This window comes from Litorimonas haliclonae, from assembly GCF_965138505.1.
In the GTDB taxonomy this organism is placed as follows: domain Bacteria; phylum Pseudomonadota; class Alphaproteobacteria; order Caulobacterales; family Maricaulaceae; genus Litorimonas; species Litorimonas haliclonae.
Window position 1 is genome coordinate 1 of the sequence record NZ_CBCSCO010000002.1, and the last position, 55,979, is coordinate 55,979.

General features: G+C 52.0%; 54 protein-coding genes (1 of these 54 running past the window's edge). 21 read left to right on the forward strand and 33 right to left on the reverse strand.

Annotated features, from left to right (window positions below):
* Positions 1-110: 110 nt before the first annotated feature.
* From acnA to mtaB, 5 genes are all read right to left on the reverse strand, one after another.
* Positions 111-2,801 (reverse strand): aconitate hydratase AcnA, encoded by a 2,691-nt coding sequence (gene acnA, locus ACNA05_RS04065; protein WP_415810120.1) that lies wholly within the window; start codon positions 2,799-2,801, stop codon positions 111-113.
* A 122-nt stretch (positions 2,802-2,923) separates the two neighbouring features.
* Entirely contained in the window at positions 2,924-3,184 is a 261-nt protein-coding gene (locus tag ACNA05_RS04070) for a hypothetical protein (protein ID WP_415810121.1), read from the reverse strand.
* A gap of 96 nt (positions 3,185-3,280) precedes the next feature.
* Positions 3,281-3,889, reverse strand: coding sequence for an inner membrane-spanning protein YciB (locus tag ACNA05_RS04075; protein ID WP_415810122.1), 609 nt, complete (start codon positions 3,887-3,889; stop codon positions 3,281-3,283).
* A gap of 109 nt (positions 3,890-3,998) precedes the next feature.
* Entirely contained in the window at positions 3,999-5,792 is a 1,794-nt protein-coding gene (gene ftsY, locus ACNA05_RS04080; protein WP_415810123.1) for a signal recognition particle-docking protein FtsY, read from the reverse strand.
* On the reverse strand, positions 5,792-7,090 hold the full coding sequence (gene mtaB, locus ACNA05_RS04085; RefSeq protein WP_415810124.1) for a tRNA (N(6)-L-threonylcarbamoyladenosine(37)-C(2))-methylthiotransferase MtaB: 1,299 nt from the start codon (positions 7,088-7,090) through the stop codon (positions 5,792-5,794). The genes ftsY and mtaB overlap by 1 nt, the downstream gene beginning before the upstream one ends.
* 66 nt (positions 7,091-7,156) lie before the next feature.
* Between mtaB and ACNA05_RS04090 the strand changes: the two genes are divergently transcribed.
* Positions 7,157-7,960, forward strand: coding sequence for a class I SAM-dependent methyltransferase (locus tag ACNA05_RS04090; RefSeq protein ID WP_415810125.1), 804 nt, complete (start codon positions 7,157-7,159; stop codon positions 7,958-7,960).
* Between the two features lie 7 nt (positions 7,961-7,967).
* Here ACNA05_RS04090 and ACNA05_RS04095 read toward each other — a convergent pair whose 3' ends face one another.
* The 4 genes from ACNA05_RS04095 to ACNA05_RS04110 all read right to left on the reverse strand — a co-directional run bounded on the left by ACNA05_RS04095 (position 7,968) and on the right by ACNA05_RS04110 (position 11,315).
* A complete protein-coding gene (locus ACNA05_RS04095; protein ID WP_415810126.1) occupies positions 7,968-8,468 on the reverse strand; it encodes an invasion associated locus B family protein in 501 nt (166 codons plus the stop codon).
* Between the two features lie 76 nt (positions 8,469-8,544).
* Positions 8,545-9,918, reverse strand: a complete 1,374-nt coding sequence (locus tag ACNA05_RS04100; protein WP_415810128.1) for an MFS transporter — start codon at positions 9,916-9,918, stop codon at positions 8,545-8,547.
* A complete protein-coding gene (locus ACNA05_RS04105) occupies positions 9,915-10,718 on the reverse strand; it encodes a lysophospholipid acyltransferase family protein (protein ID WP_415810129.1) in 804 nt (267 codons plus the stop codon). Before ACNA05_RS04105 ends, ACNA05_RS04100 begins: the two co-directional genes overlap by 4 nt.
* Before the next feature lie 3 nt (positions 10,719-10,721).
* Positions 10,722-11,315 carry a TetR/AcrR family transcriptional regulator gene (locus ACNA05_RS04110; RefSeq protein WP_415810130.1) on the reverse strand — a complete coding sequence of 198 codons (594 nt, stop codon included), beginning with the start codon at positions 11,313-11,315 and terminating at the stop codon, positions 10,722-10,724.
* A gap of 267 nt (positions 11,316-11,582) precedes the next feature.
* On the opposite strand from ACNA05_RS04110, the gene ACNA05_RS04115 reads away from it, so the two are divergent.
* Positions 11,583-12,368, forward strand: a complete 786-nt coding sequence (locus ACNA05_RS04115) for an SDR family NAD(P)-dependent oxidoreductase (RefSeq protein WP_415810131.1) — start codon at positions 11,583-11,585, stop codon at positions 12,366-12,368.
* Between the two features lie 78 nt (positions 12,369-12,446).
* On the forward strand, positions 12,447-13,490 hold the full coding sequence (locus ACNA05_RS04120) for a cupin-like domain-containing protein (protein ID WP_415810132.1): 1,044 nt from the start codon (positions 12,447-12,449) through the stop codon (positions 13,488-13,490).
* Positions 13,491-13,496: 6 nt separating this feature from the next.
* Here the strand turns inward: ACNA05_RS04120 and cobT are convergent, their stop codons facing one another.
* The 4 genes from cobT to ACNA05_RS04140 form a co-directional block, all read right to left on the reverse strand.
* Positions 13,497-15,299: a cobaltochelatase subunit CobT gene (gene cobT, locus ACNA05_RS04125; RefSeq protein ID WP_415810133.1), complete on the reverse strand. Its 1,803-nt coding sequence runs from the start codon at positions 15,297-15,299 to the stop codon at positions 13,497-13,499.
* A gap of 30 nt (positions 15,300-15,329) precedes the next feature.
* Entirely contained in the window at positions 15,330-15,620 is a 291-nt protein-coding gene (locus ACNA05_RS04130; RefSeq protein WP_415810134.1) for a hypothetical protein, read from the reverse strand.
* Between the two features lie 35 nt (positions 15,621-15,655).
* Positions 15,656-16,648, reverse strand: coding sequence for a cobaltochelatase subunit CobS (gene cobS / locus ACNA05_RS04135; RefSeq protein ID WP_415810135.1), 993 nt, complete (start codon positions 16,646-16,648; stop codon positions 15,656-15,658).
* 160 nt (positions 16,649-16,808) lie between these two features.
* Positions 16,809-17,426: a J domain-containing protein gene (locus ACNA05_RS04140; RefSeq protein WP_415810137.1), complete on the reverse strand. Its 618-nt coding sequence runs from the start codon at positions 17,424-17,426 to the stop codon at positions 16,809-16,811.
* 40 nt (positions 17,427-17,466) lie between these two features.
* Here ACNA05_RS04140 and ACNA05_RS04145 point away from each other — a divergent pair, with 40 nt between their 5' ends.
* Together ACNA05_RS04145 and ACNA05_RS04150 are read left to right on the forward strand one after the other, a co-directional pair.
* A complete protein-coding gene (locus ACNA05_RS04145) occupies positions 17,467-17,745 on the forward strand; it encodes a BolA family protein (RefSeq protein ID WP_415810138.1) in 279 nt (92 codons plus the stop codon).
* Positions 17,746-17,862: 117 nt separating this feature from the next.
* Positions 17,863-19,011, forward strand: coding sequence for a PQQ-dependent sugar dehydrogenase (locus tag ACNA05_RS04150; RefSeq protein WP_415810139.1), 1,149 nt, complete (start codon positions 17,863-17,865; stop codon positions 19,009-19,011).
* 48 nt (positions 19,012-19,059) lie between these two features.
* On the opposite strand, the gene ACNA05_RS04155 is transcribed toward ACNA05_RS04150, so the two are convergent.
* The 3 genes from ACNA05_RS04155 to ACNA05_RS04165 are packed head-to-tail and all read right to left on the reverse strand — an operon-like array spanning position 19,060 to position 22,110.
* On the reverse strand, positions 19,060-20,367 hold the full coding sequence (locus tag ACNA05_RS04155; protein ID WP_415810140.1) for an HlyC/CorC family transporter: 1,308 nt from the start codon (positions 20,365-20,367) through the stop codon (positions 19,060-19,062).
* On the reverse strand, positions 20,368-21,522 hold the full coding sequence (gene aroB / locus ACNA05_RS04160; RefSeq protein WP_415810141.1) for a 3-dehydroquinate synthase: 1,155 nt from the start codon (positions 21,520-21,522) through the stop codon (positions 20,368-20,370).
* 24 nt (positions 21,523-21,546) lie between these two features.
* Positions 21,547-22,110, reverse strand: a complete 564-nt coding sequence (locus ACNA05_RS04165; protein ID WP_415810142.1) for a shikimate kinase — start codon at positions 22,108-22,110, stop codon at positions 21,547-21,549.
* Positions 22,111-22,245: 135 nt separating this feature from the next.
* Between ACNA05_RS04165 and ACNA05_RS04170 the strand changes: the two genes are divergently transcribed.
* From ACNA05_RS04170 to ACNA05_RS04180, 3 genes are all read left to right on the forward strand, one after another.
* A complete protein-coding gene (locus ACNA05_RS04170) occupies positions 22,246-22,386 on the forward strand; it encodes a hypothetical protein (RefSeq protein WP_415810143.1) in 141 nt (46 codons plus the stop codon).
* Between the two features lie 22 nt (positions 22,387-22,408).
* Positions 22,409-23,989, forward strand: coding sequence for a hypothetical protein (locus tag ACNA05_RS04175; RefSeq protein WP_415810144.1), 1,581 nt, complete (start codon positions 22,409-22,411; stop codon positions 23,987-23,989).
* Between the two features lie 96 nt (positions 23,990-24,085).
* On the forward strand, positions 24,086-25,030 hold the full coding sequence (locus tag ACNA05_RS04180; protein ID WP_415810145.1) for an acetyl-CoA carboxylase carboxyltransferase subunit alpha: 945 nt from the start codon (positions 24,086-24,088) through the stop codon (positions 25,028-25,030).
* 67 nt (positions 25,031-25,097) lie between these two features.
* On the opposite strand, the gene ACNA05_RS04185 is transcribed toward ACNA05_RS04180, so the two are convergent.
* Positions 25,098-25,832: a TorF family putative porin gene (locus ACNA05_RS04185; RefSeq protein WP_415810146.1), complete on the reverse strand. Its 735-nt coding sequence runs from the start codon at positions 25,830-25,832 to the stop codon at positions 25,098-25,100.
* A 557-nt stretch (positions 25,833-26,389) separates the two neighbouring features.
* Here ACNA05_RS04185 and ACNA05_RS04190 point away from each other — a divergent pair.
* Together ACNA05_RS04190 and ACNA05_RS04195 are read left to right on the forward strand one after the other, a co-directional pair.
* Positions 26,390-26,803, forward strand: coding sequence for a BLUF domain-containing protein (locus tag ACNA05_RS04190; RefSeq protein WP_415810147.1), 414 nt, complete (start codon positions 26,390-26,392; stop codon positions 26,801-26,803).
* 304 nt (positions 26,804-27,107) lie between these two features.
* Complete coding sequence (locus tag ACNA05_RS04195; RefSeq protein ID WP_415810148.1) at positions 27,108-27,659, forward strand: EF-hand domain-containing protein; 552 nt, start codon at positions 27,108-27,110, stop codon at positions 27,657-27,659.
* Positions 27,660-27,781: 122 nt separating this feature from the next.
* Here ACNA05_RS04195 and secA read toward each other — a convergent pair whose 3' ends face one another.
* Entirely contained in the window at positions 27,782-30,592 is a 2,811-nt protein-coding gene (secA, locus tag ACNA05_RS04200) for a preprotein translocase subunit SecA (RefSeq protein ID WP_415810149.1), read from the reverse strand.
* 196 nt (positions 30,593-30,788) lie between these two features.
* Here secA and ACNA05_RS04205 point away from each other — a divergent pair, with 196 nt between their 5' ends.
* Genes ACNA05_RS04205 through mutT form a run of 3 tightly spaced genes read left to right on the forward strand, consistent with a single transcriptional unit; the run spans position 30,789 to position 33,406 of the window.
* Positions 30,789-31,724: a foldase protein PrsA gene (locus tag ACNA05_RS04205; protein WP_415810150.1), complete on the forward strand. Its 936-nt coding sequence runs from the start codon at positions 30,789-30,791 to the stop codon at positions 31,722-31,724.
* Complete coding sequence (gene argJ, locus ACNA05_RS04210) at positions 31,717-32,958, forward strand: bifunctional glutamate N-acetyltransferase/amino-acid acetyltransferase ArgJ (RefSeq protein WP_415810151.1); 1,242 nt, start codon at positions 31,717-31,719, stop codon at positions 32,956-32,958. The genes ACNA05_RS04205 and argJ overlap by 8 nt, the downstream gene beginning before the upstream one ends.
* A gap of 4 nt (positions 32,959-32,962) precedes the next feature.
* The gene (mutT, locus tag ACNA05_RS04215; protein WP_415810152.1) at positions 32,963-33,406 is read left to right on the forward strand and encodes an 8-oxo-dGTP diphosphatase MutT; all 444 of its coding nucleotides are present in this window, start codon (positions 32,963-32,965) and stop codon (positions 33,404-33,406) included.
* A gap of 47 nt (positions 33,407-33,453) precedes the next feature.
* Here the strand turns inward: mutT and ACNA05_RS04220 are convergent, their stop codons facing one another.
* Positions 33,454-34,293: an SAM-dependent methyltransferase gene (locus tag ACNA05_RS04220; protein ID WP_415810153.1), complete on the reverse strand. Its 840-nt coding sequence runs from the start codon at positions 34,291-34,293 to the stop codon at positions 33,454-33,456.
* 20 nt (positions 34,294-34,313) lie between these two features.
* On the opposite strand from ACNA05_RS04220, the gene ACNA05_RS04225 reads away from it, so the two are divergent.
* From ACNA05_RS04225 to ACNA05_RS04240, 4 genes are read left to right on the forward strand one after another with little or no spacing between them, the layout of a single operon-like run.
* The gene (locus tag ACNA05_RS04225; protein WP_415810154.1) at positions 34,314-35,099 is read left to right on the forward strand and encodes a ComF family protein; all 786 of its coding nucleotides are present in this window, start codon (positions 34,314-34,316) and stop codon (positions 35,097-35,099) included.
* Complete coding sequence (gene grxC / locus ACNA05_RS04230) at positions 35,086-35,343, forward strand: glutaredoxin 3 (protein ID WP_415810155.1); 258 nt, start codon at positions 35,086-35,088, stop codon at positions 35,341-35,343. The genes ACNA05_RS04225 and grxC overlap by 14 nt, the downstream gene beginning before the upstream one ends.
* A gap of 3 nt (positions 35,344-35,346) precedes the next feature.
* The gene (locus ACNA05_RS04235; protein ID WP_415810156.1) at positions 35,347-36,150 is read left to right on the forward strand and encodes a carbon-nitrogen hydrolase family protein; all 804 of its coding nucleotides are present in this window, start codon (positions 35,347-35,349) and stop codon (positions 36,148-36,150) included.
* Between the two features lie 54 nt (positions 36,151-36,204).
* Positions 36,205-36,669 carry a DUF1178 family protein gene (locus tag ACNA05_RS04240; RefSeq protein WP_415810157.1) on the forward strand — a complete coding sequence of 155 codons (465 nt, stop codon included), beginning with the start codon at positions 36,205-36,207 and terminating at the stop codon, positions 36,667-36,669.
* Here the strand turns inward: ACNA05_RS04240 and ACNA05_RS04245 are convergent.
* Both ACNA05_RS04245 and ubiG read right to left on the reverse strand, forming a co-directional pair.
* On the reverse strand, positions 36,666-37,388 hold the full coding sequence (locus tag ACNA05_RS04245; protein WP_415810158.1) for a ParB/RepB/Spo0J family partition protein: 723 nt from the start codon (positions 37,386-37,388) through the stop codon (positions 36,666-36,668). The genes ACNA05_RS04240 and ACNA05_RS04245 overlap by 4 nt on opposite strands.
* A 183-nt stretch (positions 37,389-37,571) precedes the next feature.
* Entirely contained in the window at positions 37,572-38,342 is a 771-nt protein-coding gene (ubiG, locus tag ACNA05_RS04250; protein ID WP_415810760.1) for a bifunctional 2-polyprenyl-6-hydroxyphenol methylase/3-demethylubiquinol 3-O-methyltransferase UbiG, read from the reverse strand.
* Between the two features lie 147 nt (positions 38,343-38,489).
* On the opposite strand from ubiG, the gene ACNA05_RS04255 reads away from it, so the two are divergent.
* Positions 38,490-39,941 carry a serine hydrolase domain-containing protein gene (locus ACNA05_RS04255; RefSeq protein WP_415810159.1) on the forward strand — a complete coding sequence of 484 codons (1,452 nt, stop codon included), beginning with the start codon at positions 38,490-38,492 and terminating at the stop codon, positions 39,939-39,941.
* Positions 39,942-39,967: 26 nt separating this feature from the next.
* Here the strand turns inward: ACNA05_RS04255 and ACNA05_RS04260 are convergent, their stop codons facing one another.
* Positions 39,968-40,564: a M50 family metallopeptidase gene (locus ACNA05_RS04260; RefSeq protein WP_415810761.1), complete on the reverse strand. Its 597-nt coding sequence runs from the start codon at positions 40,562-40,564 to the stop codon at positions 39,968-39,970.
* A gap of 275 nt (positions 40,565-40,839) precedes the next feature.
* Between ACNA05_RS04260 and ACNA05_RS04265 the strand changes: the two genes are divergently transcribed.
* Positions 40,840-42,126, forward strand: a complete 1,287-nt coding sequence (locus ACNA05_RS04265) for an aspartate kinase (RefSeq protein WP_415810160.1) — start codon at positions 40,840-40,842, stop codon at positions 42,124-42,126.
* On the opposite strand, the gene ACNA05_RS04270 is transcribed toward ACNA05_RS04265, so the two are convergent.
* Complete coding sequence (locus ACNA05_RS04270) at positions 42,123-42,608, reverse strand: RidA family protein (RefSeq protein ID WP_415810161.1); 486 nt, start codon at positions 42,606-42,608, stop codon at positions 42,123-42,125. The genes ACNA05_RS04265 and ACNA05_RS04270 overlap by 4 nt on opposite strands.
* 41 nt (positions 42,609-42,649) lie before the next feature.
* On the opposite strand from ACNA05_RS04270, the gene ACNA05_RS04275 reads away from it, so the two are divergent.
* Entirely contained in the window at positions 42,650-43,261 is a 612-nt protein-coding gene (locus ACNA05_RS04275; RefSeq protein ID WP_415810162.1) for a nitroreductase family protein, read from the forward strand.
* Between the two features lie 258 nt (positions 43,262-43,519).
* Positions 43,520-44,626: an MBL fold metallo-hydrolase gene (locus tag ACNA05_RS04280; protein WP_415810163.1), complete on the forward strand. Its 1,107-nt coding sequence runs from the start codon at positions 43,520-43,522 to the stop codon at positions 44,624-44,626.
* Between the two features lie 4 nt (positions 44,627-44,630).
* Here the strand turns inward: ACNA05_RS04280 and ACNA05_RS04285 are convergent, their stop codons facing one another.
* From ACNA05_RS04285 to ilvC, 10 genes are all read right to left on the reverse strand, one after another.
* Entirely contained in the window at positions 44,631-45,284 is a 654-nt protein-coding gene (locus tag ACNA05_RS04285; RefSeq protein ID WP_415810164.1) for a hypothetical protein, read from the reverse strand.
* An 85-nt stretch (positions 45,285-45,369) separates the two neighbouring features.
* Positions 45,370-46,896 (reverse strand): threonine ammonia-lyase, biosynthetic, encoded by a 1,527-nt coding sequence (gene ilvA / locus ACNA05_RS04290; RefSeq protein ID WP_415810165.1) that lies wholly within the window; start codon positions 46,894-46,896, stop codon positions 45,370-45,372.
* Positions 46,889-47,935 carry a 3-isopropylmalate dehydrogenase gene (gene leuB / locus ACNA05_RS04295; RefSeq protein ID WP_415810166.1) on the reverse strand — a complete coding sequence of 349 codons (1,047 nt, stop codon included), beginning with the start codon at positions 47,933-47,935 and terminating at the stop codon, positions 46,889-46,891. The genes ilvA and leuB overlap by 8 nt, the downstream gene beginning before the upstream one ends.
* Entirely contained in the window at positions 47,936-48,511 is a 576-nt protein-coding gene (leuD, locus tag ACNA05_RS04300) for a 3-isopropylmalate dehydratase small subunit (RefSeq protein WP_415810167.1), read from the reverse strand.
* Complete coding sequence (gene leuC, locus ACNA05_RS04305; protein WP_415810168.1) at positions 48,511-49,905, reverse strand: 3-isopropylmalate dehydratase large subunit; 1,395 nt, start codon at positions 49,903-49,905, stop codon at positions 48,511-48,513. The genes leuD and leuC overlap by 1 nt, the downstream gene beginning before the upstream one ends.
* Before the next feature lie 195 nt (positions 49,906-50,100).
* Positions 50,101-51,651, reverse strand: coding sequence for a 2-isopropylmalate synthase (locus ACNA05_RS04310; RefSeq protein ID WP_415810169.1), 1,551 nt, complete (start codon positions 51,649-51,651; stop codon positions 50,101-50,103).
* A 25-nt stretch (positions 51,652-51,676) separates the two neighbouring features.
* On the reverse strand, positions 51,677-51,982 hold the full coding sequence (locus ACNA05_RS04315; protein ID WP_415810170.1) for an ACT domain-containing protein: 306 nt from the start codon (positions 51,980-51,982) through the stop codon (positions 51,677-51,679).
* Positions 51,975-52,253 (reverse strand): hypothetical protein, encoded by a 279-nt coding sequence (locus ACNA05_RS04320; RefSeq protein ID WP_415810171.1) that lies wholly within the window; start codon positions 52,251-52,253, stop codon positions 51,975-51,977. The genes ACNA05_RS04315 and ACNA05_RS04320 overlap by 8 nt, the downstream gene beginning before the upstream one ends.
* 806 nt (positions 52,254-53,059) lie before the next feature.
* A complete protein-coding gene (ilvG, locus tag ACNA05_RS04325) occupies positions 53,060-54,802 on the reverse strand; it encodes an acetolactate synthase 2 catalytic subunit (protein WP_415810172.1) in 1,743 nt (580 codons plus the stop codon).
* 176 nt (positions 54,803-54,978) lie between these two features.
* Positions 54,979-55,979 carry the 3' portion of a ketol-acid reductoisomerase gene (ilvC, locus tag ACNA05_RS04330; RefSeq protein ID WP_415810763.1) on the reverse strand. Its footprint extends 19 nt past the window's final position, so 1,001 of the gene's 1,020 nt are visible here — the last part of the coding sequence; its start codon lies off the right edge, out of view; the stop codon is at positions 54,979-54,981.

Consider the following 55,979-nt stretch of genomic DNA (forward strand, 5'->3'; position numbering starts at 1 on the left):
AGGGGGCGGAGGCGGCGGAAGCTGGTAGGTTTTCTTTCGCCCAATCATCATAGCTCAATAAAAAACCCGCCTAAAAAAGCGGGTTTTTAAATTTATTGTTTCAGCGTGGCTTATTCAGCGGCGACTGCTTCCCGGGCAAGATTCCGAAGCACGTAATGAAGAATGCCGCCATTGCGGTAATATTCCATCTCGTTTTCGGTGTCGATGCGCACCTTGGCCGTGACAGATTTCTTTGATCCATCCGGGAATGTAATCATGACGTCAACTGTGCTTCGCGGTGTGATGTCTTTCAGGCCGGCAATGTCAACAGTCTCTTTCCCTGTCAGCCCGAGCTCTTCCCAGCCATCGCCGTCTTGGAATTCAAGAGGAAGCACGCCCATACCAATCAGGTTGGAGCGGTGAATACGTTCAAAGCTATCTGCGATAACGGCTTTTACGCCAAGAAGGATCGTGCCTTTGGCCGCCCAGTCGCGGGAGGACCCGTTTCCGTATAGACCGCCTGCAAAGACGACGAGGTCTTTACCGTCCGCTTTGTATTTTTCAGCCGCGTCAAAAATACTCATGACTTCATCTGTTGGGACATAAGTCGTGACGCCGCCAACCGTGCCGGGGGCCATCAGGTTTTTAATCCGAATATTGGCAAAGGTGCCGCGCATCATAACTTCATGGTTGCCGCGACGAGAGCCGAAGGAGTTGAATTCGGCCCGCTCGACATTGTGGTCTTTAAGATAACGACCTGCCGGGCCGTCGGCCTTAATGGAGCCAGCAGGGCTGATGTGGTCGGTTGTGATAGAGTCGCCGAGCAACGCCAGAATATTGGCGTTCTTGACGTCTTCGATCGGATCTGGCGTCGTCGTCATGCCCTCAAAATAAGGGGGGTTTCGAACGTAAGTTGAATCCGGCTGCCAATCATAGGTTTCGCCGCCTGTCACTTTGATTTTCTGCCACTGTTTGTCACCTTTATAGAGGTCGCCATAGCGGTCTGTGAACATTTTGCGGTTAATAATCTTGCGCACGACCTCAGCAATTTCTGCTGAATCCGGCCAGATGTCTTTCAGATAAACGTCATTGCCGTCTTTATCGACGCCCAGCGGATCTGCTTCGAAATCGTGATGCATTGATCCGGCCAGAGCGTAGGCGACGACCAAAGGCGGAGACGCCAGGAAGTTGGCTTTAATATCCGGGCCAATACGGCCTTCAAAGTTTCGGTTGCCTGAGAGAACGGAACAGGAAACGAGGTCGCCTTCAGCAATTGCTTCGGCCAATTCAGGTGCCAATGGACCAGAGTTACCGATACAGGTTGTGCAGCCATAGCCGACAACATCAAATCCAAGTTGGTTCAACTCTTTCTGAAGATTGGACTTTTCCAAATATTCGCCAACTACTTGCGATCCGGGTGCGAGGGAGGTTTTCACCCAAGGCTTAACGGTCAGGCCAAGTTTATTGGCTTTTTGAGCCACAAGACCCGCCGCCATCATAACAGACGGGTTGGAAGTGTTGGTGCAGGATGTAATAGCTGCGATAAAGACATCGCCGTGATCAACGGAGTAATCTTTGCCTTTGACCTCTACAGAAGAGTCGCCATCCGGTGTTTTTTCAAATTCATCCCGCAAGATTTTAGCAAATGTTTTATTTGCGCCTTTTAAATCAAAACGGTCTTGCGGACGCTTAGGTCCGGCAAGAGACGGCATAACAGTCGTCATGTCGAGTGATAATGTATCCGTATATTCCGGTGTGACTTCATCGCGCCACAGGCCTTGAGCCTTCGCATAGGCTTCCACAAGCTCGACACGAGATTCTTCACGGCCAGTTGCCTCAAGATATTTCAATGTGTCTGAATCGATGGGGAAGAATCCGCAAGTCGCGCCGTATTCCGGCGCCATATTGGCAATGGTCGCCTGATCTTCGAGTGACATGGAATCAAGCCCGTCACCGTAAAATTCGACGAATTTTCCGACAACGCCTTTTTCGCGGAGCATTTGCACAACGCGCAATACGAGGTCAGTCGCTGTAGTGCCTTCAACCAGTTTACCTTTCAGTTCGAAGCCAACCACTTCAGGGATGAGCATGGAAATAGGCTGACCAAGCATAGCGGCTTCGGCTTCGATACCGCCGACGCCCCAACCTAAAACGGAGAGGCCGTTGATCATGGTTGTGTGAGAGTCTGTCCCGACCAAAGTGTCAGGGAAGGCGTAAGTTTTGCCGCCCTCTGTTTTCGTCCAGACTGTCTGAGCCAAGTTCTCTAGGTTTACCTGGTGACAAATACCTGTTCCCGGAGGAACAACCGCGAAATTGTCAAAGGCTTCCTGACCCCATTTCAAGAAGTCATACCGCTCGCCGTTACGCTCATATTCACGTTTGACGTTTTTCTTGAATGCCTGCGGCGTGCCGTAATAATCCACCATCACCGAATGGTCGATGACAAGGTGAACAGGATTAAGCGGGTTAATCGCTTCGGCAGACCCGCCCAGATTGACCATTGCGTCGCGCATAGCCGCCAGATCGACCACAGCGGGAACGCCGGTGAAATCTTGCATCAGAACGCGCGCTGGACGATAGGCGATTTCATGAGTGGATGTTTTTGGGCCGAGCCAGTCTGCAATGGCCTGAATATCTTCTTTCTTAACAGTATTGCCATCTTCGTGGCGGAGTAGATTTTCCAAAAGGACTTTTAAGGAGCGAGGCAGTTTGGATATATTTTTTAATCCATTTTTCTCTGCTTCTTTTAGGTCGAAATAGGTATAGGTGCCGCCGCGTACTTCTAACGTACGTTCGCAATTAAAACTGTCCAGTGAGGCCATGGGAAATCCTTAGTCTTGAAATATCTTCGAATATACGCGGTCTTATAGCAGGATAAGGGCCGTATTCAATTGTAAAGCGCGGTCAAAGCAGGAGCGAATAGTCGTTAGACCCAATGTGAAGGTTAAAGGGACTGAGCCAAAAGCCGCCACGCATATTCACATAAGCGCCGCCCGGCCAAACGTTCCATCAAGTAGGTGTTCAACGCTTTTTGTTCGTCCGTAAATGGTTGGAAAGCGTTCACATTGTGCGCTGACCGTAAAATATAGAGGAAGGTTTGAGAGGGGGTTTGAGCTGCCTCCCATTCTGCACTGGAAGGGCTTCCCGATTCGATCGATTGAATGACAGCTTCCAGGCGGGACTGAACTTCGCTCCTGCGAATCAAATTGCTCTCTACCAATTGTCCCATGGGCAGCGCGGTATCACGGCCGCCTCATTTTACAATTGGCTGAAGAGGTTATGGTGAATCAAATCTTAAGCCTCAGGCCTGACTGTCTTCGTCGCCTGTCTTCATTCTCCCAAAACGTTGAATGAAGGGGATTTGAGTGAGAGTAAAGATTATGGTCAGAGGGAAGAAACCGAACACCTTAAAGCCCGCCCAGAAGTCTTCGGAAAAATTACGCCAAATAATTTCGTTGAGAACCGCCATTGCAAAAAAGAAGAGTCCCCAGCGGATAGCGAGTACATTCCACTTGTCGTCGGCAAGCTCGATCGCGCTCCCCATCAATAGTTTGACTACATTTTTCTTGAAGAAGACTCCTCCAATCACCGCGAGCCCGAAAAGTGTGTTTAAAATTGTCGGCTTCATGAAAAAGATAACTTTATTTCCAGTGAAAAAAGCAAGACCGGCAAACAATACAACAACTGCCGTCGTAAAAATCAACAGCCCGGAAACATGGCGGTGACGAACCCAGGAATATAGCAGCGCCAGAGTCGCGGTCACGCCCAAGACGCCCGCTGCATAGATCATAGCGTCGTCCGGACTTGTCCGCTTGAAATATTGAAAGGCCGCAAAAAAGATCAAAAGCGGACCAAAATCGAGCCAGAAACTTTGTTTCTTGGCGGGAGGCGGAAGGGTCGGATCAGTCATACATGGCTCATTTTTCTACGCTGAGGGGTGCAGGCCGTGTGCTTTAAAATGGGGTGAATGGCAAGCGCTTGGCAACGGGTCTAAAAAACTCACTCAAACATCTTACGTGCTATTCGCTCATCTCATCGGCCACGCCGGAAAGAGCCGCGGCAAAGACCGGAGCCGAGAAGTTTTCCAAATCCTCAATTCGCTCACCAATCCCAATACAATGAATTGGGAGTTTGTATTTATCCGATAATGCTACGAGCACCCCGCCCTTAGCTGTGCCGTCAAGCTTGGTCATGATAAGGCCGGAAACTTCGGCGGTTTTGGCAAAGGCTTCGGTTTGCATAAGGGCGTTTTGTCCGACCGTCGCGTCCAGCACCAAAATGGAATGATGCGGGGCCGTTTCGTCCTGTTTCTTTATGACGCGAAGGATCTTCGAGAGCTCATCCATCAGCTCTGTCCGGTTCTGCAATCGGCCTGCCGTATCGATCATCAGAATATCAAATTCTTCGCGTCGGGCGCGATCAATTGCATCATAAACCAAGCCAGCGGCGTCCGAACCAAGTTTGCCGGACATGACAGGCGCATTGGCTCTCTCGCCCCAAACAGAAAGCTGTTCAAAAGCGGCGGCGCGGAAAGTGTCTCCGGCTGCGATTAAAACTTTTTTGCCCTCATCCGTAAAACGTTTCGCAATTTTGCCTAAGGTCGTTGTCTTGCCCGATCCATTGACTCCTACAAAAAGCATGATTTGTGGTTTGATAGACCCAAGGACAATGGGTTTCTCAAGGGGCGTCAGGATTTCCGAAATAACATCTGCCAAAGCGATTTTTATTTCCAAATCTGTGATCTGTTTATCAAATTTACTTTCAGCTAAGCGCGAAGTCACCTTCATGGCGGCGCCTGTGCCGAGGTCGGACGCGATCAAAATGTCCTCTAGGTCTTCGAGGGCTTCGTCATCCAGTGTGCGTTTGTTAAAGCTCGCCGCCATACTGTCCGACATGCGGGAAGTGGATTTTCGCAGGCCTGCGGAAATACGGTCGAGGAAATTGGTGCGGACAGGAGTGGGTTCTACCTGCGGCGCCAGTTTCCCCTCGGCTTCCAGTTTGGCGCGCCGTTCAGCTTCGGCTTTGGCGAGAGCTTCGCGTTCATTCGCTTCGCGGGTTGCCCGCTCTTCAGCAATTCGCGCCCGCCGTTCGGCTTCCTGGGCTTCTTCGGCAAGCTGTTTAAGGCGTTCGGCCTCTGCCTCTTTCGCCTGTTTCTCAGCTAGTTTTTCAGCCTCTTCTTCAGCGGCTTTTCGCGCAGCTTCTTCCTGACGAGCGATTTCGGCTTTTTTCGCCGCCTCCGCTTCGGCGCGAGCTTTCGCCTCTGCCTCGGTTTTGGCTAGCAGCGCAGCCTTTTCCTCGGCGTCCTTGGCCGCTTTGAGCGCGGCGTCTTCTTCGGTTTTCCGTCTCGCCTCTGCCTTGGCTTGTTCTTCTGCTTCTTTGCGCTGTGCCTCCGCCCTTTCCGCCGCGAGGGCAGCTTGTTTTTCAGCGAGCGCTTTCGCCTCGGCTTCGGCTTTCTCTTTAGCGGCTTTTACCTTCGCCTCTCGCTCCGCTTTCAGCGTTTGCTCGCGAGCTCTTTCCTCTGCGAGTTGCTTGGCCCGCGCCAAATCTTTTGCGGCCTGAATTTCAGACTGGCGTTGGTCTTCTGCCTCTTGTCTCGCTTTTTCTTCGTCAGAGGTTTCGGTCTCGTCTTGACCGTCCATCGTTCGGGCAGATTTAAGCGCGGCCGCATTAATCGCTGCCATGCGAGCAGCCATTTGTTCATCAACCCGCTTTTGTTCTTCGGCTCGTTTCGCTGCTTCTTCGGCGCGCTTTTCATCCTTTGACTTAAACCCCAGCTTTGAGAGGAACCCTTTTTTCTTTTTCTCTTCAGCCATTAAATCAAAGTACCTATTAGATGGTCGGGGGTTGATCCCGTGATTTCAACTTTTGCCAAGCTACCGCTTTTCGGAGGGCTGTCCACCTTTACCAGAGAGAAATCAGGCAGCCTGCCAAGGCCAGTTTCCTCAAACAGTGCGGTATCTGTCGACCCAATTCGGGTTTTCAAATGATCTGCTTTAAGGCGCGCGCTTTCTTCCCGCAGGACCTTGGCGCGGGCTTTCACGGTATTGCCGTGAACCGGCGGTATTTTCGCTGCCGGCGTGCCTTCGCGGGCGGAATAAGGGAATACATGAAGCCAGGGAATCTCGACTTCTGAAATAATAGAGCGTGAGTTTTCGAACATGGCGTCATCTTCGGTCGGAAATCCCGCGATGATATCTGCTCCAAACGTCATGTCAGGGCGTGCCGCTTTCAGGCGCTGACAAAGCTCTATAACATCAGCGCGGCTGTGGCGGCGCTTCATCCGTTTCAATATCATGTCATCCCCGGCCTGTAGAGAGAGATGCAAATAGGGCGTCATCCGGATGTCGTTTACGAGCAGATCAAATAAAACCTCATCCACCTCTGCCGGATCAATAGAGGAGAGACGCAGACGTGGCAGGCCCGGCACAAGTTTTAGCACTCGCCTCACCAAATCCCCGAGTGGCGGTTTACCTGGGAGGTCTCCGCCCCAACTCGACAAATCGACCCCTGTCAGCACAACTTCGTTATAGCCTTGCGCCACGAGTGAGCGGACAGAATTGACAACTTCTCCGGCAGGGACGCTACGCGCATTGCCGCGGCCATAAGGGATGATGCAGAATGTGCAGCGATGATCGCATCCGTTTTGGACTTGTAGGAAAGCCCGGCTGCGGTTTTGTGATTTCTCTAAGGGTTGGTTTCCGCCGCCCATAAATTGCGGCGCGGTTTCGGCAACGCTCATAATGTCGTTGACGCGAATAGGTTCTGAGCTTTCCAAAAACTCCGGGTCGAAACTTAATGGCGACATTTTCTCGTGATTGCCAATAACTTTATCGACGCCTTTAATGGCGGCAAAAGCGGTCGGATCAATTTGCGCGGCGCACCCCGTGACGATGACGGTGGCCTCAGGGTTTTCGCGCCGGGCCTTCCGCACTTGGCGGCGGCTTTCGGCCACGGCTTCGTTTGTTACGGCGCATGTATTTATAACGATAGCGTCTTTCAGGCCTGAGTCCCGCGCATGGCCGGCTATTACATCACTCTCATAGGCGTTCAGCCGACAGCCCAAGGTGATGACTTTCGTTTCGCTTTCGCCGATGTCAGGGCTCTGTGCCATGTCGCGCTACATGGTCACTAAATTATATGTGGTCAAGGCAGGTGCACACGGGTAAGGCGGCAAACGATGAAAGCGCTGCTGAAAAAAGTCGTTCCTTTGCCCGTGAGGGTGGAAATTAAAAAGCTTGGTCATGCCTGGCTAGATTGGCGTGATCCCGTCGCGGGGAAACGCGTGCCATCCCGAAGAGATACTTTTATTGGCGGCGGTGACTTCGTTGCCGTGGGAGAAGGCTTTTTTAAGACGTTGAAACGTCACGGCCTCCGCAAAGAGCATAGCGTTTTGGATATTGGCTGCGGGCAGGGCCGAATGGCGCGGCCAATGGTTGATTTTCTAACAGGCAATTATTTGGGAATGGATATTAATGCCGCCGGGATAGCTTGGTGCCAAGCGCAATATGCGGAGGTTTCTAATTTCGAATTCCAACATATGGACGTTTATAATTCCCGCTATAACAAAGCGGGGACCCAGGTGGCAGAAGACTATATATTTCCAGTTGAAACCGACCGCTTTGACATGGCTTTTTTAACGTCTGTTTTCACGCATATGTTGGCAAAGGAGGTTGAGAACTACCTCTGTGAGATTTCGCGGAGTCTAAGACAAGGCGGCCAGGTTTTAGCAACATGGTATTTGCTGGATGAAACGAGCCAGGCTGCCGAAAGGCCCCATGTCGATTTTGCCTATGAGTTTGATGCCGTCAGCCGCACCTCGGTCAAGTCCACCCCGGAAGCCGCGATTGCGTTTGATACTGATTTCGTAAAGTCGCTTTATGAAAAAGCCGGATTAGAAATTGTGTCAATCGAGTTTGGTCACTGGGCCCGTCCAGACAGTGCCTATATGCTGCAAGACTTGATTGTCGCTCGAAAAGCCTGAGGCAAAATCAAGAGCAGGCGGATTTTACTTTCCGAAGGGCCGCTGTAATACCGCTGAGAGAGAAGACATAAGACGTTTCTGTCCCGCGTGAGCTTACCGCTTCAACCCGCATGTTCGCGCCCGCGCGCATCTTAGAAATGAGATTTCGCTCGTCGGCGCTAGAATCGACAAAGGCTTCATTTTCCGACGGATACATGGTCACTTTTGTCCGGCCAACATACGCCGCAGGAGATCGAGTGGTTTTGAGCGGATAGCCCGCTAAAAGGCTCGGCTGCTCAGTCGCTGCGCCGGATTTCCAGCTCGCCACCATAAAATAGACATCGCCGTGATTAACAGAGGTGGGCGCGCTAACTTCGGGCTTCGCCAAAGCGAAACAGGTGACGTCACCCCCTTCTGCGCGGGTGTAGACTGTCCAGTCAGAATAAGTGCCTTGCAACTCTTGGTTCGCCGCAAAAGCGGGAAGGGCCGAAGTGGCAGTCAGCATAAGGGCGACGAGAACGCGTTTCATAACGAATACCTGTTGATTTTAGTCTAACTCTATTAGCGCAGATTTAGCGTTAAAACCGCGTTAATATCAGTCAGATTTAACTGCCATAGGTCGTATGCTCTATGGGTTTTATACTTCGATATATAGCATAAGCGGCCACAATCGCGCTGCCAACCACCACCATGATAAATGGAGACTTTGGCGGGAGCCTTAAAATGGCCAAACCAATAAGTCCAAAAGTTGATAAATTTACAAATAAATTGAGCAGCACCGCGCCCGCGCTCATGAGACGCGCCCGATTAGCTGGGTCTGCTCGCCTCTGCGCCATTGCCTGCAAAGGCACGACAAACATTCCGTTAAATATGGAAGACAATACTAAACAGCTCAAAAATAGCGGGGTGTGCCGGTTCTCTAAAAACTCTTCAGCCGTACCCAACCCCTCTCCTGCAAATGTGGGACTTGGTAGAATGACTATGGCTCCAATAAAAATGACGACTCCAACGATGCCTAACGCCGACAGTCTGACGGCTTCCGGTCCCCAGATCGACCAATTTCCGAAAAGCATGACAAAGATAGATCCTACCATGATGGAAAGCGTTGAGAGGACGAGCATCATTATGAGAACACTCGCATTAAAATTCATAACGCTCGCCACATAATCCGGAAATGTTGTGACAAAGACTGTCGATAATCCGTAAAACCACGCAATCCCTAGCATGGGGCGTAAAACGGCGGGCGCTTTGAAGGCCTTGCCAATAGCTGAAAAAGTGGCCGTTAGGGGTTCAAAATTGATTTTTAGATCAGGTATTGGAGCGGGCGCCTTAGGACAAAATTCGGACGCGACCCAGCCTATGACAGCAACGCCGAGGAGAAATATACTTGCCAGTTTTGTCCCTGAAACATCAATGGCGTCCATTGTCCCGTTTAAGACGAGAAATGTTCCGCCTATCTGTCCAACAAGGACGACGACAAAAACAAAGCCGTTCAGCAAGGCGTTACCGCGAATGAGTTCTTTTGGGGTGAGCCATTGCGGCAGAACAGCATTCTTCGTCGGAGAGAAAAAACCCGACTGCGCGCCCATTAAACCCAAGGCGACGGCCAAAATGCGGATATCCACGAGCCAAAACCCCAGCGCCGCGATTAGCATAATCACTATCTCCGCGCGCTTTACCCAGCGCAGCAAGATGCCGCGGTCAACTTTGTCTGCAATCTGTCCCGCAATCGCGCAAATGATTAAAAACGGCCCGGTAAAGATGAGCCCCGCAACGGGCACACGTATTGCCGATGGCAGATCAGAAAGAAAAGCAATCCCGCCAAATGTAATCAGAGCGATGAGGGCGTTTTTCAGTGCATTATCATTGAAGGTCGCCGTCTGCAGGAGAATGAAAAGCGGCGCAAATCGGCGTTTTATGATGAACCCAAACTTGCTCTCTTTTACGGCTTTAACGGGATCAGATGCGATATCAGTCATGCTGTCTTCTCTTCCGCTTCGCGCTTTTCCCGCTTGGCCTTGGCCACAGGGTTTTCACGTTCCTGACCTACATCGGCCGGGTTTAAGGCGCCTAAATTCTTGTAGTCGAGCAGCTCGTTTGATCGGGTCTCTATGCGGTCCTGCAACAGTACCATGAAAGCGTCCTTTTCCATGCCCGGAGCGATGGGCTCCATAAATTCGACTGTGGCAGAGCCGGGGTGTTTATGCCAGTCGGTTTGGTTCCAGCGTTGACCCAAATTACTTGCGACTGGGACGACTGGGCAGCTAAAGTCATTATAGAGATGCCAGACGCCTTTGCGGTAACGATGATGCGTCCCAATCTGGCTGAGGTGGCCTTCGGGAAAAATAAGAATTCGGCGACCCTGGTCGCGTATCAGATCTGCTTGTTCATCCATTTCCTGACGGGCGTCGGATCCACCGCAGCTATCAATAACGATGGCGTTCATCTTGCGCAGAATGCGTTTCAGAAGGGGAATTTTTAAGAGCTGGTCGCCGGTAACAAAGGACAAGTCATTGATGACTGAAAAAATCACATGCCCGTCGCCATAGCTGAGATGTTTCGAGGCTAGAATGCAAACGCCATCAGGAACGCGGTCTCTGCCTTCCACATTGACAGTGATTCCGGCGAACACACGCATACCCCAGCGGATAACCCGGGTGTAGCGTTGCAGCGCCATCATCATCATTTTACGGCCTGGAAGCAACGAGAACAGGACGCACACAATCGCATAAATTCCTGTCATCGTGTAAAAGAATACGTTGAATAATAGAGAGCGCATTTCCTAATCCTCTAGTCCCAAAACAGACAGAACGCCGCGTGTTAACCGCCCTGCATGTGGAATTAAGGGGCCAGCTATCGCTCCCAGAATCTTAGTTTGGGCGGTTTGTAGAACAACTCCTAACGCCATAGCCGCCAACAGGTTCGCGTTTTCACTCGGAAGGTCGCCCCGTTTCATCGCTTTGTCCAAAAGGGACGCTGCGGCGCCCTGCGGGCTTTCTTCAGAGGATTCCGACAAATCGGAAAACCGATGAAGATGAAGGAGATGGTATTTGAAAAGAGGCCAATCCCCATCGGCGATATGACAATAATCTATAACTAAACGCCGGACTTTTTCCGCGATGGACATGTCTGAATTATCAATATCTGTGATCAGCTGGGTGAGACGGTTATGGATCGTCAGCATCAAAGCACGAGCCAAATCTTCCTTGCTTTTAAAATGGCGATATAAAAGTCCTTCGGAAACGTCAGCCTTTTCCGCGATCCGTTTCGTCGACACCCCTTCGATTGTGGACTCGGAAAACAAGAATAGAGCCGCACGTTCGATTCGGCCCTTTCCGCTTTCAGAATCTGCAATGATCTGGGGGTAAATCTTCATAGGGGTTCTAATATCAGTCAAGCTACACCCAAATCATGGGTAAGTGAGCAATCACTTATAAATCCTTATCCGCCCTGTTAATTCTTGTCAATGAATTTTAGACGTATAAGTGATTGCTCACTTTTAAGTGGTCGGCCTGATACATATAAGAGCCTTTCATTCTGGTAGTGTATAAAATATGAAGGCCCCGTTATTTAACTTTACCCAAGACAGACCGCTCTCTTTTTCGAGGGTCAAACAGACTTAAACATTTTACAGGATAAGCTTATGAAACTCTCTTCCGATATTTCAGCAATTGTTACGGGCGGCGCGTCCGGCCTTGGCGAAGCTACAGCACGCGGCCTAGCCGCAAAAGGCGTCAAAGTCGGCATATTCGATATGAATGAAGAGGACGGCCAAAGGGTCGCCAAAGAAATTGGCGGTGTATTTGCCAAAGTAAATGTAGCCGATAATGCGAGTGTTGATGCTGGTTTCAAAGCTATCCGGGAAGCTCATGGCCAAGAACGCATTATGGTCAATTGCGCTGGCATTGGCGGCGGCATTAAAACTGTGTCTCGTAAGCGCGATACGGGCGAGATCGTTCCACATGATGTGGAAGCCTATATCCGCATTATCAATATCAACCTCATCGGGAGCTTTCTCTGCGCGTCCAAATCAGCTGCTGGTATGATGACACTTGATCCGACAGAGCCTGACGGCGAACGCGGATTGGTTATAAATACAGCCTCCGTTGCCGCTCAAGATGGCCAAATAGGGCAGGTTGCCTATTCCAGCTCGAAGGGCGGGATCCTCGCGATGGCGTTGCCGATGGCGCGAGACCTGGCGCGTGAAGGCATTCGCGTGAACACAATCCTTCCGGGATTCTACGAAACGCCAATTTATGAGCAAATGAAACCAGAAGTGAAAGAGAGCTTAAAAGCCCATCTTCAGTTCCCGGTTCGTTTTGGTCAGCCGAAGGAATATGCTCAAGTTGTCGAGTTCATGTGTGAGCACAGCTATATCAATGCTGAATATATCCGCACGGACGCCGGCGCTCGAATGCCGCCGCGCTAAACTAAACTTTCCGAACAAGTGGATAGTAAATAAGCCTTCCTCTTTCACCGGAGGGGGGCATGCCTTATAGCCAGCTGTATGGCGAATTTGAATATCTTCGAAACTGACATTCCGTCCCTTCCGGTGATGGAAAACATAAACCAGCAACAATTTGATGAAGACATTCGACCGGCGGGAAAGCCGGTCATTCTTCGAGGCCTTGTTAAGAATTGGCCAGCCGTTCAATCCGGTCAGACATCGGCTCAGGCGATCGGAAACTATCTAAAACAAATGGATAATCAGAGGCCGGCCATGACGTTTGTTGGGCCGCCGGAGGTGGAAGGCCGATATTTTTATTCCCCTGATATGAGGGGATTTAATTTTGAAAAAAGACAAATTCCGCTTAGCGCGACAATAGCTAAACTCTTGAAGGAAAAGGACGCCGCGGATCCAATAAGTATTTACGCCGGAGCGACGCCTGCTTCAGATTTATTGCCTGACTTCGGCAAATCAAACCCTATGCCGCTTTTGGGGAATGAAGTGCCGCCTCTCGTTTGGGTCGGAAACGCCGCCCGTATCGCCCCCCATTTCGATGCCTCGGAAAACATCGCCTGTTCTGTTGCAGGGAAGCGGACATTTCTGATATTTCCGCCTGATCAGGTTAGTAACCTCTATGTCGGGCCGCTAGAGCATAATATGGCCGGACAACCTGCCAGTATCGTAGACCCCAAAGCTATAGACATAAACAAATTCCCAAAATTCGAGACTGCAATGAAGGCGGCGCAAATCGCTGAGCTGGAGCCAGGAGATGCTGTCTACCTCCCTGCGCTCTGGTGGCATTATGTAGAGTCCTCTGGGCCGTTTAATGTGCTCGTCAATTACTGGTGGAATGGCGTTCAGAAAGGCCCGCCCATGGCCGCCCTTGCATTAACGATGCTAATTCTTCGGGAGCTCCCCCCTACAGAGCGGGCGGCATGGAAAGATATGTTCGATCATTATGTTTTCGGAAAGAACGCGCAGGACATTGCCGCCCATTTGCCTGAATATGCGCGGGGAGTCATCGGAAAAAGCACGCCGCAACGCGACGCTAAAATTAAAGGCTTTGTCGCGGGGCAGTTGCAGAAACTATTTTCAGGGAAATAATCCTATCTAATTATCAAATAGCTCGGCGAGCTTTTCTGTCATCGCGCCGCCCAATTGTTCAACATCCATAATTGTCACGGCGCGTTTATACCAACGCGTCACGTCATGACCGATACCGATAGCGACAAGTTCAACTTCGGATCGGTTTTCAATCATATCGATCATCATGCGCAAATGATTTTCCAGAAGGCCGGACTTATTTTGACTTTGCGTGGCGTCATCGACGGGCGCTCCGTCTGAAATCACCATCATAATCCGGCGCTGTTCAGGCCTGGCCATTAGCCGTTTATAGGCCCATTCCAGCGCTTCGCCGTCAATGTTTTCCTTTAGCAGACCTTCGCGCATCATCAGACCGAGATTTCGTTTGGCCCGGCGCCACGGCATATCCGCGCTTTTATAAACAATATGACGAAGGTCGTTTAGACGTCCGGGTTTCTCAGGCTTGCCATCAGCGAGCCAATCCTGAAACGATTTTCCGCCCTTCCACGCCCGGGTCGTAAAGCCAAGAATTTCAGCCTTTACGCCGCAGCGCTCCAGGGTTCGTGCCATAATATCGGCGGTCACGGCGGCAACCATGATAGGCCGTCCGCGCATGGAGCCTGAATTATCGATCAAAATAGTTACGACCGTATCGCGGAAATCGGTTTCTTTTTCCTCTTTAAAGGTCAGCGCGCTCATCGGGTCAATAATAACCCGTGTCAGACGCGCTGTGTCCAAGACGCCTTCTTCGAGATCGAACGTCCAGGAACGCTGTTGCTGCGCCAGTAAGCGGCGTTGCAGGCGGTTGGCTAGCCGAGAAATCGCACCCGAAAGCCCCTGCATGTGACCATCAAGATAACCGCGAAGACGCTCTAATTCTTCGGGCGGACAAAGATCTTCGGCTTTGATTATTTCGTCATGGCTTGTGGAGTAGACCGTATAAGGCGGCGTCGCATTCGACATATTTGGTCGTTGCGGAGAATTTTCTGCGTCTTGCTCGGCGTCGTCAGGCTCGCCGTCGATATTTTCGGCGTCAACCATATCCTGCGCCTCAGCGGATTCATCTTCCAGCGCGTCGGCGTCGGACACTTCTGTTTGGCCGGGCTCATCCTCAGACGGGCTATCCTCTGGCTGCTCTGGGGACTCATCTTCGTTCTCAGAGTTTTCTTCCTGATCGTCTTCGTCTTCTTCCGGGTTGGCGCGGTCATCATTTAATTGAAAATCGGCAATCAGATCATTTACGGATTTTCCATAGGCTTCCTGATCGCCCATCAGGCCCCGCAGCCGCTCCATATAATCGCCAGCGGTTTGTTCAATTTCCTCCCGCCACGCATCCATAATCCCGTCGGTTGATTTGGGGAGTTTCCGCCCTGTCAGAACTTCGCGGGCATAGAGGCCAACAGCTTCGGCAAAACTTGTGTCGTCTTTGGCAATGTCAATTTTGTCAAAGCCTTTTCGTTTGGCCCGGTCAGACAAGGCGGCTTGGAGGTTGTCGCCTAAGCCAGAGAGGTGCTGGGTTCCGACCGCCTCTATCCGTGCTTGTTCCATGGCCTCGAACACCATTCTGGCCGGACCACTCTCGGGCTGATTTTTACGGTTGGTATCCTTATCGTGAAGGGCCATTCGTAAGGCCAGACCATCAGCTTCGCCTCGCGCCTTAGCGACGGCAAATGGCTTAGGCTTAGGAGGCAAACTCGGGAGCATGACCTGATCCCGAGCAACCCCAGCCACATCTCCCCCGTAAGAAACCTCTAATTCCGGTTCTCCGGAAAGGGCTTTAGTCGCGGCGGCCAACGAACGTTTGAAATTGTCGAGGGGAGAGGAGGTCATGTTTTCTATTTGGTGTCCATAAGTCCTAAATTAAATGATAAACCCTTCGGAGGCCGCTTTTTGGATCACCGGAAGCTGCTTACCGTTAAATTTTTCCTGCGAGTAATCCGACGCTAATCGGGTTAGATGTTTGTCCTCATGCGGATCACTTCCTGACGTCAGAACATTGTGCGCCAGACGATTGGCTTCTTCAGGAGATTTTCCTTCATTTAGGCACGACAGATAATAGAATGATTGAACAAAATTTTTACCGCGTTTTGTGTTAGCTCGGAAAATAACCCACGCCACAAATACAAAAAACAAAATCACGGCGAAAATCATTATAAATCACCCTGTGCCGCTTGCCGGGCCTGTTTCTACGCCACCATCACCGTTGCGGCGCTTTCAGGGAGATCTTTCCCAAAGGCCCGTTGGTAAAATTCGGAAATGATCGGCCGCTCCAGTTCATCGCACTTATTCAGGAACGTGAGCCGGAAAGCCTGCGCGATATCACCGTCAAAAATGCGGGCATTTTCTGCCCAATTCATGACAGTCCTAGGAGACATTACCGTTGAAATGTCTCCGGCGATAAAACTGTTCCGAGTCATATCCGCGACGCGGACCATGGAAGCGATCAGGTCGCGTCCTTCGGCATTGTCGTAAGTCGGAGACTTAGCGAGAACAATCGCTTCCTCTTCATCATGTTCGAGATAGTTTAGCTGGCAAACAATTGACCATCGGTCCATCTGACCTTGGTTGATTTGTTGGGTGCCGTGATAGAGACCTGACGTATCACCAAGTCCAACCGTGTTCGTTGTCGCAAAGATACGAAACGCATTATGCGGGGTGATAACCCGGTTCTGATCCAGCAATGTCAAACGGCCTTGGGCTTCCAAAACCCGTTGGATCACAAACATAACATCGGGACGGCCAGCGTCATATTCGTCAAAAACAAGGGCGACCGGGTTCTGAAGTGCCCAAGGCAGAAGCCCTTCGCGGAATTCCGTAATCTGCTTGCCATCTTTCAGGACAATGGCGTCTTTACCGATCAAATCGATACGAGAGACATGAGAGTCGAGGTTAATTCGAACCATTGGCCAGTTAAGGCGCGCGGCGACTTGTTCGATGTGAGTTGATTTGCCTGTCCCGTGATACCCTTGGACCATGACGCGGCGGTCATGGGCAAAGCCAGCTAGAATGGCCTGCGTTGTCCGATCGTCAAATCGATAGGCGTCATCGACCACCGGAACATATTCGGACGGTTTCGAGAAAGCAGGCACTTCCATGTCAAAATCAACATTGAAAACTTCGCGCGCCGAGACCGTTGTGTCAGGCTGAAAAATCGGGAATTTATCGTCTGTATCAGTCATTCTTCTCTACTTAGTCCTATTTGTCTTTCATCTTGTGTTTCAGTGGGGAAACGCAAGGGATATAGCGCCGAAATTGACGAATGTTCTTTTCCACCTCATGGACTTTGCGCTGGAAAACAAGGCTCGAGTCCTAATTAAAGGCATACATAATTTTCTAGTTCTATCCCAAATCTGTCGTCTTGAGCACTTTATACGCCTTCACCACGCGCGAAAAACTCTCTTCGGTGTTACGCGCGCCTTGGTTGGCGTCGGGATGGAGTTGCTTAACCAGCTGAGTGTAGCGTTTGCGGACGGCCTCTTTGGTCGCGCTTTCATCCATGCCCAGATCATTTAAAGCTTTGAGCTGCATTTTCGACAAGCGGCGACGCGGCGCTTCGGTTTGATCCGCAATTCCGCCGGCGCCAAATATCGAATAGCCTTCCGATGTCGCCGAGGTAGATCCCGCCTTGCGTTTCTTTTGCGCGGACGCCCGCTCGCCGGTATTTTTTTGAACGTCCCATGTCGGTCTGTGCCCGTGCCGGGCCCCGACCTGCCATTCGGCAATGTCTGAATCTGTCATGCCCGAGAAGAAATTCCAGTTCTTGTTGTATTCGCGGGCGTGCTTTTGACAGAAATTGAAATAGTCCCGAAGACGGTCTGGGCTTTTAGGAGCTTTGCAGCCGCCTTTGGAGACGCATCCCGCCCAATCGCATTCCTGCTGATCCGGTTTTGGCTTTTTCTTCGTGCGGGCGACACGAATATCGATGCCTTTGGGTTTATATTCGGAGTTATCGGGCATATATCTACTACGTATTCAGATAATTTAAGGACTGCACAAAATGGGCATTATCGCGGCGGCAATCAAGGAAAAATTGACACAAAAATACACTCCGACGCAGTTGGAAGTTGTTGACGAGTCCTCGAAACATGCTGGTCACGCTGGAGCGGCGGCGCACAAAGAGGCAGGCGGCTCGACTGAAAGCCACTTTCATGTCAAAATCAAAAGCAAAGCTTTTGAAGGTATGAACCGTTTGAGTCGCCACCGCGCTGTCATCGAAACGCTTGGCGACACGATTGAGCAAATCCATGCCATTAGTTTTGATATTGACGCAAATTGAAAGCAGAACAACACTTTTCAATTATTAACTTAAATTAAAGCTAGCAACCGTTAAAGACTTTCGCGCGTAATTAGTTCTAGAACCCAAATTTTATATTCATTCCAAAATAGGTAATTTATGACATACCGTACGCTTTTACTTTCTGCCGCTCTGATAGGAACTTCAACCGTCGCCTCTGCTGATATTGGCAATACAGAAACGATCACTGGAACGGATGATGTTGAGTTGACGGCAACTCATCTTGAAACTTTTAATAAACCCTGGGCCATGGCGTTCTTGCCTGACGGGAAATCCCTTGTGACAGAAAAAGAAGGAACGATTTGGTTGTTAAGCCCAGAAGGTCAGAAACTGGGCGAGATAACTGGCGGGCCTTCCGTGACAGCGAGAGGACAAGGCGGTCTCGGCGATATCTATGTTCCGAAAGATTTCGACCAGACGGGCGAAGTTTATATCTCTTACGTTGAACGGGATGCAAAAGATAACAGCCTGTCCGGGGCCGTGGTTCAAAGCGCGACTTTGACGCTCTCTTCATCAGGCGGCTCACTTTCCAATTTGAAACGCGTTTGGACTCAGTCGCCAAAGGTAACAGGTAATGGTCATTATGGGCACCGCATTGGCGTATCTCCTGATAACTACCTCTTCATCAGCTCCGGGGAGCGCCAAAAATTCACGCCAGCCCAGAATATGGACATGAATTTGGGTAAAGTTATTCGCCTAAATCGCGATGGTTCAATCCCAGAAGATAACCCCTTTGTCGAAAATGGCGGTGTGGCCTCACAAGTTTGGAGTTTGGGACATCGAAATCCGCTCGGATTGGATTTTGATGCAGAGGGTCAGCTTTGGGTGCATGAGATGGGCCCAAAACACGGAGATGAACTAAATAAGATCGTTCGATCAGAAAATTACGGATACCCCGTGGTCTCGAATGGAGACCATTACAGCGGCGTCGAGATTCCGGATCATGACACTATGCCGATTTTTGAAGCCCCCACTGTTTACTGGGTGCCGGCTATTAGCCCTGCTGGATTCTCTATCTATAAGGGCGACGTTTTCTCCGACTGGAAAGGTGACGGCTTTATCGGCGGTCTAAGCTCTCAGGCTTTGATTCGTGTTGACATGGATGCAGAAGACGGCCCCGCCGAGGCCGGACGTTATGAATGGGGCAAACGTATCCGCGAAGTCGAATCCGGGCCGGACGGCGCAATTTATGTTTTAGAAGATGACGAGGGCGGTCGTCTCATGAAATTAATGCCCGCAACGGAATAGATAACTCTTAATTCCGTAAATAATATTAAAGGCCCGAAAGGGCCTTTTTTAATTTGAGTTACTGCCCCTTTGATCCGGCTCATACGTCTTGCTGACTCGCAAAGTCTGGATCTGATTGCGCTGCCGCTCCATAACTTCAAATCGATAGCCATGATAGGCAAAGGCTTGCCCCATAGTCGGGATGGTTTGACTTTCGTGAATGACCAGCCCCGCAATTGTCACCGCTTCATCATCTGGGAGTTTCCAGTCCATTGCCCGGTTTAGATCCCGGATAGCCACGTCGCCGCGCACCGTGACAGACCCGTCTTTCTTTCGCTCAACGCCTTTTATTTCCTCGTCATATTCGTCCTGAATATCTCCGACGATTTCTTCGAGAATATCCTCAAGCGTTATTACGCCCATCAAGGCGCCATATTCGTCGACAACCAAGGCAAAGTGCTCACGTTTAGATTGGAACGCCCGAAGCTGCTTCACAACAGACGTTGTTTCCGGAACGAACCAGGCCTCCCTGGATATTTTTTTCATATTCAACGAGTTCAGATCACCGTCCAACCGAGCAAGAGATTTCAGTAAATCTTTCGCATGAAGAATTCCGATCACATCGTCCGGATCGTCATTGTAAAGTGGAATGCGTGAATGCCCACTCGCTAGAACTTCCTTGATAATTAATTCCGGAGATAAATTAATGTCTACCATGGAAATATTCCGTCGGTGGATCATGACGTCTTCAATGGACAGTTCGCCAATCTCTAAAACGCCGTAGATCTGATCCCGTGCGCGTTTGGCGACGCCGCCTTCTTGGAGGTGGAGGTCAACCGCGCCCTTAATTTCGTCCGCGGCCGTCCAGGCCGACGCGTCGGTGTCGACCCCAAAAATACGCAAGACGAAATTTACAATGACTTGGACAATAGAAACAATCGGGGCAAATATTTTGATAATCAAGGTAATTGGCCGCGCTACTATGAGGGCCAATTTGTCGGGCTGTGAAATCGCATAAGTTTTTGGCAGAACTTCTGCGAAGATCAGGATTAGAACCGTCATGGCAACTGTTGCCGCGGCCAAGGCTAATCCGCCATCCCCAAAGAGACGTGTAAACAGGGCGGTTGTCAGAACGGAAGCCAGGATATTGACAAGATTGTTCCCAAGCAAAATCCCGCCCAATAAGCGTTCCCGCATATTTAAAAGGCGTGTCACCAATGTCGCGCGGCGATCGCCTTCTTTTTCAGCCGAATGCATGCGCACCCGGGAAGCCGCCGTCAGAGAGGTTTCGGAACTGGAAAAAAAGGCGGAGCAAACCAATAGGAGTAAGATGACTCCTATGAGGATAAGATTACTCGGCTCCAATAAAGCGCTCATTTAGGTTGATCCATTTTCAGAAAGTCCATTTTCAGACAGTGTCGTCAGAAAGTTTTTAACATCCTCATCCGGCACGGCTTTTTGTACAAAAGCGTCGCCAATAGCATGGGCAAGAATGAGGGTGATTTTTCCGGCTTCATTTTTTTTATCTTGCCCCATAAACCGTGTAAGCTTGTCCGGGTCAGAGAGGCGCTCCCCTAGGGTTGGAATGCGCGGCATGTCAAGCTTTTCCAAGTGTTTAGACAGTTTTGCCGCGTCTTCTGCCGGGCAGTATCCTGCCTGAACCGAGAAAGAGAATGCCATATCCATTCCGGCGCTCACGGCTTCCCCGTGTAAAAGGTCGCCGTCATAGCCAGCGTCAAGTTCGAGTGCGTGGGCAAAACTATGTCCCAAATTAAGCAGAGCTCTTTGCCCGGATTCCCGTTCGTCCGCCGCAACGATACGAGCTTTGGTTTGGCAAGAGATAAAAATCGCTTTGGACAAGGCGTCAGGGTCTAGACCCAAAAGACGTTTGCCGCCTTCGACGTCAAGCCATTCAAAAAACTTTCGATCCCCTAAAAGTCCATATTTTAGGACTTCCGCGTAGCCTGCCTTTAGGTCACGAACAGAGAGGGTGGAAAGCAAATCCGTATCGGCGATGACGGCTTTAGGCTGGTAAAAAGCGCCAATGAGGTTTTTCCCAAATTCGTTATTAATAGCTGTTTTCCCGCCAACAGAACTGTCGACTTGAGACAAGAGCGTAGTCGGAATCTGGACAAAAGGTATGCCTCTTTTATAGATGCTCGCCGCGAATCCGGCCAAGTCACCTATGACACCGCCCCCAAAGGCAAGGAGTAAATCAGAGCGATCCAGCCCCGCTTTAAACATAGCTTCCAATACGGATTCCAATCCTGCCATGCTCTTTTGCGCTTCGCCCGCCGGGCGGACAATTATATGCGTCGTGTAACCAGAAAGGGCATTGGCCAGAGCGTCTCCGTAAAGCCCATGAACGGTTTCGTCAGTGACGATAATAATTCGCTTGGACGGCACTAAGTTTTGAATAAGGCTTCCTAATCTTGATAGGAGCCCTGACCCGATATGAATTGGGTAACTTCTCTCTCCTAGATCCACCCTAAGCGGCTCAGTGTTGGACGGTATCATTTCGGAAGGGCTCATAATATTAAATGCGCAATTAGAGAATTAGCGGAAATTGGACTGATGACGGTTTATAGCACGGATGACGCGATTGACGGTGCGAATATGAGGGCCTTTTGCGATCGGAACATGGATTTGGGCTAATCCATATATAGGGTCTCGCGCTTTAAAAAGTTCTTCAAGTTTCGCCCGGGGGTCTTCGACCTGGAGAAGCGGACGTTTATTATTTCGACTTACCCTCTCCAGAATAACGTCAATATCGCCTTGCAACCAGATAGTCAGAGAATGGGACAGTAATATATCGCGGGTTGGCTCATGGGTAAAAGCCCCGCCACCTGTGGCGAGGACAATTGAAGGCTTAACAATCTCAGATCCTACGAGCCTCGAAATGACCCGTTTTTCGCCCGCGCGAAATTCGGCTTCGCCGTGATCATGAAAATAACCACTGACGGTTCGGCCGGAGGCGGTTTCTATTTCGTCATCTGAATCATAAAACTCCCGCCCGAGACGTTTTGCCAAACGGCGGCCAATGGTTGTTTTTCCGACCCCCATCATCCCGATGAGGGCAATATGGGGCGTGTTAAACGCCACTTTGTCCTGTCTTGGCATGACTGCCCTTTTTGTTATGGTCTACACGACCATAAAACGCGCGCATTATGCACTGCGTCTTTCTGAAAATTTAGGCTTAATATGGTCACAAATAAGGTTATGCTCAACCGTTAATGCCAATTGCGGACTGTAAACATGAAAAAAACACTTATTGCTATCGGATGCCTTCTCATCCTTTTTATCGGCGGCTTTGTCTGGCTTCTCGGTCAAGCCTCTCCGGCCAACGCGCCCCAAGATGTACAGGTGATTGACTTGCCGGATACTTACGAAAAATAATTCACCTACGGGATTTGCGACTATGAGACATTTACTCCTCAGAACTGCGCTTGGGGCCTTCGCGGTTTGCACTTTAAGTGCCCCGGCTTATTCCCAAACGATTGAACAGGGCACTTTGGACGCTCCTGTGGCGTTTGATGCGGGTGTGTTAGACGTTCAATCCGGCGGACTGGATCCAAGCCTCTGGCAGGGAACGTCTGCAAGTGTCGCCCAAGGCTTGATTGAAACAGCTCCTTTAAACAGTACGGATCCGCTTGTGCAGGACATGTTGCGGGCTGTCCTTTTATCCTCCGGCGTTCCGCCTAAAGGCACCGAAGAAGATGTGCGTCTATATGAATCCGCCAAGCTGGAAGCCATAAGCCAGATTGCCGATACGGAAACCTTGAACACATTAGTCAGCCGCAGCGGCGCGGCGGGGCGGGCTCCCATGGTGCAGGCGGAACTTGCTTTGCGCGGCGCAGATGTGGCGACTGCGTGTAACCTTTCAGATACAATTACCGAAAATCGAGCCAGTCTTTTTTGGTCTCGTTTGAGAACGCTGTGTCATTTGAGACGCGATGAATTTGCGGCGGCAGAACTGACAACGGATTTACTTCGATCCGATGGGTATGAGAATGACGCCTATTATGCATTGGTCAGCGTGATGAGCGGCGCGAGCAAGAAGCTGCCTAATGCGACCGACGTAAATGACCCAATTACTCAAGCGCTCTATGATGAAGCTTCGGTGAAATTGGATGCAGCCCGCCCCGGCCAGGCTCTTGATCCACAAGCTGATCCCGATTTGCGTTTGGCGGCGCTATACACCTTCTCCAATCAATTGAGCGACGCCCAGATTTCGAAAGTCTTTTCGGACCTTGCTTTTGATCTAGAGAACCCCGTTCTTGGCCCTAGTTTCGATTATAATTCTGCTTCGGCTGACCCTTCAGCGCAAGGTACAGCTCAGCTCTTCTTGCTTTCGAAGGCAACAGGAGACCCTGAAAGCGCGGCAAAATCTTTTGCGGCACTATTGGAGCGCGCTCCCGACATTCGGACGCGGCAACGGTTTATCTCGCTTATGTCAGGCTCTATCCAATCTTGGCCCGCACAAGTTCAGGCGAGGTCTGATCTCGGACTGTTTGCCCGGGCCGCCGTTCAACGCGGTGATGTCGGTATGCTGCAAGGGCTCTATGACGCCCTACCTAACGGGGTGGAAAGAGCCCGGATTGCTCTGGCGGCTGACGCCCTCGGTAATGGTTTTCTTCTGGGGCAAATGGGCAGCGATATTGATGAACGCCTAAAAGCCCCGGAAAATGACCGCGCCAAACGCGATGCCTTGCTGGCGCTGGCGCTAGGGGCGCAGCTCTCCGAAGCTGCGGCTGAAACTCTCCCTGGCGCGAAATTCTTGAGCGACGGGAATGATATGACGGCGGGAGATCGGGCTGTACTGAGCGCCAACGCCAAAGCGCGGACAGTCGCGCAATTGATTTTGCGAGTAGCCCCGCGTCTGGACAGTTCCGACCTCAGCGCGTCGGACATGGCTTATATTGTTGAAGCCCTTCAGCAGGCCGGACTGACGCAATATTCCGGGCGATTGGCCGCGATGGATTTCCTCGGCCCGCTCTAGATTGACAAGCAAGAAACGCGCATTGCGCCGTGATGGCTTGTGAAATGCGGCAGACCGTTTATACGGCCCGCTCAAACTTCGTTTTGGAGCCCATAAATGGCGAAACCTTATCTGGACTTTGAGCGGCCTCTGGCCGAGATCGAGGCTAAAATCGCAGATCTGATCGTGAGTGAGGGCGAGGCCGCCCCGGGACTCGAGGATTTGCGAGCTAAATCACAGGAACAGCTCAAAAAGCTTTATAAAAATCTTGGCCCTTGGGAAAAGACCCGGGTGGCGAGACATGAAAACCGGCCACATTACAGCGCATATATAAAATCTCTAGTTACGGATTATACTCCCTTGGCCGGAGACAGGAAGTATGGCGATGACAACGCCCTGCTTGGCGGATTAGGTAAAATTCGCGGACAATCCGTCGTCGTAATGGGTCATGAAAAAGGCCATGATACGGATACAAGGCTGCATCATAATTTTGGCATGGCTAACCCAGAAGGTTATCGCAAATCTGTTCGGTTGATGGACATGGCCGAGCGTTTTTCTATTCCAGTTATCAGTTTTGTTGACACGGCGGGGGCTTATCCAGGGCGCGGCGCCGAAGAACGCGGCCAAGCTGAAGCTATTGCGCGCTCTATTGACCGGGGCCTTTCCTTACGTGTGCCGTTCCTGTCCATTATCACTGGCGAAGGCGGCTCCGGTGGAGCGGTTGCAATTGCCACCGCCGACCGGGTAATGATGCTCGAGCATTCTATATATTCTGTCATTTCGCCAGAAGGCTGTGCGTCTATTCTCTGGCGTGACGGAAAGAAAGCCGAAGATGCGGCAAAAGCGATGAAAATCACGGCGCAAGATTTGAAGCGTCTCGGCATTATCGACACCATCATCAAAGAACCTGTCGGCGGGGCGCACCGTATGCCGGACACGGCAATTAAAACTGTTGGCGCGGCGATTATGCGAGAGCTGAAGGAAGTATCGGACCTTTCTTCCAAAGAGCGTCTTCAACAACGCCGGGAAAAGTTTTTAAATATCGGACGATCCTTAAATTAGATCCTTCCATAAAAAAGCCCTGTCACTCGCAAGTGACAGGGCGTCCCTCCCCAGGAAACAAGTTTTCCTAGAAGCTGCTGGAAATACCCGTGCCAAAGAAGAGCATGCTGTCATCATCATAGCCATCTTTGAAATCCAGCGTGTTATCGTCTGAGTTCACGACGAAATTCCCGCCTATATAAATAGCTGCAGAATCCGTAACTGCTTGAGAAATCGCGGCTGAGGCTTGGGCCCATTGATAACCACTTCCACCATCCGGTTCGACGAGACCGATAGTGCCGCCTAGATCAAAACTCAAGCCTTCCGACATTGGGAAACTGTGTCCGACAGAGCCCTCTAAAGTAAAGGCTTCGAAGGTGAAGTCATAATATGCCGTGACAGAAGGCGCCAAAGGCACGGCGCCAAATCCGACGCTTGCAGAGACTTCGTAACTACCGGCGTTACCGCCCTTCGTTTGCAGCAGCGCGCCGCCTTGGGGATAGTAATAATAGGTCCCGCCAATATCGAGGCTAATATCGCCTTCGAGCGGCACGCTGTATCCGGCGTAGAAGTCAACTTCGTCGCCTTGGAAGACAGAGTCCGATCCTACGCCTGTAGAAAACCAAGTCCCGGCCGTAAAGTTACCGTAGGACACTTCCGCATAAGGCTGAATGGACTCAGCGCCCAAGCTCACGCCGCGAAAGACATATTCCGTTACGGCGTCCACACCGACTGTATAGCCAAGAACCTTGTCTTGCGCGAAGCTGGCAGGTGCGAGGGCTGTGGCACCTAACAATATTGCGGTTGCGATATATTTTTTCATTATGGTCTCCTCATCAAACCTGAAAATTAAGGCACCCCTTCGTGGATACCGTGTGAAAAAAACACAGCTTTGGTTAGGAGGCGCGAAACGGCTTGGCGACAAAACGGCTCCATAAACGGATCAAATCGAGCCTTGCGCACGGGTTTTGTGCGCAAATTAAAGGCATATGGACGGCAAACCACCGAGGGGGCAATTTTTACCGAAAGGGGCAAAAATCGTTGAGCTGTTGCGAGCTTGCACTCTTTTTGTTAGCGGATAAGGTAAAAAATACCCCAAATGAGGCAATCAGGGTTGATGGACTTTAAACCGCCGAGCCTGTTGCCTGAATGAGAATTAAAGCGCCTAGTCGAACTGAAGTTTAAAGGCAGTTTGATTTTACGAGATTGGATTGAAATATAGGTTAGTATAAGTTTTTAAGTGAGTGCATTGTTTCATTCGAAGATCAAGCGGATCGTCATTTTCAGTCCATGACAAAACGTGGCGTCTGAACTTCTAGAATGTTCAGTGCATTTCAGTATATACGGGCTTAGTATAGATTAAAAACAGAGTTGAGTTTGATGACATCGAATAAAGTGGGCGTGAAAACTTGGCTCTATAGGAGTAAGTTCACAAGTTTTAAGACCGAAGACGAAATTCATGAAATGGCACGAGGTTTCGTGAAGAAAAACCAACGCCTTGGGTTGTCCGGATTCTTAATTACAAATGGCGACTCCGTTATGCAGCTGCTGGAAGGTGATGAACCGAATGTCGATCCGCTGAGAAAAGAAATTTTGAACGATGATCGGCATACAGACATTCTTTCCGAGGTCTGGACCGTAGAGCCCAAGCGGGCCTATCCTCGATGGGCGATGCGCGTCGTTTCCCCCGCAGAGTACGAAACCTTATTCAGGGAGATCGAGACCGCAAGAATAGAAACCATTGCCACAAATATTGCTCGCATGGTGTTTGATATAACTTTTGAAACCGATTGAAATCGGACAAACAGTGGGCGCAATGGTGTTTTCATAAACCCGTTTGAGTATGACCTCAAAGTGGACAAAACGTGACCGCTTTTTCGCTAAAAGATTACAACCTCTTCGTGAGACTTTTGTAAGTTGCGTAGACGCACTGCGCTACCTATCGCTTCGTTTGAACGAAAGTATAATTTAAACTTGTTTCGTTCCTTATTGAAGGGCTGAAAACAATGACATTGAATAAGACCTCTCTAGTGAATGTCTCTCCACTTCCCCGGTCCCTCGAATGCAAAATTCCCCAGTCTCACACAAGAGTTTTTCCATGAGTTTTTCCGCTGTAAATAATTCCAACAAGTTTTTAACGATGTTAATAGTTGCGAGCCTGAGCCTCTCGGCCTGCGCGACCAAACCAGATCGCAGGGGCACACCCCCAAAAGAGAGACAGTCAAACGGGCCAGAACGTGCCTCTGGAATATTTCTTTTCCCCATTTCGGGGTTATTTATCGGTATGGATACAAACGGTGACAGAGCGACTTCCTTTACCGAGATTGATCAAGGCATTAAATCGGAATGGGCAACTTTCGAGCGCAGCCCAAGTGCCATTAATTTCAGAAAATGGAGCATGGAAAACTTGGGGTCTACCGACGCGTCGCCCAGTTTCATAGCCTTCGATCACGACTTTAACGGCATCATCTCAAAGGCCGAATTTAGAAGTCAAATTGAAACGGAATTTGAGAAATTAGACAGAAATAGCGATGGACGCCTTGAGCGATCAGAAATGATCGTCGCTTTTGCTGCGCCGCAAGGCGAAAGGTCACGTCCGAGCGAAGAGCAGGGACGACCGGAAGGCCGGGGTCGCCGCCCGCGCCAATAAACCTGGATTACACAAGACTTAAAGGCCGGAAGCTTGCAATTTAGATTCGTCTAAGCAAACGAACCGCGCATTTAAAACCACACTAAAAGGGGTGGTTTTGATATTATACCTCAGCCGCTTGATTAAAGCTTCCCGTGGCAATGCTTGAATTTTTTGCCAGAGCCGCACGGGCACAGAGAGTTCCGGCTAACGCCTATTAGTTGTTTTTTGGTCAGCTCCCCTGTTGAGGCCGTCTTTGGATCAGACTTTGAAGAGGTCTCCGAAGAAGAGGCTTCTGGCGCAGAAGACCCTGCCGCCGCCGTGGCAGTCCCGACCATATCCATTGGCGATCTGGCGCGGCGTGCGGCCGAAGGGCTGGCTTGGCCGGCTTCATTTTTTAAAGTCCGAGAAGCGTTTTGCGCCGCCTGTTGCGTGGCGGCTTGCTGCTCATTTTGAGCTCGCTGCTGTCTTTGCATTTGCACGTTCAGGAGCAGGTTCATCATCGCCTTTGTAACGTCTTCGCGCAGGCTAGTAAGCAAATTGTCAAACAGGGTGAAGGCTTCGGATTTATATTCATTCAGCGGATCACGCTGGCCATAAGCCCGCATTCCAATAACCGATTTCAGGCTGTCGAGCTGCTGCAAATGTTCGCGCCAGTTTTTGTCGATAACCTGCAATAGGATTTGTTTTTGAGCCCGGAGCATTTCAGAATCATCAAGACCGCTAGAAAGTTGGTCAAACGCATCATCGCCTGCTTTTTTCAAACGAGTGAGCATTTCTTCGTCGGCAATGCCTTCTTCCTGAGCCCATTTATCGAATGGCACATCCATTAAAATCGCTTCTTTGATAGCGACATTTAGGCCTTCGACATCCCATTGCTCGGCGTAAGCTTTTTTGGGGATGTGAGTTGCGATCAGGTCTTCGGAGAGCTGATGGCGGAAATCTTCGATTACGTCAGAAACGTCATCATCCGTCATGAATTCCATGCGCTGTTCAAAAATAGTTCTGCGCTGATCATTCATGACATCGTCATATTTCAGCAGGTTTTTCCGAATATCGAAATTGCGTTGTTCGACCCGAACTTGAGCGCGCTCCACAGCTTTGGACATAAAGCGGTTGGTGAGATGCTCGCCCTCTTCAAACTTCATTGAGCTCATCATGGATTTCAAACGGTCGCCGCCGAAGATTCGCATAAGGTCGTCTTCGGTGGAGAGATAGAATTTCGACCGGCCCGGATCGCCCTGACGCCCTGTCCGGCCGCGAAGCTGATTGTCAATCCGGCGGCTTTCATGGCGCTCTGTCCCGAGGACGTAAAGACCGCCGGCTTTTAGTGCTTTTTCTTTGAGCTCGGCGATTTCGGCCTTGATTTTGGCTTCCTGTTCTTGGCGCACGTCTTCCGTGGCGGTTTCTGGGATTTCCTGATGTGCGCGCATTTCCAGATTGCCGCCCAGCTGAATATCGGTCCCGCGACCGGCCATATTGGTCGCAATCGTGACCGCGCCGGGCACGCCGGCCTGCGCCACGATAGAGGCTTCCTGATCGTGGAAGCGGGCATTGAGCACCCGGTGCGGCACGTCGCGCTGGGTCAGATATTCCGACAGGCGTTCTGACTTTTCAATAGAGACAGTACCAACAAGAATGGGTTGGCCCTTGGCGGATTTCTCTTCGATGTCATCGACAATGGCTTTGAACTTTTCCTGCTCCGTGCGGTAAATCACGTCTTCATCGTCGATCCGCTGAATGGGGCGGTTGGTCGGGATAACGAGAACTTCGAGGCCGTAAGTTTCGGCAAATTCTCCAGCTTCGGTTTCGGCCGTTCCGGTCATGCCGGAGAGTTTGTCATAAAGACGGAAGTAATTCTGAAGCGTGACGGACGCCATGGTGACGTTTTCAGGTTTGATGTCGACGTTTTCTTTCGCCTCAATCGCTTGATGCAAGCCGTCTGACAGACGGCGGCCATCCATCATTCGGCCTGTAAATTCGTCAATTAAGACGACTTCGTCATTTTTTACGATATAATCTTTGTCGCGCACATAAAGCTTATGCGCTTTCAGGGCTTGGTTGATGTGGTGCACTACGGTGACGTTTTCGACGTCATATAAGCTCTCACCCTCGAACAGGCCGCGTTCATTGAGAAGGTCTTCGATCTGTTCATTGCCTTCTTCGTTAAAGGTCGCGGTGCGGGCCTTTTCGTCAACGTCATAGCCTTCTTCGTCGATAAGAGGGATGATTCCGTCAATTGTGCGGTAAAGCTCCGATTTGTCATCTGTCGGGCCGGAAATAATTAATGGCGTCCGCGCTTCGTCGATCAAAATGGAATCAATTTCATCGATAATAGTATAGACATGGCCGCGCTGCGCCATTTCCTCGACGGAGAATTTCATATTATCCCGCAGATAATCAAAGCCGAATTCATTGTTCGTGCCGTAAGTGATATCGCAATTATAAGCGGCTTTGCGCTGATTGCCGAAGGCTTCGTAATTGTTGATGCAGTCCACAGTCATACCGAGAAAGCCGTAAATCTGGCCCATCCATTCGGCGTCGCGCTTAGCCAAATAGTCATTGACCGTCACAATATGCACGCCCTTACCGTTTAAGGCGTTGAGATAGGCCGCAAGCGTGGAAACAAGAGTTTTACCTTCACCTGTACGCATTTCCGCGACTTGGCCGCGATGAAGCGTAATGCCGCCAATGAGCTGCACATCATAGTGGCGTTGCCCGAGGGTGCGTTTAGCGGCTTCGCGTACGGTGGCAAAAGCTTCAGGGAGGAGGTCGTCCAGACTTTCGCCGTCCGCCAGGCGTTGTTTATAGACGTCGGTTTGGCCTTTGAGCGCGTCATCGTTCATCGCTTCGAACTTTGGCTCAAGATCATTGATCTTTTGAACCAGAGGACGAAGTTTCTTTATCGTTCGGTCGTTTTCAGTCCCGAAAATCTTCTTGGCGATGCCTAACATGAAAAGTCCTGATATTGTGCGGGGGTCAGGAATATTCGGGGCGGTTCTCCGCGGCGAGTATTCAAAGGCCCGGTCATTCTTTGTGTCGACTTAGGAAGCCTCCCTTGGTAAGTCAATAAATTGGGCCAGATATCCTGCATTAAGCTTGCTAAAACTTGCTGGAATCTAAGGAAAGGTCCGAGAGGAGGTAGATGCCATGTCCAGATTATTTTTTACCCTGACAATCACTTTAGGACTTGCCTTGGGCGCTTGCCAAAAAAATGCCAATGAAACGGATCCAACCGTCATAGATGAAACCGCTCGTTCTGACAGGATCGAGATTGCCAAAGTGGACGGCACTACCCTTTATCAGGCAGATGTAGAGCGCATGGCGGCCGAGAGAGGCTTAATCACAGCGGATGAGAGGCTGCCGCAATCCGATCCGTCCTTTCAGACCCTTTTAGATGAGTTGATTGATCAACGCCTTTTGGCAGAGGCGGCCATCCGCCGTGGCTTAGACAAGACCCCTGAAAATAAGCGCCGCCTAGCGGCCGCTCGCGAACGTATCCTGAGTAATGTTCTTGTAGAAGAGCACCTCAAGAAAACGGTGAATGATCGGACAATTCATCGTATGTATGACCAACAGTCAGAGCTGGTGGATCGCGGCGATGAAATTCGCGCAAGGCATATTTTACTTAGCGATGAGGCTTCTGCGCAAGCCGTTGTCACGGCGCTTTCCGAAGGACAGGGATTTGCTGAACTAGCCCGTTCGGTCAGCACAGATGAGGGGACGCGCGAAAAGGGTGGTGATCTGGGTTGGTTTTCTCGTGACATGCTAAGCCGGGATTTTACCCGTGTTGTATTTTCAACCCCTGTGGGCGAGCGCACAGAGCCGTTTGAGACCTCTCAAGGCTGGCACATTGCCGAAGTACAAAACCGCCGCGCACCTCCTCAGCAAAGCCTCGAAGAGCTTCGTCCCAATATCGTAAAATTCATGACTTTTGATGCGATTCAATCTTTGTTGGAAGACCTGAGAAACGAAAGCGAAATAGAAACCTTTTATGCTCTCACGCCGGAAGGGGAGGTAAAGCTCCCGGAACAGGTTGATGAAGTCAAAGAGGGCGAAACAATTACAGAAGATCAAGATGGCTGACTATAAACTCTCTCCTTTCGCCCCTGACACCTTTCCACACCTGCCGCCAATAAAGGGGTTTGCTATGGCAACGGCGGAAGCGGGTGTGCGCTATAAAGGCCGAACCGATCTTTGGGTGCTCCGCGCAGAGGCGGGAACGGCTCTAGCTGGGGTTTTTACTAAAAACCTTTGCCCTGGCGCGCCGGTGGATTGGTCACGTAAGGCTCTTGGCGCCGAGACTGACGGACCGTGCCTGGTTATTGTTAATTCCGGTACAGCCAATGTCTTTGGCGGCCAAAAAAGCCGTGACGCGGTCATTCAAACAGCCAAAGGCGCGGCAGATGTTTTCGGCGTGGACGCAGAAACTATTCAGCTCGCCTCGACAGGGGTGATCGGCGTGCCGCTCGAGGCGTCAAAACTCGTCGATAAATTTCCGGAGATAAATAAAAACTTACGTGCCGATGGGTGGCAAGACGCCGCCAAGGCGATCATGACAACGGACACCCACGCCAAAGGCGCCACGGCGGCGGCGGAGATCAAAGGAACGAAAGTCACCATTAACGGCATCGCCAAAGGCTCCGGCATGATCGCGCCAGATATGGGGACTATGCTCGCATATATCGCGACAGATGCGGCCATTTCGAAGGTAGCACTGCAGTCGATGCTTTCCGAATTGGTGGAGACAAGTTTTAACGCCATCACGGTCGATAGCGATACCTCCACCTCTGACACGCTCCTATTGCTGGCCAGCGGCCAAGCGGGGAATGCGGTGTGCGAAGACGCAAATGAGCCGTGCTTGACGGGATTCAAGCAAGCTCTTAATGCCGTGATGAAGGATCTGGCTCTGCAAATCGTCAAGGACGGAGAAGGGCTGACTAAATTTGTCACGGTTCATGTCTCCGGCGCGGCGTCAGATAAATCCGCCAAAAAAGTCGCGATGAGTATCGCCAATTCCCCGCTCGTCAAAACTGCGATTGCAGGACAGGACGCCAATTGGGGGCGCATCGTCATGGCGGTCGGAAAAGCGGGCGAGCCCGCCGAACGCGACAAACTTTCCATCTGGATGGGGCCGCACCTCTTGGCCGAACGCGGCGAAGCGGCGCCGGATTATACAGAGGCGCAAGGCGCGGCCTATATGAAAGAGGCGGAGATAGATATTCGTGTGGATTTGGGGCTCGGCGACGGGGAAGCGGAAGTCTATAGCTGCGATTTGACTCATGGCTATATCGACATCAACGCCGATTACAGAAGCTAATTAAATGTTAGAAACACCAAATAAGCGCCCCGTCATTTACGTGGCGGCGGCCGCGATGATAGACGCAGATGGGCGCGTTTTGATAACGCGCCGCCCAGCCGGAAAACCCCATGCCGGGAAATGGGAATTCCCCGGCGGTAAGGTCGAAGAAGGCGAAACCCCGGAGCAAGCGGTCAACCGCGAACTGCGCGAAGAATTGGGGCTTGAGCCGTGCGAAAGCTGTCTTCAACCTTTCTCTTTTACCTCTTACGCCTATCCGGATTTCCACCTCTTCATGCCGCTCTATCTCTGCCGCCAATGGGATGGTTTTGCGATGCCGAAAGAGGGGCAGGGCATTAAATGGCTCTACCCGAGCCAGATTGTCGAGTTAGATTTAGTCGAAGCGGATGTGGAATTAGCTCAGGAATTGGCGGATAGGTTGCCGAGCCGAAAGCGGTTTGCGGTTTAATTAGTATCCGATTTGGGGCTGTGCCAATTTCTCGGCGCAGGGAGAGATCAAACCTTCTTCTCCTGCGTCCCTAACGCGTCGGCGAGGCGCATTTTTGCGCTTCCGGGCTTGAGTGGCTTTTGCTGGCTTTCATGCGGACTCCAGCCCGTGAGCCAGAGGATTTCGAATTGGGCGGGGAATTTTCCGTCATCTGTTTTCGGATAAGCGGCTTTGATAGCTTGTAAATAGCCTTTCGGGAGTGGCGCTTTGTGGCGGGCCGTCAGCGTATTGGTCAGGCCGAGATCGCGCAGGTCGCTCACCACAGTTTCCAATTTGCCATAACTCACCTTGACCCGGTCTTTATCAACGACGGGCAGGTTGAGTCCGGCCCGGCCCAAAAGCGCGGCGGCTTGGTGGTGGTCTATCATCGGATAGACCCGCGCTGTCGCCCCGCCAAACACGGCGCTGTCGACGGTATAGAGAGTTTGTCGCAAATCGGAGAGGCTATCACCCCCAAAGAGCGCGGCGGTGAAGAGACCGTCGGCTTTCAGATTGTGCCGCAAGCGAACCAAAGCGCCCGGCAGGTCGTTTTCTGTTTGTAATTCCAACAGGCTGATGATGAGGTCATATTCGCCGTTCATCGCTTCTAGGCTGTCATACCAATCTAGGTTTTTCGGCTGACGGCCCGCGGGAAGTTCGGAAATAATCGTGTCCCGCATATCTACCGAAGAAAGCACCACGCCGCGTTCAAACTGCCGATTGATATCGGCAATGCGCGAGGCGGCGTCTTCTGCCGCGCGGATGAGCAGGAAGGACGGACCAGTTTTCGCCATGCGGGACTGAGCGCGCTTACGCGCAAGAGATTGAGCCTTTTCATCAAAAATCTGTGGGACTTTCGTTTCTTCCATGACCCGTATATGAGGGGGACATGGGCAAAAGGGAAGCGTTCAGGGCGGTGCAATCTGTCACAAGGGGAGTGACAAGAGCGGGGCTGGATATTGTTTTGCCGCCGCAGGACCCGTTCAGCAAGAGTGATAAGGACTGGGAAGATATTCAATATCTGGATGAGCCTTGTTGCCACAAATGCGGCTTTCCGTTTGAGTATGCGGTGGGCGAGGGCGCGCTCTGCGCCGGTTGTCTTGCCAGGCCCCCGCGATATACCTCTGCTCGCGCTGCCTTAGTTTATAATGACGCGTCCCGAGATATAATCCTTTCTTTCAAACATGGAGGCCGGACGGAAAATCTGTCGCGGTTTGCAGCTCAGCTCCGGCGGGCCGGACGGGGCTTTCTGCCGGATGCGGATATAATTGTGCCGGTGCCTCTACACCGGACGCGGCGGATAAGACGGCGATACAACCAATCAACCCTTCTTGGACGCGCGCTGGCCCGCATTACAAATGCGTCATTTGAGCCGGACAGTCTTCGCCGCATTCGGGCCACCGCGTCTCAGGGCGGACAGTCGGCGGCGGGACGTAAACGCAATGTTCAGGGCGCTTTCGCTGTAAAAGAAGGTAAACAAGACCGAGTAAGCGGCGCAAATATTGTTTTGATTGACGATGTCATGACAACCGGGGCGACCCTAGACGCCTGCGCCTCTGTGCTGCTACGCTCTGGCGCAAATCGGGTAGACGCTCTATGTCTCGCTCGAGTAATTAGAGAACAGCGGAGTCAAAACGACTCGCAAAATAAGGACGCTTTTGATGGCAAAAGTTGAGATGTATTCAAAAATGGGATGCCCTTTCTGTATTCGCGCCAAAGCGCTTCTGAAAAGAAAAGGGGTGGAGGTGATAAACATTCCAGCCTCTATGGATCCGAATAAACGGGCCGAGATGCGTGAACGCTCCGGCGGTGCAAATACGTTCCCGCAAATCTTCATTGATGACAAACATATTGGCGGCTGTGACGACCTATATGCGTTGGATGAAAAAGGCGGTCTCGATCCGCTATTGGCGGCCTAATTTATGAAAGTGGGTCTTGTTCAGCTTTGCTCCGGAATAACGGTTAGCGAAAATATTGCGGAAACGTCACGGCTGATCCGCGCTGCGGCGGCTGATGGGGCGGCGCTCGTTGCGACGCCGGAAATGACCCATTTGGTTCAAAAACATAAAGAAGACTTGCTCTCTAAAATATCCCCACAGGATAAAGAGCCTGCGGTAAGAGCTTTTGCCGATTTAGCCAAAGAGCTGGAAATTGACCTCTTGATTGGGTCTATGGCCCTAAAAGAAGGGGAGAAGATTGCCAATCGCGCTTTCCACTTCACTCCGGACGGGGTCATCAAAGCATGCTACGATAAAATCCATCTTTTTGATGCTCAGGTGTCTGACACAGAGAGCTATCGTGAGTCTTCGACCTACACGGCGGGCGAAGGCCCGGTCATGACAGCAGTCGGGCAGACGAAAATCGGTCTGTCCATCTGCTATGATTTGCGCTTTCCGGCGCTCTATCGCTATTACGCGCAAGAAGGGGCTGAAATTGTTACGATTCCGGCGGCCTTCACGGTGCCGACCGGGCGCGCGCATTGGGATATACTCTTGCGGGCGCGGGCGATCGAATCGGGCAGTTATGTTCTTGCTGCCGCGCAAGGCGGCGCGCATGAGGACGGGCGTCGGACTTGGGGCCGTTCCAAAGTGATCGATCCTTGGGGAGAGATAGTTGCCGAGCTCGACCATGACCGCCCGGGTCACGTGGTAGCCGAAATTGATTTATCCCAGGTGAGTAAAGCGCGAAAACGCATCCCGGCCTGGGCGGATACGCGGCCTTTCTAAGCCCTTCTTCCGATAAACCTTGGAAAGCCGCCCCGGCGAACTTAAATTAGATATATGATCCGTTATGACCTTATATGCAAAAACGAACACGTCTTTGAGGCGTGGTTTTCCAATTCGTCTGATTATGACCGGCAGGAAAAAGACGGCTTACTATGCTGCGCGGTCTGCGCAACGTCCCAGGTGAAAAAAGCGATTATGGCGCCGAATGTGTCGACGTCGCGGAAGAAAGAGCAAAGACGAGAGACGAAGCAGAAGGCTCTGTCCGTCATGAGCGCGGAAGCCAAGAAAGTGGCTGAGGCCGTCAAAGCGGAAATTCGCAAGAACTGTGAAAATGTCGGCGATAAGTTCGCGGACGAAGCACGGGCCATGCATTACGGGGAAAAAGAAAGCCGCGGCATATACGGAAAAGCCTCGCCGCGCGAAGCCTCAGAACTCGCCGAAGAAGGGGTCGGTATTGCGCCTCTTCCCGAGGCTTGCGTGCCGCAAGAGGGCAAGACCAATGATAAAAAGCTACACTAAGCGGCCTCTCTGGGGGAAATGTGAGCGTAGTCCGTGTAGCTGTTTTCAAGGAAATGATTTTGGGAAATCGGCAAGACGAGTATATCCGCCTCCAGTTCTTCTGTCCATTTTTCTTCGACGCGGATGCTATTCTCTCTGATAGTCTCCAAGATGACCCGGGGTTTCGCAAACGGGCCAAGTTCTACTAAGAGTTCTTCTTGCGCCTTAGTGTCCGGCAGAGCCGTAAAGGCAAGAGCTTGATCGAACGAAATTGTCCCAGAGAAGAAAGCTTGGCGCATCTTATCTGACAACCTAGAGAGGCTAATTATTTCAACTATCGAGCGGCGGTCAAGATAAAGGCGGCCTGCAATCTCCTCTATTGCAACACCCTTATCCTTCAGGGTCATGACGGCTTGATACAGCTCACGACCGGACAGCACTGAGGCGGTATGAAAGTCCATCTCTTTCGCTTCTTCTGTCAGAATGTAAGGAATATTTACAAGACTGCGGGGGAGATTTCCCGAAAAGGCCAGACGTTTAATCGCGGCAAAACGCTTTTTACCCTCTATGATGACGAGGCGGTTGTTTGCAGCCGAGACAATGAGAGGCGATATGAGCCCGAATTCCAAAATGGAGCGTTCAAGCGTTTTTACGTCGTTCAAGGTCTGACCGCATAAAATCGGGGCCTGAAGGGATTTAAAAGCGCTAATAGGGGCCGTTTTTATTTTTCTGTGTTCCATAACCTCGTCCTTTCACAGACTTATACACAGGATAATGCTTACCAGAGTCATTCGGTTCCATTAACTATGTGTCAAGATGGTTAACGCGCGTTAACCTATTAGGTTGTTATAATCATTAAGAAAAATGACTTAATTGCGACGTTGAAAGTTTGCGCTTAATTAAGCGAATTAGTTAATAGAACATTAATTAAGAAATTTACCCACAGTCACATAATTTATCCCCAGATCGTCCGTAAATTTCCAATTATTGGAGAGAGGATTTAAGGACATTCCGATGGAGGGCTCCGGCGTCAGCCCGGCGTCTTTGAGATATCGCTGCATTTCACGGGGTTTGACCAGCTTTTCATATTGATGCGTTCCGCGTGGAAGCCAGCGCAAAATATACTCTGCGCCGACAATAGCAAAGGCAAAGGCTTTGAAGCTACGGTTGATCGTCGAGGTAATCATCAGACCGCCGGGCCGCACCATTTTCGCGCAATCGGCGATGAAATCACCGGGGCTGACGACATGTTCTATCACTTCCATATTCAGAACGCCGTCAAAAGGCTTTTCGCCGCTCTCAATAAGCTGCTCGACCGTGCCGTGAATATAATTGACATCTACGCCGACCTGTTCGGCATGGGTCTTGGCCGTTTTCAGGGTCTTCTCCAGCGCGTCCACGCCTGTGACGTCCGCGCCCATCCGCACCATGGGTTCACAAAGAAGTCCGCCGCCGCACCCAATATCGAGAAGACGCAGCCCCTTAAGCGGCTCTGCCGCCTCCGGATCGCGGTGAAAATGATCGCAAAGCGTATCGCGAATAAACCCAAGCCGCGCTCCGTTCATGATATGGAGCGGTTTGAACGGGCCGTTTGGGTCCCACCAATCCGCCGCCATGCGCGAGAAACTGTCCATCTCCATCGGATCAACAGAGACAGAAGAGAGATGTTCGGGAGCTTTTTCGGAATAGGCCATATGGTGGCTACGTTTAAGGCCAAAATAGGTTTGGGGGAAGAGCCGTTCTGACGCAGACGGCTTTCGCAAAATAAAACCCCGGGACCTTCATTTTCGCTCTTTAATTTTGGGTCTCTCGTTATATGAACGACGGAAAGGGGATGTTTTATGAAAATTTGGACTTCATTTACTGCGGCTATCTTGCTCGGCGCCTGCTCTGCGGAGGCGCCGCTGCGGGATTCCAAAGCTTCGGACGCTAAAATATCAGAGGTCGCGGCCAAACCTCTGGCCGAATATGAAGGTCTTTACGAATATGAGAATGACACCACACTGATTATCGTTGCCGGGCCGGAACGCGAATTACTTTACGCCGATATAAACGGAGCGCGCTATCCGCTCAGACCTGAGAGCAAGGATGTTTTCCTGAATACAGGGGACATACCCGTTGAATTTGTACGGGACACAAAGGGTCAGATCATAGGCTATAGGGAAGGCCCCTCCGCCGAAGCGGACCCGAAAATATTCAAATTAATTGACGCAGAGGGAAAACTTCCCGCGACTATCTGGACGGTCCGTCCTGAAGAACAAACTGGCTCTTATCAATATCAGGCCCCGACGGAGGAGGAAAACGGTTTGTCTGTAAGAGCTCTTGAAGAGGGCTCTGAGTTACGGGTCAATCTCTCTGATCTGACGGAGGCTATTTACGCCGGACAATACCCCAATACGCATAGCGTGCTCCTCTATGACAAAGGGGATTTGGTCTTCGAAGAATATTTTTATGAACATCATCAGGACAAGCCCCACCAACTTCGCTCGGCCACAAAAACCTTAAAAGCCCTACTGATCGGCATTGCGATTGATAAAGGCTATATCCCGTCCGCAGAGACGCCCATCCTGACTTATTTTGACGACTATGATTTGGAAAATATGGATCCTCGAAAACAGGCGATTACTGTTGGGGATCTTTTGTCCATGTCCTCCGGTCTCGACTGTAATGACTGGGACGGCGACAGTCCCGGAAATGAAAGTAAAATGATCTATTCCGAGGACTGGGTGAAATTTGGCCTTGATCTGCCGATGCAAAATGAACCGGGAAAGGTCGGATATTACTGCTCCGCCAATTCGGCTATTCTGGGCCGTCTGGTCGAAAAAGCATCCAATCAGCCTTTGCGTGACTTTGCGGATGAAAACTTATTCCAACCGCTCGGCTTTGGGGCATATGAATGGGACTTTCGCCCGGATCGATCCAACATTAACAATTATACGCAAGCCTGGCTCCGCTCTCGTGACTTTTTGAAAATAGGGGTCCTTATCGCTCAGAACGGCGAATGGAAGGGGCAGCAAATTGTTTCTTCAGAGTGGGTTAAGGCTCTTGAGGCAGAACAATCCCGCATTGGCGATACGCCTTATGGCTATCTATTCTGGAAAAGATATGTGAATTTTGACGGCCAGGAAATTCAAACGCCGCAGCTTAGCGGCAATGGCGGACAGAAAGTTGTCTTGCTGAATGAGGGGGAAACAATTCTCGTCCTGACAGCCGGAAATTATAATCAGTCATCAGAGACAAACGACATTCTAATCAATTATATTTTTCCGGCGATAGATCTGAAACGGGAATAGTTAAACTCATAAATAACCGCTTGCGTTCAACTTCTGTCCGGCGGCCCCGGCGAGCGGATGAGGAATTTGAGGTTAACCGCGGCGAATATCAGGGCAAGACAAAGCCACAAAACCATCCAAACATCCGCCGGAAACAGACCGATTTCCATCTCGAATGCCTGCAAGTCAGAGGACGGGCCATGGGCTGTGTCTTGTAGAATGTAAAGAAGGCTGAGTACGCCCATCACAAACAAGCAGTCCCGTCCATAGCGCGTTTTGAACCCGACGAAATACAATAAAGAAGCGAAGAGCCCCAAAATTATAAATGTGAAAATGGAATTGAACCAGACGATACCCGTCACGGCCATTATCGCAATAATCGCTCCCAATGTGGGTTTGATCCATTTGGGTCTAGCGGCGCCAATAAAGACCAGCATATTTCCAAAAAAGACGCTCCCGAGATATCCTCCCAAGATGATTAGACCGGGGGAGCCGCCCCGCGTCACGGTCAATCCGCCGCTATCCGGATTGATCCGTATATACTCGACCGAGCCGCCGCTGATTAAAGCGCCGAAAGCGTGTCCAAATTCATGAAGAAAGGTGACGAATAATCGCACTGGATAGAGAAGACGCCACCCCCACACTCCACCAAAATATAATAGCCCGAAATAAAGGCCACAAATCAAAGCAAGTCGTAAAAGAAGAGCTTTTCGAGATATCAATTTTTAGCCTTTCAACGCTTATTCCCGCTGGTTTCAGTCAGTTTAGCCGTTTTTGTCCCAGTGGATTAGAAAAACTTGCCGGAATCAGCAGAAAACAACCCTCAATGCGGAAGAATATAGCTGATTGGAGTTGAAAAATTAGCGTATCCGCGCCACAAGCTCGCTGATTTATAACAAGGTTTAACGCGAAATATCCAATGGCCCGTATTGTCATGAAATTCGGCGGCACGTCTGTCGCTAATCTGGAACGAATCCGCCATGTTGCCTCTCTCGTCGAGGAAGAGGCTAAGGGCGGAAATGAAGTGGCTGTGGTCGTTTCGGCCATGAGCGGAGAAACCAACCGTTTGGTCGCTCTGGTCGATGAACTGGACGCCGATGCCGGCCCAGACGGGAAGAAATGGGGCGACGCGATTGAGGATGAATATGACTCGATTGTCGCTAGCGGAGAGCAAGTCACCTCCGGGCTTCTGGCGATTGCCTTACGCCGGCGTGGGCTTCGCGCGCGGAGCTGGCTCGGATGGCAAATCCCCCTTAGAACCGACATGGCCCATTCTATGGCGCGGATTGCTGAAATTGAAAGTTCCGCCATTGGCCCGTCTCTGGCGGACGGCAATATTGCTGTGGTCGCAGGATTCCAAGGTGTGAATGAGCAAAGACGAATCTCGACATTAGGGCGCGGCGGGTCCGATACGTCCGCAGTGGCTTTGGCGGTCGCGTTGAAAGCAGATCGATGCGATATTTATACTGATGTGGACGGTATCTATACGACCGACCCCCGAATTGCCAAGGACGCCCGGCGTCTCAACCAAATTGCTTTTGAAGAAATGCTTGAATTGGCCAGTCTCGGCGCGAAAGTTTTACAGACGCGATCTGTCGAATTGGCTATGAATTATAATCTTCCGATCCGTGTGCTGACCAGTATGGCAGCAGATGGTGAAGAGAACCCCGGAACCCTAGTCTGTCATGAGGACGAAACCATGGAAGAACGTGTCGTAAGCGGCGTCGCCTATTCACGCGACGAAGCGCAAATAACTTTGCTGCGCCTGAAAGATCAACCCGGCATGGTGGCCAAGGTCTGTAAGGCAATGGCCGAAGCCAATGTTATCGTGGACATGATTGTTCAGGGTATCTCCAAAAGTGACCGTGCGGCCAACCTGACATATACTGTCGGAAAGCGGGATCTTGAAAAAGCCCTCGCCGCTCTCGAAAAATCGAAGGAGGACATAGGCTTTGAGGGGGTAAAATCGGACTCAGATGTGACGAAGGTTTCTGTTGTCGGCATTGGGATGCGGTCGCATACAGGCGTGGCGCAAACAATGTTTGAAGCTTTAGCGAAGCGCAATATCAACGTGAAAGTTATCGCCACGTCCGAGATCAAGATTTCTGTTCTCATCGACGCCGAATATACAGAGCTCGCTGTCCGGGCCCTGCATAGCGCATTTGAACTGGATCAGGCGGCAAAGCTGAAAGTCAGCGCGCCTTAAACATCTATTTCTATAATCGCGTCGATTTCTACTGCCACATCTAGCGGCAGACTCGGCGCGCTGACGGCGAAACGGGCATGCCGCCCGGCGTCGCCGAAGACTTCCACCATTAGGTCAGAACAACCATTTATGACCTTTGGAATATCGGCTTCAGTGGCATTTGAAGTCGCTTGAACGAAGCCGCCAAGTTTGACAATGCGTTTGACTCGGGAAAGATCGCCTCCGCACGCGGCTTTCATTTGAGCCATGAGGTTTAGGGCTGACAGGCGGGCCGCGTCCTGTCCTTTTTCTATTGTCAGGTCTTCGCCGAGACAGCCGCCAATCAAATTGTCCCCAATTTTCGAAATTTGTCCGGAGATAAAGACGAGATTGCCACTGATAACGAAGGGCACGTAATTGGCCACGGGCGCGGCGGCCTCTGGTAGGCTGAGGCCCAAATCAGCAAGGGCGTCTTCCGGGGATAATTTTTCAGGTGATGTCATTGCAATTGTTCTCCTTGGTCGAACTCCGCTATAGAGGAGCTATGACTGACTCGCAAAAGACTTTCCCCCTTCCGTCCAAAAAACCGGATCTAATTGAATTTCTGAAAACGCGCCGATCTAATCTGGCAAAGGTAATGAGCGAACCGGGGCCAACGGAAACACAAATTGGAGAAATACTGAAAATTGCTGCGCGGGTCCCTGATCACCGAAAATTGGAGCCTTGGCGTTTCGTTGTGTTTCGAGGTGAGGCCCGTGCCCGCTTTGGCCGCCACATCGCCTCTGCCTTTATTCGCGACAATCCTGACATGCCGGAAGACCGGGCGATATTTGAGGGGGAAAGATTCTTACGCGCTCCCGTTGTTATCGCTGTGATTTCTTCTCCGGTAGAATGCCCGCGCGGCACGCCGCAATGGGAGCAAGAGCTTTCGGCCGGAGCCGTTTGTCTGAATATGTGCTTGGCCGCTCAGGCCCACGGATTTGGCGCGCAGTGGCTGACAGAATGGTATGGCTATGACGAAGCGGTCAATAAAGCATTGGGGCTAAACGGAGATGAACGGGTGGCGGGATATATTTATATCGGCACGCCGGAGCTGCCTGCCACGCCGCGAGACCGCCCAAATATGCGCGATAAAGTCACCCATTGGACGGACTGAATTCGGCCTATTTGAGAAGTTCACAGTAAATCACGTTTTTATGACGTGACAATTTTATGCTCCGGCCATATAGAGGAGTCGGTGAAGACCTTCGGGTTTTCAACCTTCGCCTCTGACCACCATTGCGCCCCGTGTGGTCAGAGGCACATTCCCGCCCTCTTCCTAATCGCATGATCATTTCGCTTTTGATTTCATTGAAACATGCAGACTATGCGCAATGTCATGTGGCTTTTGATCCTGTTTAGCGTATGATGGGCTATGACAAGATCTGCTGTGAAACAACCTGCCGACCAATCCATGGTGCCGGATCGCTCGCCTCTTCCCAAGCTTGAGTTTATTACGGATGAGACGCCTCAGCCGGGTGACGTACGCGAAATTGCCGATGGTATTTTCTGGCTTCGATTCGCTCTGCCGATGGCGGGGCTGGATCACATCAACCTCTGGGCTCTGCGCGACGGCGATGGCTGGGTTGTTGTCGATACGGGGATTGGCAATCGTGACAGCAAGGAAATCTGGCGCAAGCATTTCCGTGAGCTGATGGGCGGACGGCCGATCAACCGCGTAATTTGTACGCATCTTCATCCGGATCACACTGGCCTTGCCGGATGGATATGCCGGGAATTTGGCGCGCCGCTCCTGATGACGCGGGGGGAATATTTTCTCTGCCGATTGATGGCGGCGGATACGGGTCAAGCGGCTCCGCCGGAAAGTTTACGGTTTTATAAAAAGGCGGGATTTACGGACGCACAGCTAGAGCTTTACAAGCAGCGTTTTGGCGGTTTCGGAAAGGCGATTTCAGAATTGCCGCAGAGCTATGACCGCTTGGTCGACGGCGAATTGGGCCAGATTGGCGGGCGCGAATGGCGCGTTGTTATCGGTTCCGGTCACTCGCCTGAACACGCCTGCCTGTATTGCCCCGAACTCAATCTCTGCCTGAGCGGCGATCAACTCCTGCCTAATATCAGTTCGAATGTGAGTGTTTGGCCGACCGAGCCCGAAGGCAATCCACTAGAAGATTGGATCTCCTCTTGCCACCGTTTGAAGCTGGAACTGCCACACGACGCGTTAATCGGCCCGGCTCATGGAATCCCGTTCCGAGGCGCACACAAACGCCTGGATAAGCTGATTGAACACCACGAGAAAGCGCTCCAACGCTTACTTGAGTTTTGTGATAAGCCTCGTTTGGCAACAGGGGTTTATTCTGTTCTATTCCGGCGCGAAATTACAGATAGCAACCGAATTATGGCCGTAGGCGAAAGTATAGCGCATTTGAATTGTCTGAAAAACCGAGGGTTGGTGACGCGTCGCCTCAATGATGCCGGACAATTCATCTATATGGCGAAACGCGGCGTTTTGGCGGCGTAAGGCTCTATTGCTCACCCCCGAGAATAGCTGGCTCATTCGGGCAATCTGATTCTCCATTAATCATATCGGCATATCGTCTGGCGGCGCTGAGCTGATCAGATCCTTGTTTCACCAAAGCTTGCGCGCAGCCGCTCTGACCATTGGCTGGCAATGAAGCGACGACTAAAACTCCCTCTCCCGGTTCGTCCGGTTTGGAGCCTTGAAAATTAAGTCTATAAATAATTGCGTGAGGCTCGCCGTCTTTTAGGCGCCATTCGATTTTTTCTCCGGGGGTATTAAAGGGCTGGCGCTCGACAAGAAAATCCGGAGTTTGCCCGGCTGCGAGCGTGAAACGGCCATCCCCGTCGCGCGCAAAAACGCTCATATTTTGGTAGCCATCACATTTATATGTTTTATCGGTACTTTCAGCGTTACTGTCGATAACTTCGCAATTTTCTAGGTTAAGATTGGAATAGGCGCTTTGAAACCCGTTTGTTTCGGGCTCGCTTTCTTCCGGGGTGGATACGGCCTTCTCTGTCTCATCAGTTCCCGGATCGTCCGTCTTCAATTCTTCAATCACCGGCTCATCGCCAACAGGCACCGACTCTGAGGCGTCATTACTGCAGGCTATTAGGAGCAGAGCGAGCGCTAGCCAGACTGCCTGTGTGAACTTGATCATGATTTTCCTCTGAGGTTTGAATGCCGACTAAGTCCTAAACGTTGTCGGAGAGAAAAGGTTCACGTCCATTTCGGCTGGGTCTGATTTAAGCCCTCAAAAAATACTCATAGGCTTTGCTACCGGTTTCCACCGCCATTGGATAGCCGGTTTTGGCGAGGCTTTCTTCGAGGGCGTCAACATCTCCTTTGGGAACCTGAAATCCGCAGAGAACATGACCCGTGGAGTTGCCGTGATTACGGTAATGAAACAGGCTGATATTCCAGCGCGCGTCCAGAGCAATCAAAAAATCTGTCAGCGCGCCGGGGCGTTCGGGAAACTCAAACCGGTAAAGCACTTCGGGAATATCGGCGCTCGCCCGCCCGCCTACCATATGGCGGAGGTGACGTTTAGCGAGACGGTCTCGGGACAAATCGGTGACCGTAATGTCATGGCTCGCCATGTCGGATATCACCTTGGCTCGTTCCTCCAGGTCGCGAGTCTTAATGCCGACCAAGACATGGGCGGTTTCACTCTCGGCGTAACGATAATTAAATTCAGTGACGGGGCGGCGACCCATCGCATTGCAGAAATTCAAAAAGGCTCCGGGCCGTTCGGGAATGGCAGCGGCAAAGAGCATTTCCTCGCCCGCGCCGAGTTCCGCTCGTTCCACCATGTGACCAATTCGGTCAAAATTCACATTCGCACCAGATATGGTGACGACGCAATCGCCGTCCGGAGCTTTCCCTTCGCGGGCATGTTTTATCAATCCGGCAAGTGCAAGCGCTCCGGCAGGTTCGACGACAGTGCGAGTCGCTTCGAACACGTCTTTAACGGCGGCGCAAATTTCGTCATTGGAAACGAGAATAACCTCGTCCACAACTTGCTTTGCGATTTCTAGCGTATTCGTCCCGATGAGCTTCACAGCGACCCCGTCGGCGAAACTATCGACTTTCTCCAGAGGCGTCGGCGTGCCTTCTTTCAAAGAGGTCGTCAGGGTCGGTGCGCCTTCCGGCTCCACCGCAATAATGCGCGTATTCGGGGAGACAGACTTTATCCAAGTGCCCACACCGGACACCAGACCGCCGCCGCCTGTGCAGATATAAACGGCGGCCGGCGTCCGGGGCATTTGTTCCATAATTTCACGGCCCACTGTGCCTTGCCCGGCGATGACATCGGTTTCGTCAAAAGGATGGATGAAGACGGCGCCTGTCTCTTCGGCGTAGTCCAGGGCGGCCTTGCACGCCTCGTCGTAATTATCGCCAACAAGGCGAGTTTCCGCGCCGTGCCTTTCAACGGCCGTGACCTTAATCGCTGGGGTCGTAACAGGCATGAAAATGACGGCAGCCGTATTATAATAAGCCCCGGCTGCGGCTACGCCTTGGGCGTGATTTCCGGCGCTGGCCGCGCAAACGCCGCGGGTGCGCTCCTCATCCGTCAGTCCGGCAATCCGGTTGGTCGCGCCGCGAATCTTAAAGCTGAAAACGTCTTGCATATCTTCACGTTTCAGCCAGATATTGCGCTCCACCTCCAAGCTGAGTTTTGGCGCAAGTTCGCAGGGCGTTCGCTTGGCCAGGGCGTAAACATTAGCCGCTTCGATGCGGGCTTTGAGGTCGTGAAGATTGACTTTAGACATTCCGCGCGATCCAGTCTCCAACATCTGAAGTGTTAAGTTTACCGCCTAAATCGCCTGTTGTTTGCCGGGCCTCCAGTGCGGCCTCTACGGCGCACTCAATGGCGGCGGCTTCTTTGTCCAAACCGAAAGACAGGCGGAGCATCCACGCGGCAGACAATATCATAGCAAGCGGATTGGCTTTGCCTTGGCCGGCTATATCGGGCGCGCTGCCGTGAATAGGTTCATACATGCCGGTTTTGCCGTCCGAGACGGAGGCGGAGGGAATAACCCCCATAGACCCGCAAAGCACAGAGGCTTCATCGGTTAAAATATCGCCAAACATATTCTCGGTCAGGATAACGTCATAGTCCTGAGCGTAAGTCAGCATGTGCATCGTCATGGCATCAACGAGGAGGTGCTCGACTTCGACTTCGGGATAATCTTTGGCGACCTCAATCACGACCTCGCGCCAGAGGCGGGAGGTTTCCAGCACATTGGATTTGTCGACAGAAGTGACTTTCTTTTTGCGCGTCATGGCTAGGTCAAAAGCTTTGACGGCGATGCGGCGGACTTCGGATTCTGAATAGCGACAGACGTCGAACGCGCCACTTTCATCACGGCCTTTATCGCCAAAATAAATCCCGCCGGTAAGTTCGCGCATGACGACAAAATCGGTCCCTTCAAGTCTTTCGCGTTTTAACGGGGCCTTGTCGATCAATGCGGGGAACGGTTTGCAGGGGCGGATATTGGCGTAGAGGTTCAGATTTTTGCGTAAAGGCAAGAGAGACCCTAATTCGGGGCGGTCTGCACCTTTTAAATGATCCCATTTCGGCCCGCCAACCGCGCCGAGTAAAATGGCGCCCGTGCGTTTACAGGAGTCAAATGTCTCGGCGGGCAGGGGCTCGCCTTTGGCATCAATGGCGGCGCCGCCGACCAAATGAAACTCCGCTTCCAGAGAGTGGCCAAACTTTGCGGTCATCGCTTCCAAAACGGTCATGGCCGCGTCGCCCACTTCCGGGCCAATCCCGTCGCCGGGAATATAGGTGAAATTGATATTCATTTAATTCGCCTCATACGCCTTGATCGCGTCTGCTTGCATTTCCAGATATCCCATTTCGTCAACGCCCTGCATCAGGCAGTGCCGCGAAAACTCGTCGATTTCAAAATTATAGGTTCCGCCATTGCGCGGCAGACGAACCTCGCAGCTTTCCAGATCGACGGTGACATCCGCTCCTGGATTGTCGAGCAGCCACTCATGGGCGCGCTTATCAATGACAATCGGCAGAAGTCCGTTCTTGAGCGAATTGCCGCGGAAAATATCGGCGATCTCTGAGCTGATGACCACGCGAAAACCATAATCGGTGAGCGACCAGGGGGCGTGCTCGCGGGATGAGCCGCAGCCAAAATTGTGACCGCCAATCAGAATTTGGCATTGCTTGGCGGCGTCCGTATTAAGAATGTGATCCGTCTCGGAGCCGTCCTCATTATATCGCCAATCATGAAAGGCATGCTCACCGAGCCCATCGCGGGAGGTCACGGTGAGGAAGCGCGCCGGGATAATCTGATCAGTATCGATATTCGCCGCCGGAAGAACAAGGGTTTTGGAGGTAATGGTGGTCAGGGGAACGAAAGTCATTAAGCGGCTCCCTTTAATGTTCGCGCATCCGTTATCACCCCCATCACGGCGGCGGCGGCGGCGGTTTCAGGGGAGGCGAGCACTGTTCTTGCGCCCGGGCCTTGGCGTCCGGCAAAGTTCCGGTTGGAGGTCGAGACGACCAATTCACCCGGCAGGGCTTTGTCGCCGTTCATGGCGATGCACATCGAACATCCCGGCTCCCGCCATTCCGCGCCGGCCGCCGTGAAGATGTCGTGAAGACCTTCGGCCTCCGCTTCGATTTTTATCTGTTCGCTCCCGGGGACGACGATCGTGGTCACGCCGTCAACGACTTTGCGCCCCTTCATGATCCGCGCCGCGGAGCGGAGGTCGTCCATGCGCGAATTAGTGCAAGAACCAATAAAGACGCGGTTGACTTTTGCGCCCGTAATCGGCCCGCCTGCCGTCATCGCCATATAGCCGAGCGCCTTCTCTTCGGCGTCGTCTGTTGCGGCGGGAACCATCCCGTCGATGGGCATGGCCATGCCCGGATGGGTGCCGTAAGTGACCATAGGGCGGATATCTTCGGCGCGAAGGTGGACTTCCTTGTCATAGCTCGCGCCGTCATCCGTGGCGAGGCTCGCCCAGTCCTCGCAAGCGTCTTCAAAATTATCCGGGGCGAATTTGCGGCCCCTTAAATAATTAAATGTGGTGGCGTCCGGCGCAATTAATCCGCACCTCGCGCCGGCCTCGATGGACATGTTACAGACCGTCATGCGACCTTCCATGCTCATCTCTTCAAAGACAGAGCCGCGATATTCGAGCGCGTAACCAGTCCCGCCGCCGACGCCGATTTCCGCGATAATGGCGAGAATGACGTCTTTTGCGCTCACGCCGTCCGAGAGGTCTCCGTCGACATGAATAGCCATGGTTTTGGGTTTGTGCATAAGCAGGCATTGATTGGCAAGGACATGACCAACCTGCGTTGTGCCAATCCCGAAAGCTATGGCCCCGAACGCGCCGTGGGTCGAGGTATGGCTGTCGCCGCAGACAATGGTCATGCCGGGCTGAGTCGCGCCCAGCTCCGGCCCCATGACATGGACGATGCCGCGATAGTCCGAGTCGAAGCCGTGCGTTTCAATGCCGTATTCTTTGGTGTTGGCGAGCAGCCTATCGACCTGTTTCTCGGCCTGCTCGGTGACAAAAGGGCGGGAGCCATCGGCGTTCTTCAGAGTCGGCGTGGAATGATCGACGGTCGCCAGCGTCCGGTCAGGACGGCGAACCTTCAGCCCCCGATCCCGCAAGACAGTAAAAGCCTGCGGGCTCGTCACTTCATGGATGAGATGCAGGTCGATATAGAGCGTGGCCGGATGGGCCGAAGACTCCGGCACGACAATGTGACGATCCCAGATTTTATCGAAGAGGGTTTTAGGCATGGAAAAACTCCGCTGAATCTCCTCCACCGCCGGGGCGGGGGAGGTGGCCTGCGAATGCAGGTCGGAGGGGGTAGGCGAAAGAGGCGTCTTTGGAAACAGGTCTCTGAGCGCGTTGGACAACGCGCGCCCCCTCCGTCCTACCGGACACCTCCCCCGCTCTCGCGGTGGAGGGACTATATCGGAGAACTTCCAACATCAGTGCTGCGCCGCGATCGCTTTTTGGCGATCGGCTCTCCGTTCAATGCGGTTGATGACGTCGAGATAGGCCCGCGCCCCGGCGAGGACGGTGTCCGTGCTCGTCCCGCGGCCATGATAGGCGTTAAATTCCGTGCTCACCTGAACCGAGGCTTCGGCCATGGCGTCTTCGCCTTCCGACACGGATTGAACCGAAAAACTATCAAGGTGCAGCGGTTGTCCGGTGATGTGCGATATCGCGAGGAAGGTGGCATTAACCGGCCCGGCGGCTTCCTGGCTCCACTTTTCTTCGCGCCCGTCATCATGATGGAGCTTCACGGTAGCGACAGGCTGCTTGCCGTTGTCTGACCCGGCGGAGACATAGAGGCTGTCAATGTGCCAAGGCCCGCTTTCGCCCACGGCTTCGCCCAAAATAATGGCTTCGATATCGGCGTCGAACACTTCCTTTTTCTCATCGGCCAGAGCTTTGAACGAGACAAAAACCGTCTGGAGCTGGTTCTCGCCCAGATCAAAGCCGAGCTTTTGCGCGCGGTCTTTCAGAGCGGCGCGGCCCGAATGTTTGCCGAGCACGAGATTATCCGTGCTGACCCCGACATCTTCGGGTTTCATGATTTCATAAGTCTCGCGATTGGCGAGCACGCCATGTTGGTGAATGCCGCTTTCATGAGCAAACGCATTCTTGCCGATAATGGCTTTGTTGCGCGGGACGGGATTGCCCGTAATCGTCGCAAGGAGTTTCGACGCGCCGTAAAGCCCCTGCGTTTTTATCTGTGTGGAAAGACCAAAGAAATCGGCACGCGTGCGAAGCGCCATAGCGACCTCTTCGAGTGCGCAATTGCCCGCCCGTTCGCCAATACCGTTTAGCGCGCATTCTACTTGGCGCGCGCCGCCGCGAACGGCCGCCAGCGAGTTGGCAACGGCGAGGCCGAGGTCGTCATGACAATGGGCGGAGAATATCACGCCGTCGCCGCCTTCGATGTCCGTCACCAGAAATTCGAACAGATCCTGAATTTCTTGGGGCGTGGTATAGCCGACCGTGTCAGGGATATTGATGGTTGTTGCGCCTGCTTTGATGGCGGCTTCAACGACGCGTTTGAGATAATCGCGCTCTGTGCGGATGGCGTCCTCGCAGGAAAATTCGACATCGTCCGTATAGTTTCGGGCAAGCTCCACCCCGGCGACGGCGCGGCGGACAATCTCGTCTTTGGACATTTTGAGTTTGAATTCGCGGTGCAGCGGAGAGGTCGCGATGAACGTATGAATGCGGCCTTGCGCCGCTGGTTTAATTGCTTCGCCGCTGGCGCGAATATCGCCTTCATTACAGCGCGAGAGGGAACAAACCACCGATTCTTTGACTTCGGTCGCTATCGTTTTTACGGCTTCGAAATCGCCCGGTGAGGCGGCGGCGAATCCGGCTTCCATTACATCGACATTCAGCGCTTCCAGCGCTTTTGCCATTTGCAGCTTTTGGCCTGCGCTCATGGAAAAGCCCGGCGCCTGCTCGCCGTCGCGTAAAGTGGTGTCGAATATTTTGACGTGTGTGTCGGTCATGGATTTATCTATTTAATTTATTGGATTACTCTGCGTGTTCAGCTCTTGTACGTCGTCCAACGCGCTCGGCGGAGACGACATTGTACAGTCGTTCCAGCTGTCGGCAGAGAAGGTCCAGATCATTCGGGCCGCCCGTATCCTCGACATGGACGAGCAGATCGAAACTGCCGTCCACGCGCTGCGTGCAGTGCACGTCGCGATAATCATACCCGCGCCGCTCAATCGTGCCGAGCGTGCGCAGGAGCGTGCCCTGGACGTCGTGCAGGACGGCTTTCAGCTTGCCTTGAATACCCGAAGGTTCGAAAGTTTTATCACGTTGGAGCTCAGTCATCATTTTTCTCCGAGAGTCGATGCGCGAGATAAAGGCAGATGCCGCCAAGGGTCAGACCCTGAAACATCTGAAAGCCGTAAGTTTGCGCGGCATTAAGGATGATGAAAAAGCGTTCCGTCGAAGTGGCGCTGCTATCGGTGTAAGCCTGCAGATTGCCAATTGAGGAGACCGTCGCCACCATGGTCATGACGAAGAAAATAACTCCAAAGAGAATGGCGCCAAACCCGACGATAATTAAATATTTACGAAGCATGTCTCGTTTACGTCCCATGGTTATTTCCTCTCATTTCCTGAGCGCGGCGAATTTGTGGAGTCCAACGGCAAGGTCATGGGGAGGCCTCATCGGAATATTTATCTGGGTCCCGGCGTCCGCCCAACGTTACGAGCAGTGCAGTCATCATTATTAGAAAAAAGCCTATAACAGCCGCGAGGCCGCCCGCCTTTCCGTAGAGTCCGTGAAAAAAGTACACGGAGGGAAGAAGCAGAATAAAGCCAAGCCCGAAGAGAACCGCGCCTAAAAATGCGTTCTTTCTTGAAACCGGATTGATGCAATTACGGTGTTCCATCCTACTTCTCCGCCTTCCGCTCATCCCAAACTTGATTTGGGATCCAGAGCGTGTGGCGCTCCGTTTCAGACTGGATCCCGGCCTCCGCCGGGATGAGCGGGTGTGTGTGTGTTGCATTTGGGTCACCGGGCTTTCCGAATAATAATATAGGCAATTATAGGCAAAGCGAATGCACACGCACCGATTGGAAATAGAATGAGAACAGCCCCAACATTTCGCCCTACCAGCATTACGAGTGCAGCAAATAGAAGGCACATTAAGCAAGCAGAGAATAGGAGTTTGCGCGAATGCTCGTTGCTTGGAAATGAGACCGCCTTACCTAAAAAGTAAAAGCCAAGCGCGCTCAAAACACCGAAGATTGTGATACCAAATGACCAAGCTGCAGCTTGAAGTAAGGATCCCGAGCCCATGTTCAATTCCAACTCAAATCCACCCCAAGCTAGGAGAGTGCATATCAGAAGTGCAGCGGCAGATAGAGTAAATAAGCTAGATTTGAGAACTGTTATCACCCCTACCGCTCCATCATATCGGCATTGCTTCGCCCGGGCGGGACGAGCGGCCAGACGTTTTCCGCTGTGTCGATTTTGACGTGCATGAGGACGGGACCGTCTGTGGAGAGGAGGCGGTCTATGCCGGCGTCAACCTCATCGCCGCGGGTGATGGTGAAGGCGTCTATCTGAAACGCCTTGGCGACGGCGGCGAAATCCGGATTATCGTCCAGATTTACTTCGGAATAGTTTTTTTCGAAAAAGACTTCCTGCCACTGGCGCACCATGCCGAGGGCCGAGTTATCGAGCAGAACAATTTTCAGCGGAATATCATAGCGGTTGAGCGTGGCAAGTTCCTGAATATTCATCATGATAGAGCCGTCGCCGGAAACTGTAATGACGGTTCTGTCCGGCGCGCCGAGTTTGGCCCCCAGTCCGGCGGGCAGGCCGAAGCCCATCGTCCCTAATCCGCCAGAGGTGATGTGATCTTTCGGGTCATCGAAATAACAATGCTGCGCCACCCACATTTGATGTTGCCCCACATCACAAGTTATTATGGCGCTGTCATCTGCGCGGCGGGAAAGGTCGTGCAGGAGCTTGGGCGCGTAAATTCCGCCCGTCGTCATATTGGTGATGGGCGATTTATAATCCCAGGCATGTTCCGCGCGGCGGTCATAACAGAGCTTTGTCCACTCGCTGATATCCTCATGCTCCGCGCCGTCCTTGAACGGGTCGAGCGCGGCGAGGTTTTTCTTGAGACTTCCGTCGAGACCGACTTGCACGCGCCGAAGTTTATCTATCTCCGCCACATCAATATCCAGATGGATGACCTTGGCATTCGGGGCGAAGGTATCCAGTTTTCCGGTGGCGCGGTCATCGAACCGCGCGCCCGCGACAATTAAAAGGTCACATTCCTGCACCGCGTAATTAGCGGCGCGAAGGCCGTGCATGCCGAGCATCCCCAGATAATTTGGATGATCGTTGGGCAGAGAGCCGAGGCCCTTCAGGGTCGAGACAACGGGAATCTGCGTGCGCTCGACCAGATCACGGATTTCCTGAACGCCGTCGCCTTGGGCGATGCCGCCGCCGATATAGAAAAGCGGTTTCTTTGCATCGCGCATTAATTGCTCCGCCGCGGCAATATCTTTGCTTTTGCCCATTTCGGGCTTCTGTTTGGGATAAGGCCGCCAGCGATGACGCTCTGTCGTGAGCGCGTTGGCGACATCTTTCGGAAGGTCAATCAGAACAGGGCCGGGGCGGCCTTCGCCTGCGATAAAATAGGCTTCGGCCACCATGCCCGGAATATCGGCTGGGTCGCGGGCGATATAGCTGTGTTTGACAATCGGCAGGGTAATGCCGAAAATATCGACTTCCTGAAACGCGTCCGTGCCGATGAGGTTTGTCGCGACCTGACCGGTGACAAAAACAACTGGAACCGAGTCGAGATAAGCTTCGGCAATGGAGGTGACGAGATTGGTTGCGCCGGGGCCGGATGTCGCGAAAGCCGTCCCCGTTCGCCCGGTGGCGCGCGCATAGCCAATCGCGGCCATGCCGCATCCCTGTTCATGGCGGCAGAGAATGTGACTCAGCTGAGGCACACGCGGCAAGACGTCGTAAACCGGCATAATTGCGCCGCCGGGATAGCCGAAAATAGTTTCCACGCCTTGCGCGGCAATCGATTCCAGCAAGAGCTGCGCGCCGGATTTCGGCTCGCGGTCTTCGAGGATTTCGGCTCTCTGTGTGTCAAATTGCATGGCTGTGGTCATGATTTCTATCCCATAACTTTCCTCCCCCGCTTGCGGGGGAGGTGGGCGGCGAAGGCCGCTCGGAGGGGGGAGCTACACATAATTAAGGTGAGCGTAATACGCTCCCCCCATCCCCGCTTTGCGGGACCTCCCCCGTAAACGGCGGAAGATTTATTATCGTGCGTCGCTCCCATTCGTTAGTTCTTATCTTTATCGACGATCTTATTAGCGCCGATCCAAGGCATCATTTCGCGAAGTTTGCCGCCGACCTGCTCAATGGAATGGGCTTCCATATTGCGGCGGCGGGCTGTCATGGACGGGTATCCCATCGCGCCTTCGAGAATGAAATTCTTGGCGTATGTGCCGTCCTGGATATCTTTCAGACATTTCCGCATCGCTTCGCGGGACTGCTCATTGATGACGCCTTCGCCGGTGGTGTATTCCCCGAATTCCGCATTGTTCGAGATGGAATAATTCATATTCGCAATGCCGCCCTCATACATCAGATCGACGATGAGTTTTAATTCATGCAGACATTCGAAATAGGCCAGCTCGGCAGGATAGCCGCCCTCGACCAAAGTCTCATACCCCATTTTGACGAGCTCGACCGCGCCGCCGCAAAGAACGGCTTGTTCCCCAAACAAATCGGTTTCGGTTTCGTCCTTGAATGTTGTGTGGATGATGGCCGTCCGTCCGCCGCCAATGGCAGAGGCATAGGACTTGGCGATCTCAATCGCCGCGCCGCCATTGGCGTCTTGTGCAACGGCGATAAGATCTGGAATGCCGCGGCCGTTTTTGAACTCATTCCGAACCGTATGACCCGGAGCTTTCGGGGCGATCATGATAACGTCCAAGTCGCGGCGGGGAACGATTTGTCCGTAATGAACGGCAAAGCCGTGACCAAAAGCAATCGCTGCGCCTTCTTTAATATTCGGCTCGATATCTTCGCGGTAAATGCGCGCCTGATGCTCATCAGGGGTGAGAACCATAACAACGTCTGCCCCTTTCACGGCGTCAGCAGTGGCTTTGCTCTCAAGCCCTGCGGCTTTGACTTTTTTATTGGTCGCGCTCTCAGGGCGAAGGCCGACAACAACATCCACGCCGGAGTCTTTCAGGTTTAGCGCATGGGCATGACCTTGGGAGCCAAAGCCAAGAACAGCGACTTTCTTTTTCTTGATAATTTCAAGGTCGCAGTCTT

What these genes read in the sequence shown, in the direction of transcription:
- ACNA05_RS04240 (WP_415810157.1), top strand. Translation starts at nt 36,205, where the DNA reads ATGATCCGTTATGACCTTATATGCAAAAACGAACACGTCTTTGAGGCG.
- ACNA05_RS04265 (WP_415810160.1), top strand. Translation starts at nt 40,840, where the DNA reads ATGGCCCGTATTGTCATGAAATTCGGCGGCACGTCTGTCGCTAATCTG.
- aroB (WP_415810141.1), bottom strand. Translation starts at nt 21,522, where the DNA reads ATGAGCCCTTCCGAAATGATACCGTCCAACACTGAGCCGCTTAGGGTG.
- ACNA05_RS04235 (WP_415810156.1), top strand. Translation starts at nt 35,347, where the DNA reads ATGAAAGTGGGTCTTGTTCAGCTTTGCTCCGGAATAACGGTTAGCGAA.
- ACNA05_RS04090 (WP_415810125.1), top strand. Translation starts at nt 7,157, where the DNA reads ATGAAAGCGCTGCTGAAAAAAGTCGTTCCTTTGCCCGTGAGGGTGGAA.
- ACNA05_RS04275 (WP_415810162.1), top strand. Translation starts at nt 42,650, where the DNA reads ATGACTGACTCGCAAAAGACTTTCCCCCTTCCGTCCAAAAAACCGGAT.
- mtaB (WP_415810124.1), bottom strand. Translation starts at nt 7,090, where the DNA reads ATGGCACAGAGCCCTGACATCGGCGAAAGCGAAACGAAAGTCATCACC.
- ACNA05_RS04110 (WP_415810130.1), bottom strand. Translation starts at nt 11,315, where the DNA reads ATGAAGATTTACCCCCAGATCATTGCAGATTCTGAAAGCGGAAAGGGC.
- ilvG (WP_415810172.1), bottom strand. Translation starts at nt 54,802, where the DNA reads ATGACCACAGCCATGCAATTTGACACACAGAGAGCCGAAATCCTCGAA.
- ACNA05_RS04320 (WP_415810171.1), bottom strand. Translation starts at nt 52,253, where the DNA reads ATGGGACGTAAACGAGACATGCTTCGTAAATATTTAATTATCGTCGGG.
- leuD (WP_415810167.1), bottom strand. Translation starts at nt 48,511, where the DNA reads ATGACTTTCGTTCCCCTGACCACCATTACCTCCAAAACCCTTGTTCTT.
- acnA (WP_415810120.1), bottom strand. Translation starts at nt 2,801, where the DNA reads ATGGCCTCACTGGACAGTTTTAATTGCGAACGTACGTTAGAAGTACGC.
- ACNA05_RS04145 (WP_415810138.1), top strand. Translation starts at nt 17,467, where the DNA reads ATGGGCATTATCGCGGCGGCAATCAAGGAAAAATTGACACAAAAATAC.
- ACNA05_RS04255 (WP_415810159.1), top strand. Translation starts at nt 38,490, where the DNA reads ATGAAAATTTGGACTTCATTTACTGCGGCTATCTTGCTCGGCGCCTGC.
- cobS (WP_415810135.1), bottom strand. Translation starts at nt 16,648, where the DNA reads ATGACTGATACAGACGATAAATTCCCGATTTTTCAGCCTGACACAACG.
- ACNA05_RS04245 (WP_415810158.1), bottom strand. Translation starts at nt 37,388, where the DNA reads ATGGAACACAGAAAAATAAAAACGGCCCCTATTAGCGCTTTTAAATCC.
- ACNA05_RS04315 (WP_415810170.1), bottom strand. Translation starts at nt 51,982, where the DNA reads ATGACTGAGCTCCAACGTGATAAAACTTTCGAACCTTCGGGTATTCAA.
- ACNA05_RS04150 (WP_415810139.1), top strand. Translation starts at nt 17,863, where the DNA reads ATGACATACCGTACGCTTTTACTTTCTGCCGCTCTGATAGGAACTTCA.
- ACNA05_RS04285 (WP_415810164.1), bottom strand. Translation starts at nt 45,284, where the DNA reads ATGATCAAGTTCACACAGGCAGTCTGGCTAGCGCTCGCTCTGCTCCTA.
- ACNA05_RS04100 (WP_415810128.1), bottom strand. Translation starts at nt 9,918, where the DNA reads ATGACTGATATCGCATCTGATCCCGTTAAAGCCGTAAAAGAGAGCAAG.
- ACNA05_RS04180 (WP_415810145.1), top strand. Translation starts at nt 24,086, where the DNA reads ATGGCGAAACCTTATCTGGACTTTGAGCGGCCTCTGGCCGAGATCGAG.
- ACNA05_RS04175 (WP_415810144.1), top strand. Translation starts at nt 22,409, where the DNA reads ATGAGACATTTACTCCTCAGAACTGCGCTTGGGGCCTTCGCGGTTTGC.
- ACNA05_RS04115 (WP_415810131.1), top strand. Translation starts at nt 11,583, where the DNA reads ATGAAACTCTCTTCCGATATTTCAGCAATTGTTACGGGCGGCGCGTCC.
- ACNA05_RS04075 (WP_415810122.1), bottom strand. Translation starts at nt 3,889, where the DNA reads ATGACTGATCCGACCCTTCCGCCTCCCGCCAAGAAACAAAGTTTCTGG.
- mutT (WP_415810152.1), top strand. Translation starts at nt 32,963, where the DNA reads ATGTTAGAAACACCAAATAAGCGCCCCGTCATTTACGTGGCGGCGGCC.
- ACNA05_RS04185 (WP_415810146.1), bottom strand. Translation starts at nt 25,832, where the DNA reads ATGAAAAAATATATCGCAACCGCAATATTGTTAGGTGCCACAGCCCTC.
- ACNA05_RS04310 (WP_415810169.1), bottom strand. Translation starts at nt 51,651, where the DNA reads ATGACCGACACACACGTCAAAATATTCGACACCACTTTACGCGACGGC.
- ACNA05_RS04105 (WP_415810129.1), bottom strand. Translation starts at nt 10,718, where the DNA reads ATGCGCTCTCTATTATTCAACGTATTCTTTTACACGATGACAGGAATT.
- ACNA05_RS04095 (WP_415810126.1), bottom strand. Translation starts at nt 8,468, where the DNA reads ATGAAACGCGTTCTCGTCGCCCTTATGCTGACTGCCACTTCGGCCCTT.
- ilvA (WP_415810165.1), bottom strand. Translation starts at nt 46,896, where the DNA reads ATGTCTAAAGTCAATCTTCACGACCTCAAAGCCCGCATCGAAGCGGCT.
- ACNA05_RS04165 (WP_415810142.1), bottom strand. Translation starts at nt 22,110, where the DNA reads ATGCCAAGACAGGACAAAGTGGCGTTTAACACGCCCCATATTGCCCTC.
- leuB (WP_415810166.1), bottom strand. Translation starts at nt 47,935, where the DNA reads ATGAATATCAATTTCACCTATATTCCCGGCGACGGGATTGGCCCGGAA.
- ACNA05_RS04220 (WP_415810153.1), bottom strand. Translation starts at nt 34,293, where the DNA reads ATGGAAGAAACGAAAGTCCCACAGATTTTTGATGAAAAGGCTCAATCT.
- ACNA05_RS04140 (WP_415810137.1), bottom strand. Translation starts at nt 17,426, where the DNA reads ATGCCCGATAACTCCGAATATAAACCCAAAGGCATCGATATTCGTGTC.
- ACNA05_RS04205 (WP_415810150.1), top strand. Translation starts at nt 30,789, where the DNA reads ATGTCCAGATTATTTTTTACCCTGACAATCACTTTAGGACTTGCCTTG.
- cobT (WP_415810133.1), bottom strand. Translation starts at nt 15,299, where the DNA reads ATGACCTCCTCTCCCCTCGACAATTTCAAACGTTCGTTGGCCGCCGCG.
- ACNA05_RS04195 (WP_415810148.1), top strand. Translation starts at nt 27,108, where the DNA reads ATGAGTTTTTCCGCTGTAAATAATTCCAACAAGTTTTTAACGATGTTA.
- argJ (WP_415810151.1), top strand. Translation starts at nt 31,717, where the DNA reads ATGGCTGACTATAAACTCTCTCCTTTCGCCCCTGACACCTTTCCACAC.
- ACNA05_RS04130 (WP_415810134.1), bottom strand. Translation starts at nt 15,620, where the DNA reads ATGATTTTCGCCGTGATTTTGTTTTTTGTATTTGTGGCGTGGGTTATT.
- grxC (WP_415810155.1), top strand. Translation starts at nt 35,086, where the DNA reads ATGGCAAAAGTTGAGATGTATTCAAAAATGGGATGCCCTTTCTGTATT.
- ACNA05_RS04225 (WP_415810154.1), top strand. Translation starts at nt 34,314, where the DNA reads ATGGGCAAAAGGGAAGCGTTCAGGGCGGTGCAATCTGTCACAAGGGGA.
- ftsY (WP_415810123.1), bottom strand. Translation starts at nt 5,792, where the DNA reads ATGGCTGAAGAGAAAAAGAAAAAAGGGTTCCTCTCAAAGCTGGGGTTT.
- ubiG (WP_415810760.1), bottom strand. Translation starts at nt 38,342, where the DNA reads ATGGCCTATTCCGAAAAAGCTCCCGAACATCTCTCTTCTGTCTCTGTT.
- ACNA05_RS04280 (WP_415810163.1), top strand. Translation starts at nt 43,520, where the DNA reads ATGACAAGATCTGCTGTGAAACAACCTGCCGACCAATCCATGGTGCCG.
- ACNA05_RS04155 (WP_415810140.1), bottom strand. Translation starts at nt 20,367, where the DNA reads ATGAGCGCTTTATTGGAGCCGAGTAATCTTATCCTCATAGGAGTCATC.
- ACNA05_RS04170 (WP_415810143.1), top strand. Translation starts at nt 22,246, where the DNA reads ATGAAAAAAACACTTATTGCTATCGGATGCCTTCTCATCCTTTTTATC.
- ACNA05_RS04270 (WP_415810161.1), bottom strand. Translation starts at nt 42,608, where the DNA reads ATGACATCACCTGAAAAATTATCCCCGGAAGACGCCCTTGCTGATTTG.
- ACNA05_RS04190 (WP_415810147.1), top strand. Translation starts at nt 26,390, where the DNA reads ATGACATCGAATAAAGTGGGCGTGAAAACTTGGCTCTATAGGAGTAAG.
- secA (WP_415810149.1), bottom strand. Translation starts at nt 30,592, where the DNA reads ATGTTAGGCATCGCCAAGAAGATTTTCGGGACTGAAAACGACCGAACG.
- leuC (WP_415810168.1), bottom strand. Translation starts at nt 49,905, where the DNA reads ATGCCTAAAACCCTCTTCGATAAAATCTGGGATCGTCACATTGTCGTG.
- ACNA05_RS04120 (WP_415810132.1), top strand. Translation starts at nt 12,447, where the DNA reads ATGGCGAATTTGAATATCTTCGAAACTGACATTCCGTCCCTTCCGGTG.